Annotated in this window: 63 protein-coding genes and 2 pseudogenes (1 of these 65 running past the window's edge); 29 read left to right on the top strand and 36 right to left on the bottom strand. The window is 64.4% G+C overall.

What is annotated here, in order from left to right:
- The 3 genes in view from cobA to Q0964_RS15095 are tightly spaced (at most 45 nt apart) and all read right to left on the bottom strand, a layout consistent with a single transcriptional unit that may run on beyond the window.
- Positions 1–682: the 5' portion of a uroporphyrinogen-III C-methyltransferase gene (cobA, locus tag Q0964_RS15105; protein WP_299269151.1), read on the bottom strand. The gene continues 101 nt to the left of window position 1, outside the view; 682 of the gene's 783 nt are visible here — the first part of the coding sequence; the start codon lies at positions 680–682; its stop codon lies off the left edge, out of view.
- A 25-nt stretch (positions 683–707) separates the two neighbouring features.
- Positions 708–1,850, bottom strand: a complete 1,143-nt coding sequence (gene hemC, locus Q0964_RS15100) for a hydroxymethylbilane synthase (RefSeq protein WP_299269149.1) — start codon at positions 1,848–1,850, stop codon at positions 708–710.
- A 45-nt stretch (positions 1,851–1,895) separates the two neighbouring features.
- Positions 1,896–2,438: a CDP-2,3-bis-(O-geranylgeranyl)-sn-glycerol synthase gene (locus Q0964_RS15095; protein WP_299269147.1), complete on the bottom strand. Its 543-nt coding sequence runs from the start codon at positions 2,436–2,438 to the stop codon at positions 1,896–1,898.
- Between the two features lie 91 nt (positions 2,439–2,529).
- Here Q0964_RS15095 and Q0964_RS15090 point away from each other — a divergent pair.
- Positions 2,530–3,014: pseudogene (locus Q0964_RS15090) on the top strand (hypothetical protein).
- 33 nt (positions 3,015–3,047) lie between these two features.
- Entirely contained in the window at positions 3,048–3,701 is a 654-nt protein-coding gene (locus tag Q0964_RS15085) for a DUF502 domain-containing protein (protein ID WP_299269145.1), read from the top strand.
- 151 nt (positions 3,702–3,852) lie between these two features.
- On the opposite strand, the gene Q0964_RS15080 is transcribed toward Q0964_RS15085, so the two are convergent.
- Entirely contained in the window at positions 3,853–4,782 is a 930-nt protein-coding gene (locus tag Q0964_RS15080; protein WP_299269143.1) for a branched-chain amino acid transaminase, read from the bottom strand.
- A gap of 53 nt (positions 4,783–4,835) precedes the next feature.
- Between Q0964_RS15080 and Q0964_RS15075 the strand changes: the two genes are divergently transcribed.
- Entirely contained in the window at positions 4,836–5,294 is a 459-nt protein-coding gene (locus Q0964_RS15075) for a hypothetical protein (RefSeq protein WP_299269141.1), read from the top strand.
- Positions 5,295–5,840: 546 nt separating this feature from the next.
- Here Q0964_RS15075 and ribB read toward each other — a convergent pair.
- From ribB to twy1, 4 genes are all read right to left on the bottom strand, one after another.
- Positions 5,841–6,518, bottom strand: coding sequence for a 3,4-dihydroxy-2-butanone-4-phosphate synthase (ribB, locus tag Q0964_RS15070; RefSeq protein WP_299269140.1), 678 nt, complete (start codon positions 6,516–6,518; stop codon positions 5,841–5,843).
- Positions 6,502–7,203 (bottom strand): DUF120 domain-containing protein, encoded by a 702-nt coding sequence (locus Q0964_RS15065; RefSeq protein WP_299269138.1) that lies wholly within the window; start codon positions 7,201–7,203, stop codon positions 6,502–6,504. Before Q0964_RS15065 ends, ribB begins: the two co-directional genes overlap by 17 nt.
- Before the next feature lie 143 nt (positions 7,204–7,346).
- Complete coding sequence (locus Q0964_RS15060) at positions 7,347–7,814, bottom strand: type 1 glutamine amidotransferase family protein (protein ID WP_299269136.1); 468 nt, start codon at positions 7,812–7,814, stop codon at positions 7,347–7,349.
- 55 nt (positions 7,815–7,869) lie between these two features.
- A complete protein-coding gene (twy1, locus tag Q0964_RS15055) occupies positions 7,870–8,856 on the bottom strand; it encodes a 4-demethylwyosine synthase TYW1 (protein WP_299269134.1) in 987 nt (328 codons plus the stop codon).
- A 184-nt stretch (positions 8,857–9,040) separates the two neighbouring features.
- Between twy1 and Q0964_RS15050 the strand changes: the two genes are divergently transcribed.
- Entirely contained in the window at positions 9,041–9,583 is a 543-nt protein-coding gene (locus Q0964_RS15050; protein WP_299269132.1) for an HTH domain-containing protein, read from the top strand.
- 45 nt (positions 9,584–9,628) lie between these two features.
- A complete protein-coding gene (locus Q0964_RS15045; RefSeq protein ID WP_299269130.1) occupies positions 9,629–10,204 on the top strand; it encodes an HTH domain-containing protein in 576 nt (191 codons plus the stop codon).
- 288 nt (positions 10,205–10,492) lie between these two features.
- On the opposite strand, the gene Q0964_RS15040 is transcribed toward Q0964_RS15045, so the two are convergent.
- Complete coding sequence (locus Q0964_RS15040; RefSeq protein WP_299269129.1) at positions 10,493–11,545, bottom strand: transposase; 1,053 nt, start codon at positions 11,543–11,545, stop codon at positions 10,493–10,495.
- A gap of 312 nt (positions 11,546–11,857) precedes the next feature.
- Here Q0964_RS15040 and Q0964_RS15035 point away from each other — a divergent pair, with 312 nt between their 5' ends.
- The 3 genes from Q0964_RS15035 (at position 11,858) to argS (ending at position 15,299) form a co-directional block, all read left to right on the top strand.
- A complete protein-coding gene (locus tag Q0964_RS15035; protein ID WP_299269127.1) occupies positions 11,858–12,310 on the top strand; it encodes a hypothetical protein in 453 nt (150 codons plus the stop codon).
- 221 nt (positions 12,311–12,531) lie between these two features.
- On the top strand, positions 12,532–13,377 hold the full coding sequence (locus Q0964_RS15030) for a hypothetical protein (RefSeq protein WP_299269125.1): 846 nt from the start codon (positions 12,532–12,534) through the stop codon (positions 13,375–13,377).
- Between the two features lie 158 nt (positions 13,378–13,535).
- The gene (argS, locus tag Q0964_RS15025; RefSeq protein ID WP_299269123.1) at positions 13,536–15,299 is read left to right on the top strand and encodes an arginine--tRNA ligase; all 1,764 of its coding nucleotides are present in this window, start codon (positions 13,536–13,538) and stop codon (positions 15,297–15,299) included.
- Here the strand turns inward: argS and Q0964_RS15020 are convergent, their stop codons facing one another.
- Together Q0964_RS15020 and Q0964_RS15015 are read right to left on the bottom strand one after the other, a co-directional pair.
- The gene (locus tag Q0964_RS15020) at positions 15,300–15,422 is read right to left on the bottom strand and encodes a hypothetical protein (RefSeq protein ID WP_299269121.1); all 123 of its coding nucleotides are present in this window, start codon (positions 15,420–15,422) and stop codon (positions 15,300–15,302) included.
- Positions 15,423–15,509: 87 nt separating this feature from the next.
- Positions 15,510–16,343 (bottom strand): MinD/ParA family ATP-binding protein, encoded by an 834-nt coding sequence (locus tag Q0964_RS15015; RefSeq protein WP_299269119.1) that lies wholly within the window; start codon positions 16,341–16,343, stop codon positions 15,510–15,512.
- A 268-nt stretch (positions 16,344–16,611) separates the two neighbouring features.
- Between Q0964_RS15015 and prf1 the strand changes: the two genes are divergently transcribed.
- Positions 16,612–17,865, top strand: coding sequence for a peptide chain release factor aRF-1 (prf1, locus tag Q0964_RS15010; protein ID WP_299269117.1), 1,254 nt, complete (start codon positions 16,612–16,614; stop codon positions 17,863–17,865).
- Positions 17,866–18,095: 230 nt separating this feature from the next.
- Here the strand turns inward: prf1 and Q0964_RS15005 are convergent, their stop codons facing one another.
- Positions 18,096–18,488: a DUF6276 family protein gene (locus Q0964_RS15005; RefSeq protein WP_299269116.1), complete on the bottom strand. Its 393-nt coding sequence runs from the start codon at positions 18,486–18,488 to the stop codon at positions 18,096–18,098.
- A gap of 206 nt (positions 18,489–18,694) precedes the next feature.
- Complete coding sequence (locus tag Q0964_RS15000) at positions 18,695–19,408, bottom strand: V-type ATP synthase subunit D (RefSeq protein ID WP_299269115.1); 714 nt, start codon at positions 19,406–19,408, stop codon at positions 18,695–18,697.
- 147 nt (positions 19,409–19,555) lie between these two features.
- Here Q0964_RS15000 and Q0964_RS14995 point away from each other — a divergent pair, with 147 nt between their 5' ends.
- On the top strand, positions 19,556–19,957 hold the full coding sequence (locus Q0964_RS14995; protein WP_299269114.1) for a hypothetical protein: 402 nt from the start codon (positions 19,556–19,558) through the stop codon (positions 19,955–19,957).
- On the opposite strand, the gene Q0964_RS14990 is transcribed toward Q0964_RS14995, so the two are convergent.
- The 8 genes from Q0964_RS14990 to ahaH all read right to left on the bottom strand — a co-directional run bounded on the left by Q0964_RS14990 (position 19,902) and on the right by ahaH (position 28,214).
- The gene (locus tag Q0964_RS14990; protein WP_299269111.1) at positions 19,902–21,320 is read right to left on the bottom strand and encodes an ATP synthase subunit B; all 1,419 of its coding nucleotides are present in this window, start codon (positions 21,318–21,320) and stop codon (positions 19,902–19,904) included. The genes Q0964_RS14995 and Q0964_RS14990 overlap by 56 nt on opposite strands.
- Complete coding sequence (locus Q0964_RS14985; RefSeq protein WP_299269109.1) at positions 21,320–23,080, bottom strand: ATP synthase subunit A; 1,761 nt, start codon at positions 23,078–23,080, stop codon at positions 21,320–21,322. Before Q0964_RS14985 ends, Q0964_RS14990 begins: the two co-directional genes overlap by 1 nt.
- A gap of 6 nt (positions 23,081–23,086) precedes the next feature.
- Positions 23,087–23,413 carry a V-type ATP synthase subunit F gene (locus Q0964_RS14980; RefSeq protein WP_299269107.1) on the bottom strand — a complete coding sequence of 109 codons (327 nt, stop codon included), beginning with the start codon at positions 23,411–23,413 and terminating at the stop codon, positions 23,087–23,089.
- Positions 23,410–24,471: a V-type ATP synthase subunit C gene (locus tag Q0964_RS14975; RefSeq protein ID WP_299269105.1), complete on the bottom strand. Its 1,062-nt coding sequence runs from the start codon at positions 24,469–24,471 to the stop codon at positions 23,410–23,412. The genes Q0964_RS14980 and Q0964_RS14975 overlap by 4 nt, the downstream gene beginning before the upstream one ends.
- On the bottom strand, positions 24,468–25,052 hold the full coding sequence (locus tag Q0964_RS14970; protein WP_299269103.1) for a V-type ATP synthase subunit E: 585 nt from the start codon (positions 25,050–25,052) through the stop codon (positions 24,468–24,470). The genes Q0964_RS14975 and Q0964_RS14970 overlap by 4 nt, the downstream gene beginning before the upstream one ends.
- 21 nt (positions 25,053–25,073) lie before the next feature.
- Complete coding sequence (locus Q0964_RS14965) at positions 25,074–25,358, bottom strand: F0F1 ATP synthase subunit C (RefSeq protein ID WP_299269101.1); 285 nt, start codon at positions 25,356–25,358, stop codon at positions 25,074–25,076.
- A gap of 182 nt (positions 25,359–25,540) precedes the next feature.
- Complete coding sequence (locus Q0964_RS14960; protein WP_299269099.1) at positions 25,541–27,895, bottom strand: V-type ATP synthase subunit I; 2,355 nt, start codon at positions 27,893–27,895, stop codon at positions 25,541–25,543.
- A complete protein-coding gene (gene ahaH / locus Q0964_RS14955; RefSeq protein WP_299269097.1) occupies positions 27,882–28,214 on the bottom strand; it encodes an ATP synthase archaeal subunit H in 333 nt (110 codons plus the stop codon). Before ahaH ends, Q0964_RS14960 begins: the two co-directional genes overlap by 14 nt.
- 173 nt (positions 28,215–28,387) lie before the next feature.
- On the opposite strand from ahaH, the gene Q0964_RS14950 reads away from it, so the two are divergent.
- The gene (locus Q0964_RS14950) at positions 28,388–29,011 is read left to right on the top strand and encodes a methyltransferase domain-containing protein (protein WP_299269095.1); all 624 of its coding nucleotides are present in this window, start codon (positions 28,388–28,390) and stop codon (positions 29,009–29,011) included.
- Positions 29,012–29,043: 32 nt separating this feature from the next.
- Here the strand turns inward: Q0964_RS14950 and Q0964_RS14945 are convergent, their stop codons facing one another.
- Both Q0964_RS14945 and Q0964_RS14940 read right to left on the bottom strand, forming a co-directional pair.
- Entirely contained in the window at positions 29,044–29,508 is a 465-nt protein-coding gene (locus Q0964_RS14945) for a type IV pilin domain-containing protein (RefSeq protein WP_299269093.1), read from the bottom strand.
- Positions 29,509–29,535: 27 nt separating this feature from the next.
- On the bottom strand, positions 29,536–30,807 hold the full coding sequence (locus Q0964_RS14940; protein WP_299269091.1) for a DUF7096 domain-containing protein: 1,272 nt from the start codon (positions 30,805–30,807) through the stop codon (positions 29,536–29,538).
- Between the two features lie 188 nt (positions 30,808–30,995).
- Here Q0964_RS14940 and Q0964_RS14935 point away from each other — a divergent pair, with 188 nt between their 5' ends.
- The 5 genes from Q0964_RS14935 (at position 30,996) to Q0964_RS14915 (ending at position 35,520) form a co-directional block, all read left to right on the top strand.
- Positions 30,996–32,198, top strand: a complete 1,203-nt coding sequence (locus Q0964_RS14935) for a helix-turn-helix transcriptional regulator (RefSeq protein ID WP_299269090.1) — start codon at positions 30,996–30,998, stop codon at positions 32,196–32,198.
- 110 nt (positions 32,199–32,308) lie between these two features.
- Positions 32,309–33,103 carry an electron transfer flavoprotein subunit beta/FixA family protein gene (locus Q0964_RS14930; protein WP_299269088.1) on the top strand — a complete coding sequence of 265 codons (795 nt, stop codon included), beginning with the start codon at positions 32,309–32,311 and terminating at the stop codon, positions 33,101–33,103.
- Complete coding sequence (locus tag Q0964_RS14925; protein WP_299269086.1) at positions 33,100–34,071, top strand: electron transfer flavoprotein subunit alpha/FixB family protein; 972 nt, start codon at positions 33,100–33,102, stop codon at positions 34,069–34,071. Before Q0964_RS14930 ends, Q0964_RS14925 begins: the two co-directional genes overlap by 4 nt.
- Before the next feature lie 191 nt (positions 34,072–34,262).
- Positions 34,263–34,613 (top strand): hypothetical protein, encoded by a 351-nt coding sequence (locus tag Q0964_RS14920; protein ID WP_299269084.1) that lies wholly within the window; start codon positions 34,263–34,265, stop codon positions 34,611–34,613.
- Between the two features lie 64 nt (positions 34,614–34,677).
- Positions 34,678–35,520 (top strand): polyprenyl synthetase family protein, encoded by an 843-nt coding sequence (locus Q0964_RS14915; RefSeq protein ID WP_299269082.1) that lies wholly within the window; start codon positions 34,678–34,680, stop codon positions 35,518–35,520.
- A gap of 72 nt (positions 35,521–35,592) precedes the next feature.
- Here the strand turns inward: Q0964_RS14915 and Q0964_RS14910 are convergent, their stop codons facing one another.
- The 3 genes from Q0964_RS14910 to Q0964_RS14900 form a co-directional block, all read right to left on the bottom strand.
- Complete coding sequence (locus tag Q0964_RS14910; protein ID WP_299269080.1) at positions 35,593–35,841, bottom strand: type II toxin-antitoxin system HicB family antitoxin; 249 nt, start codon at positions 35,839–35,841, stop codon at positions 35,593–35,595.
- Positions 35,842–35,923: 82 nt separating this feature from the next.
- Entirely contained in the window at positions 35,924–37,006 is a 1,083-nt protein-coding gene (locus tag Q0964_RS14905; protein WP_299269078.1) for a DUF373 family protein, read from the bottom strand.
- Positions 37,007–37,108: 102 nt separating this feature from the next.
- On the bottom strand, positions 37,109–37,663 hold the full coding sequence (locus Q0964_RS14900) for a phosphate-starvation-inducible PsiE family protein (RefSeq protein ID WP_349254474.1): 555 nt from the start codon (positions 37,661–37,663) through the stop codon (positions 37,109–37,111).
- Positions 37,664–37,769: 106 nt separating this feature from the next.
- On the opposite strand from Q0964_RS14900, the gene Q0964_RS14895 reads away from it, so the two are divergent.
- Both Q0964_RS14895 and Q0964_RS14890 read left to right on the top strand, forming a co-directional pair.
- The gene (locus Q0964_RS14895) at positions 37,770–38,765 is read left to right on the top strand and encodes a radical SAM protein (protein ID WP_299269077.1); all 996 of its coding nucleotides are present in this window, start codon (positions 37,770–37,772) and stop codon (positions 38,763–38,765) included.
- A 127-nt stretch (positions 38,766–38,892) separates the two neighbouring features.
- Positions 38,893–39,180 carry a hypothetical protein gene (locus Q0964_RS14890; protein WP_299269075.1) on the top strand — a complete coding sequence of 96 codons (288 nt, stop codon included), beginning with the start codon at positions 38,893–38,895 and terminating at the stop codon, positions 39,178–39,180.
- Between the two features lie 270 nt (positions 39,181–39,450).
- Here the strand turns inward: Q0964_RS14890 and Q0964_RS14885 are convergent, their stop codons facing one another.
- Positions 39,451–39,621 (bottom strand): DUF5786 family protein, encoded by a 171-nt coding sequence (locus Q0964_RS14885; RefSeq protein ID WP_299269073.1) that lies wholly within the window; start codon positions 39,619–39,621, stop codon positions 39,451–39,453.
- 89 nt (positions 39,622–39,710) lie between these two features.
- On the opposite strand from Q0964_RS14885, the gene Q0964_RS14880 reads away from it, so the two are divergent.
- From Q0964_RS14880 to Q0964_RS14865, 4 genes are all read left to right on the top strand, one after another.
- Positions 39,711–40,556, top strand: coding sequence for an alpha/beta fold hydrolase (locus Q0964_RS14880; RefSeq protein WP_299269071.1), 846 nt, complete (start codon positions 39,711–39,713; stop codon positions 40,554–40,556).
- A gap of 202 nt (positions 40,557–40,758) precedes the next feature.
- A complete protein-coding gene (locus tag Q0964_RS14875) occupies positions 40,759–41,259 on the top strand; it encodes a TRAM domain-containing protein (RefSeq protein ID WP_299269069.1) in 501 nt (166 codons plus the stop codon).
- Positions 41,260–41,400: 141 nt separating this feature from the next.
- Entirely contained in the window at positions 41,401–41,874 is a 474-nt protein-coding gene (locus tag Q0964_RS14870; protein ID WP_299269067.1) for a Tfx family DNA-binding protein, read from the top strand.
- 32 nt (positions 41,875–41,906) lie between these two features.
- Positions 41,907–42,692 carry an SDR family oxidoreductase gene (locus tag Q0964_RS14865; protein ID WP_299269065.1) on the top strand — a complete coding sequence of 262 codons (786 nt, stop codon included), beginning with the start codon at positions 41,907–41,909 and terminating at the stop codon, positions 42,690–42,692.
- On the opposite strand, the gene Q0964_RS14860 is transcribed toward Q0964_RS14865, so the two are convergent.
- From Q0964_RS14860 to Q0964_RS14835, 6 genes are all read right to left on the bottom strand, one after another.
- Positions 42,689–43,747 (bottom strand): mannose-1-phosphate guanylyltransferase, encoded by a 1,059-nt coding sequence (locus tag Q0964_RS14860; protein WP_299269063.1) that lies wholly within the window; start codon positions 43,745–43,747, stop codon positions 42,689–42,691. The two genes, Q0964_RS14865 and Q0964_RS14860, sit on opposite strands and share 4 nt — an antisense overlap.
- 30 nt (positions 43,748–43,777) lie before the next feature.
- Entirely contained in the window at positions 43,778–44,059 is a 282-nt protein-coding gene (locus Q0964_RS14855) for a DUF7091 family protein (protein WP_299269061.1), read from the bottom strand.
- A 43-nt stretch (positions 44,060–44,102) separates the two neighbouring features.
- Positions 44,103–44,849, bottom strand: coding sequence for a CPBP family intramembrane glutamic endopeptidase (locus Q0964_RS14850; protein ID WP_299269059.1), 747 nt, complete (start codon positions 44,847–44,849; stop codon positions 44,103–44,105).
- A gap of 144 nt (positions 44,850–44,993) precedes the next feature.
- The gene (gene arsB / locus Q0964_RS14845) at positions 44,994–46,157 is read right to left on the bottom strand and encodes an ACR3 family arsenite efflux transporter (RefSeq protein ID WP_299269057.1); all 1,164 of its coding nucleotides are present in this window, start codon (positions 46,155–46,157) and stop codon (positions 44,994–44,996) included.
- A complete protein-coding gene (locus Q0964_RS14840) occupies positions 46,150–46,602 on the bottom strand; it encodes an arsenate-mycothiol transferase ArsC (protein WP_299269055.1) in 453 nt (150 codons plus the stop codon). The genes arsB and Q0964_RS14840 overlap by 8 nt, the downstream gene beginning before the upstream one ends.
- Positions 46,599–46,991 carry an ArsR/SmtB family transcription factor gene (locus Q0964_RS14835; RefSeq protein WP_299269053.1) on the bottom strand — a complete coding sequence of 131 codons (393 nt, stop codon included), beginning with the start codon at positions 46,989–46,991 and terminating at the stop codon, positions 46,599–46,601. The genes Q0964_RS14840 and Q0964_RS14835 overlap by 4 nt, the downstream gene beginning before the upstream one ends.
- A 198-nt stretch (positions 46,992–47,189) precedes the next feature.
- On the opposite strand from Q0964_RS14835, the gene Q0964_RS14830 reads away from it, so the two are divergent.
- The 3 genes from Q0964_RS14830 (at position 47,190) to Q0964_RS14820 (ending at position 49,289) form a co-directional block, all read left to right on the top strand.
- Positions 47,190–48,122, top strand: coding sequence for a replication factor A (locus Q0964_RS14830; protein ID WP_299269050.1), 933 nt, complete (start codon positions 47,190–47,192; stop codon positions 48,120–48,122).
- A gap of 1 nt (position 48,123) precedes the next feature.
- Complete coding sequence (locus tag Q0964_RS14825; protein ID WP_299269047.1) at positions 48,124–48,744, top strand: RPA family protein; 621 nt, start codon at positions 48,124–48,126, stop codon at positions 48,742–48,744.
- 98 nt (positions 48,745–48,842) lie between these two features.
- A complete protein-coding gene (locus Q0964_RS14820; RefSeq protein WP_299269044.1) occupies positions 48,843–49,289 on the top strand; it encodes a DUF8146 domain-containing protein in 447 nt (148 codons plus the stop codon).
- Between the two features lie 21 nt (positions 49,290–49,310).
- Here the strand turns inward: Q0964_RS14820 and Q0964_RS14815 are convergent, their stop codons facing one another.
- Positions 49,311–50,153: a helix-turn-helix domain-containing protein gene (locus tag Q0964_RS14815; RefSeq protein ID WP_299269042.1), complete on the bottom strand. Its 843-nt coding sequence runs from the start codon at positions 50,151–50,153 to the stop codon at positions 49,311–49,313.
- Between Q0964_RS14815 and Q0964_RS14810 the strand changes: the two genes are divergently transcribed.
- Positions 50,065–50,271 (top strand): DUF8149 family protein, encoded by a 207-nt coding sequence (locus Q0964_RS14810; protein ID WP_299269040.1) that lies wholly within the window; start codon positions 50,065–50,067, stop codon positions 50,269–50,271. The two genes, Q0964_RS14815 and Q0964_RS14810, sit on opposite strands and share 89 nt — an antisense overlap.
- Here the strand turns inward: Q0964_RS14810 and Q0964_RS14805 are convergent, their stop codons facing one another.
- Positions 50,272–50,727, bottom strand: a complete 456-nt coding sequence (locus Q0964_RS14805) for a DUF5814 domain-containing protein (RefSeq protein WP_299269038.1) — start codon at positions 50,725–50,727, stop codon at positions 50,272–50,274.
- A gap of 141 nt (positions 50,728–50,868) precedes the next feature.
- Between Q0964_RS14805 and Q0964_RS14800 the strand changes: the two genes are divergently transcribed.
- Positions 50,869–52,659, top strand: a complete 1,791-nt coding sequence (locus Q0964_RS14800) for a hypothetical protein (protein ID WP_299269037.1) — start codon at positions 50,869–50,871, stop codon at positions 52,657–52,659.
- A 113-nt stretch (positions 52,660–52,772) separates the two neighbouring features.
- Here Q0964_RS14800 and Q0964_RS14795 read toward each other — a convergent pair whose 3' ends face one another.
- Positions 52,773–53,549: an SDR family oxidoreductase gene (locus Q0964_RS14795; protein WP_299269035.1), complete on the bottom strand. Its 777-nt coding sequence runs from the start codon at positions 53,547–53,549 to the stop codon at positions 52,773–52,775.
- A gap of 33 nt (positions 53,550–53,582) precedes the next feature.
- Here Q0964_RS14795 and Q0964_RS14790 point away from each other — a divergent pair, with 33 nt between their 5' ends.
- Entirely contained in the window at positions 53,583–53,738 is a 156-nt protein-coding gene (locus Q0964_RS14790) for a DUF2080 family transposase-associated protein (protein ID WP_299269033.1), read from the top strand.
- Positions 53,735–54,026: pseudogene (locus Q0964_RS14785) on the top strand (RNA-guided endonuclease TnpB family protein); the annotation flags it as partial. The gene Q0964_RS14790 and the pseudogene Q0964_RS14785, both read left to right, overlap by 4 nt.

Raw genomic sequence — 54,026 nt, 5'->3', positions numbered from 1 at the left:
CGTCGCGGGCCTCGACGATGGTCGAAAGCGTCCCCGTAGCGACCTGCTGGTCGGGCCAGGTCCCGCGCTCGACCAGCGCGACCGGCGTGTCCGGTCCCATTCCGGCGTCCCGGAGTTCGCGGGTGTACTCGGGCAACTTTCCGACGCCCATCAGCACGACGATGGTGCCGCCGGTGTCGGCCAGCGCCGCCCAGTCGACCGCCGAGTCATTCTTCGTCGGGTCCTCGTGACCGGTGACAAAAGACACGGAGGAGGCGTAATCGCGGTGAGTGACCGGAATCCCCGCGACACCGGGACCGGCGATGGGGGAGGTGACGCCGGGGACAATCTCGAATGGAACGCCGTGCTCTGCGAGATACACCATCTCCTCGCCGCCCCGCCCGAAGACGAACGAATCGCCGCCTTTCAGCCGGACGACCGTCTTGCCTTCGTGGGCGAGTTCGGCCAGGCGTTCGTTCGTGTACTGCTGGGAGGTGCGCTCGCCGCGGGCACGCTTGCCGACGTCCTCGCGGATCTCCTCCGGAATCATCCCGATAATGTCCGGGCCGGGGAGCTTGTCGTGGAGAACCACGTCGGCATCGTCCAGCAGGCGTTTCGCTTTGACCGTCAGGAGACCGGGGTCGCCGGGACCGCTCCCGACGAGGTAGACCTTCCCCGGTGCGATGTCAGTGTCATCTGTCATGATGAGCGGTTTTTCGTGTCCCCGATTAAGAGTTCTCCCGTTTTCGTTCGTCCGGCTCCTCGCGTTTGGCCCGCTGGATCAGGTCGGCCGCCCCCTGTTCGCGGAGGTCGGCGGCCAGATTGCTGGCGGCCCGCGCGTGGTGTTCGACGGGGAGATCGCGTGAGGCAGTCACCTCCTCCGTCCCGTCACGACCGAGGACGCGCACGACCGTGTGGACGACAGTCCCCTGCACCGTGGCGTAGACGCCGATAGGCGCGACACAGCCCCCACCCAACTCGTCCAGGACGATTCGCTCGACGCTCGTCGCCACCCGTGTCGGCGGATGGTCGAGCCGCTCGTGAATCTCGGTGCCCATCTCGTCGTCGAGTGCCGTCACTGCCAGCGCGCCCTGACCAGGCGCGGGGACGAACCGGTCGGTCGGCAGCCGCTCGAACGCTACCGCGTGGAGCAGCCCCGTCCGGGCGAGCCCCGCCTCCGCGAGAACGATGGCGTCGTACTCGACCTCGATCTCGCGCTCGGTGGCGCGGCGTTCGACCTCGTGGAGCCCGTCGAACCACTCCTCGACCTCAGCCAGCGCCTCGTCCGAGAGGCTCTCCAGGTCGAGGTCGTCGACGCTGTCCCCGTCCTCGTCGTCCTGGTCACCGGCAGCCTGTTCGAGGCGCCGCTCGTGTTCCCGCTGGAGCGCAGGCGCGAGCAACTTTTCGACGCGCGTGTCGACGTTGCCGCGGAGCGGCTCGATCTCCAGATCCGGACGCTCGGCACGCAGCTCGGCTGCCCGCCGGAGGCTAGCGGTACCGACGGTCGCGCCCTCGGGGAGGTCCGCCAGCGCGGTACCGTCAGGAGTCAGAAGCACGTCGCCGGCCGGACCACGTTCCGGGACGCCGGCGACGACGAGTTCCGGGGGGCTCTCGGTCGGCACGTCCTTCATCGAGTGGACGGCGGCGTCGACATCGCTGTCGAGGACCCGCTTGTCGAGGCTACGGACGAAGGCTCCGGTCTTTCCGAGACGGTGGATGAGGTCGTCCTGGAGCTGGTCGCCGGTCGTCTCGACCTCGACGAGTTCGACCGCTTGCCGTCGACGGCTCAGGGCCTCGTCGACGGTCGCAGCCTGGCGAAGTGCGAGGTCGGACCCCCGGGTCGCCAACCGGAGCGTCCTATCTGTGGTCATACTCCTATCTCGCCGGCCTGGACTAAAAAGGACACCAGTTCGGCCTTACCACGGCTCGCTCTTCAGCGAGAGCTTGTAGGCCACGAGGTTCGTCCCGACGTGCAGGACGGGTGTGACGACCAGTACGACCGTCAGCACGGGGAACGTGAACGTCTCGAAGAGCCACCCCGGTGCGAGCAGTATCGTAAGCCCCAGCGCCCCGACGACGAAATCCAGCTGGTCGACCCCCGGGAAGGCCGCCCCCCGTCTCCGCCCGGTCCGGCGTTTCAGAAACGACGCCACGATATCACCGACCAGTGCGCCGGCCGGGAGTGTGACCGCTGTGACGAGCGTGAACTCCGGGAGTCCCTCCACCGCGCCCGACACGACGGGATGGACCGCGTTCAGAACCAGTGCCAACGCCGAGCCAGCCGCGACGCCACCGACGGTTCCGAGCCAGGTCTTCCCGTCACCGAGCAACCGCCGCCCGTTCCAGGTCCGCCCGCCGTCTACCGGTGGCCCCCCACCCACCAGTACTGCGGCGTTGTTGGGCACGTACGCAGGTAACATGGCCCAGAACGCCACCGCGAGTACGCCGACGATGTCCATCGTGCCCGTTGCTGGGTCAGCGCGTCCCTTAATCTCCGGGGTTCCGTCCGGCGATAAACTCAGTATCGCGGAAGCAATATCTGCCAGTACGATATCGTCGTTCCTGAGTCGGTTCGTCGCCGGCGAGACGGCGGCCGCGGCGCCGGAGCGGGCACGGCGGCTCAACGACCGCGGCATCGGAGCGATCCTCAGCCACCTGGGTGAACATTACGACGAGCGCGGCCCGGCCGACGAGGACACCGAGACGTACTGTACGCTCCTCGGAGACCTCGCCATGACGGACCTCTATCGCAAACTGCTGTCGCAGGCCTTCGACGAGCGGGCGGGCGGCATCACGGTGGGAGTCACGACCCGCCGATGATCGCCGCCGCAGAACGGTTCTACGAGGAGTATGAGACTCCACACGAAATCCAGATGTTGACAGGTGTGCGCGACTCCGCACAGACTCGACCGGCCACCGGCCACGAGGGCTGGCAGTACGTCCCCTACGACAACAAGTGGCTGTCGTACTTCTACCGACGCGTCGCCGAGCGCCGGGAGAACCTGACGTTCGCCCTGCGGGCAATCGTCAGGTAATAAAGTGAGGCAGAGAAAAATTCAGTACCGTACATGGCTTCCTGGAAACGGGACATCGCGAGCGGACTCATCGTCCTCCTGCCCGTCATCGTCACCCTGTATGTCATCGCGTACCTCTACGGGATTATCGCGAGTTCGACGGCCATCTTCAACATCGACTTCCAAGCGCTGACGAGCGTCGGGGTGCCGTCGCAGGCACTGGGACTGATTCGTGTGTTCACGACCCTCGTGGTCTTTTCTTTGCTTGTGCTGTCCGTTGGTTATCTCAGCCGCACGGCGTTCGGCGACATCTTCGAGGATCTCCTCGACAACCTGATGAACCGCCTGCCCGGGCTACGAGTGGTCTACAACGCCTCGAAGATGGCGGTCGAAACCGCTGTCTCGGGCACCGACGACCTCCAGACGCCGGTCAAAATCGAGACGTGGAACGGGATGCGGATGACCGCGTTCAAAACCGGCAAGCAGACACAGGACGGCCGCGACGTCCTCTTTCTCCCGACCGCACCCAACATCACCACGGGATTCGTCATCGAAGTCGAACCCCAAGAGTACGAGGAACTCGACGAGCGCGTCGAGGACGCCCTGACGCGCATCCTCAGCGCTGGATTCGGCGAGTCACGCGACGAGAGCGTCACGATCGGCGTCACCGAAGAACTGTCCAGAGACGGGGACGGTAGCGACGACTGAGCCGAGTGTGCCACACCTGGACTGCGCCGCTCCTCTTTGGCCCATCCACCGCCGTGAGCAACTCGATCCGCCGTCCCGCAGGGTCGGCGGACACGACAGGTGTTCCCGAACGGCACGGCGCTGACGCCGTTGCGCGACCGACGCGGAACCGCTAGAGGTAATCGAACCACTCGGCGTACTCGTCGGTCCGCCGCTCGATGACCGTGAAGAACTTCGACTGCAGTTCGTCGGTGACCGGCCCTTTCGTGCCGCTGCCGATCTCGTTGTCGTCGACGCTTCGGATCGGTGTGACCTCCGCCGCCGTCCCGGTGAAGAACAACTCGTCGGCGGTGTACAGTTCGCCCCGGGAGATCGTCGCGTCGTCGTGGACGGTGTATCCCAGGTCCTCAGCGATGGTGATGAGCGACTGGCGTGTGATACCGTCGAGGATCGACTCGGCCAGTCCCGTAGTGTAGATTTCGCCGTCACGGACGAGGAAGATGTTCTCGCCCGGACCCTCGGCGACGTTCCCCTCGCCGTTGAGGACGATGGCCTCGGTGTACCCGTTGCCCGTCGCCTCCAGATTCGCGAGGACGCTGTTGACGTACGGGCCCGTGGTCTTCGCGTTGGTCGGGATCTGGTCCGACCCGTACTTGCGCCACGAGGAGATCGACACGTCGACGCCTTCCTCCAGCGCCTCCTCACCGAGGTACGTGCCCCACGGCCAGACGGCGATAGCGACCTCAACGGGGCAGTTCGAGGGGTTCAGCCCGAGTTCCTCGTACCCGTAGAAAGCGACCGGTCGGATGTAGCAGGACGTCAGGTCCTGGCGACGAATCAGTTCCTCCGTGGCCTCTGTCAGTTCCGCCCGGCTGAACGGAATGTCGATGTCGTACGGCTTGGCCGACTGGTACAGCCGTTCGAGATGCTCCTCCCAGCGGAATATCGCCGGGCCGTTCTCCGTATCGTAACACCGGACCCCCTCGAAAACGCCGGTGCCGTAGTGGAGTCCATGTGTGAGAACGTGAACCTGTGCGTCCTCCCAGTCGACGAACTCGCCGTCCTGCCAGATCGTGTCGACATCCATCTCGTCGAATCCCATTGGCCATAGGTTGGCCCAATCCGGTCTTAACAGTTTTCGTGCCGTGCCGGCCGATGACAGGCCTCACCCCCCACCGACACAACCAGCAGACCGAGGCCGCCCTACTGAAGACTCTGAATCTGCGTACTGTGATCTGGAAGAATATCGGAAATGTGAATTACCCCACCCTGCTCGCGCTGGACGCTGCACTCGACCCGATTGTATCGGCGCTGTCGCCCGAACCGACCGGAAACGTCGGTGTGACCGCAACCGCCACCCCCGTTGGAGCGCACCGTCGCCAGGCCTTCGACGCGCTGGGCGAGACCGTCGCGGCCTGGTCCCTCCTCTTCCGTTCGAACTCGTGTTCGTGGACCCACAGCAGGGTGGTTTCCAGTGACACACATCAGAAATACGATAAATCCTCGTTCGCGATACGGAATGAGGACGGTCTCCAGTGGTTGGCGAGCGACGACCGCCGCCGAACGGTCGCGGTGATGGTTGTGGTGCCAGCGATCTGTCACGAACGCATCTAGCCCTCAGGAGTTCACCGAGACGGTCTCCCTCGACGCTTCACGAGTGGATTCGCTCCGCGAACCGCGGGACGCAGACCAACCAGCCGGACGTCTCGCTACGAATTAACTGAAAAAACCGACCGGGTACCACCGACCCTGGACCGACGACGGTCAGGACCCGAACGCCTGCTTCGGCGATACCCCTGTCAGGACAACTCACTGGTCACACCACGTCATGAGTGTCAATGGTGGCGGGTACATTATCAGCGCCGACGACAAACACCGGCCGGGTCGTCACCGACGACGAGGACACGTTCACGACCCCCCGCAACCAGATGCCAGTCGGCGTCGCGGAGTGACCACCGCATGCACGTCTGCGCTGACTCTCTCCCGATGCAGCCCTGAGACGACGAACAACCGGGTCACCAGTGTGTGCAGGTTGTCGACCGCAGAGCGCTTCGACGAATTCTGTATCGCGGTTATTGGTTTATTACGCCCGCCACGACGGTCTTTCTCTCGAAACCGGGTGTAACACGCAGGACGGTTTCGCCGCGCGAAAATAGCGGTCTACTGGAGTCGGTCGATTATTTCGCTCCCCTCGACGTAGGGGATGTCGTTGCGCTCGCCGTACGAGCGGGCGGCCGACGGGGGCAGTGCCGCCCCAGTTTCGTCGTCGAGCATCTCGCAGACGACGACGGCCGGCGACTGGTTGGCGGCGGCGGCGAGCGCGACGCCCAACTCTGTGTGGCCGAGCCGGTCCGCCAGCAGGTCCGGCGCGGCGCGCAACAGGTGGACGTGGCCGGGTGCGCGGAACTCCTCGGCGAAGTCCGCTTCGGCAGGTTCGCTGGCGGCTCGGGCCAGTTCGGTGATGGTCAGGGCCCGGTCGTCGTCGGTGATGCCCGTGAACGTGTCGCGGTGATTCACCGTCAGTGAGAACGAGGAGCGTTCGTCGTAATCGAGATCGTGGTCGCCGGCGACGGGGTGGTCGATCACGTCCTGCAGGAAAGGAAGGTCGAAGGCGTCGGCCACCTCGTTGCTCAGCGCCGTACAAATTAGACCGCCGGCATCGTTGCGCATTCGGGTGACGGCCTCGGGTGTGACGCCGCTCGCTGGGTAGACCAGGTCGGTCTCCCCCTCGCGGTCGGCGGCGTCGTGGATCAGGACTGGCTCGCCGTCGCGGAAGGCTGCGAGCGCCGCATCGACGCCGGTTCTGGACTCAGTGTGCATCTTATCGCTCCGTGACATTGATCGTAACCTCGTCGTCGTCATCGAGTCCGAGCGCTTCGCGGAGTTTCTCCGGGGCGATCACTTCCAGTTGGTCCTCGTCGTGATGAGTCCGCTCGGGCGCGATGACGTGGGCCGGCTCGTAGATCGAGTCGCCGACCTCGACGCTCGCCGGATAACAGAAGGCCGGGCCGTAGGTGCGCTCGTCATCCTCCCAGCCTTCGATAGTGACTGGCTCCAGCGAGGCCATGCCAGCCCGAGCGCGGACGCTCTCTTCGGTGAGGTCGACGTTCAGTGTTCCCGCGAACGGTTCGTAGCCGAGCTTCTCGATGAACTGCTCCATGTAGCCCGGCAGCGAGATGTAGTGGCGACCCTCGCCCATCCCGCTGGTCACGAATCCCTGGAGTCCGATGGCCGCCTCGCGCTCGAAAATCCGCCGGTAGTCGGCGTACTCGCGACGCAGTGCCGACTCGCCTTCGCCGGTAATCTCGACCCACTGCCCGTCGTTGACCATCTCCCGCTCGACGTACTTGGCGTCGTCGAGCCGCTGGAGCCGCCGGGAGGCAGTCTGGTTCGACGCGTCGAGGTCGTCGGCCAGCGCCGAACACGACACCTTCTGCTGGCCCTCCAGAGCGCCCTCGATGGCCAGCAGCTTCAGCGTCGCCAACTCGTCGTATCCGACTGCCTCGTCCGTCGCCTGTGCCATACCAGCAGTTGGGCAGTCACAGGCATAAGCGTAACGAATATGGAATGCGTAACGACTTTGGAACGCGGAGAAACGCAAACGGTGTTTCCTGATAGAACGTTTGTGAGTAACGATGTAAAGGCGTTGTTTCGAGCGTCCCCGGGTCAGGCGAACCCGGCCAGTCCGAGCGCCGACCGGTACGCCACACTGCCGAACACCAGCACGGACCCGGCGGCAAAGAGGAGCGTGCTGACGCCGTGTGCGACCGCCGACAGCGCCGTCCGCACTCGTGACGGGCCGACCACCAGTGCTCTCGCTTCGCTCGATAGTGTGTACTCGCTACCCGCGACTGGAGCGGTCCTGGTGTGTACGTTCTCGCCCTCGAAGACGAACAGCCAGACGGCACTGGTCTCGGCCAGACTGTCGGCCCCGTGCACCGTCCACACGGCGTCGTTCGGCAGGTACGCGCCCACGTCGAGGCCGTGGCTCGCGGTGGCGCGCTCGCTCCCGTCGACGGTCCGCAGCGTCGTCGTCACGTCGGCACCCGCGTTCGCGGCGTTCCCGACCAGTTCGAACGGACCGAAGGCGTCCAGTTCGTCGCCCCCCTCGAACAGTAGGATGGTGCTGTTCACCGTCTCGTCTCGTGGCGGCGGCAGAGAAACCTCCCTCGGTCGAAACGACCCGCAGTCAGTCTCCGCTCACGACGTCTCGTTCCCAGAAGTCGCTGTCTTTCTGCAGCTTCGGCACCAGCGTGTTGCGGTCCTCGGCGAGTAAGGCGACCCTGGAGGCGGGCACCTGCTTGAGTACGTCGTGGGGCATGTGCTCCATCACCTCCTCGGCAAACTCGACGACGCGCTCGTGGTCGGGCATCGAGTCCCGGTCCAGCCGGCCCCGGGAGTGGCCGACGTGCATGTATGCTTTCAGTTCGACGAAGTCCGGGTCGGCCCGCTGGAACATCGCGGCGTACCAGCCAGGGTTGTGCATGTTCAGCCCCTGGATACAGGTCGTCCGCAACACGGTGCGGGTCTCGTTTTTTCCGGCAAGCACATCCAGCGTGTCGACCAACCGCTCCCAGGCGTCGTCTTCGACGGCTTTGACAGTTTTATCGAAGGTCGACCGGTCGGCGGCGTCAACGCTGACGTACAACTGTGTCGGGTCACACTCCGCGAGCACTTCGGGGCGGGTGCCGTTCGAGACCAGGAACGTAGTGATATCCCGCTCGTGAAAGGCCTCGATCAGTTCCGGCAGATAGGGGTAGAGCGTGGGTTCGCCGTCGAGAGAAATTGCCACGTGACGGGGCTCCATCGCCTCCTCGAACCGCTCGTCGGGCACCGCCCCGTTGCCGCCAAAGCCCGACAGGAGTTTGCTCTGGAGTTCGATGCTGGCGCCGACGACGGCTTCGGGGTCGTCCCACTCGACCTCGTCCATCTCGTACGCGTGTCCCTGGTGGTCCCGCCAGCAGAACACACACCGCTCGTTGCACTTCACGACCGGCGTCATCTGGATACATCTGTGGGATTCGATCCCGTAAAAAATATTCTTGTAACATTTCCCCTCCCCGCGGAGCGCGTTTTTCGTCCACCCACAGGTCTGTGCTGCGGTGTGGTTCTCACTGTGGTAGTCGGGGTCGGAAACCTGCTTGGGCCCCCCGCTTCCGGGCTCGGAGTCGCTCATCGTAAAATCCCGTTTTTCATCCGCGGATAAAAACACCCGGATGTCACGCTGCTTCGACTCTCTGTCTTTGTCTCCGTGTCTGTACCAAATCGCTACCAAACTGCAAAAACGTGGTAAAAGAACTCTCGCAGAGCCATGATTGTACTGGGAAAAGACTATTAGTGTTATATCACAAAGTACAGATATGGCAACCAACGTCGCAGGTGAACGCGGCGGCGAGCACGAAGAGACGGACCACAGCACCGACACCGAGGTCAAGACGGCTGTCGACCCCGACTGTACGGTCATGCTGCACCTGCGGGCGTCCGCGCCTGCGGCGGCGACCCGGCGACAACAGACCGTGTTGGACCGGCTCCGGTCGCTCGCGTCCGACGGTGTCGTCCCTGACCTTCGGGTCGAGCGCTGGAGCTCCCGGGTGACCGTTCCTTCGGGGGGTACCGACCGCGAACCGGGGCCAGTGGCGCTGTACGAGGAACTCGAGGCGGCCGCCGAGCGCGCGGACGCACGTCTCGAACCGTTCTTCGAGACCCGGAAGGCCGTCAGCGGCCTGCTCTCGACCGGGCCGTCCGCGGATCGTGTCATCGTGTTCCCGGTGGTCTGTCTGACCATCCACCGGGACGACGACGTGACCGGACTGTTCCCCTGCTGGAAAAACGGGGAGCACCACAGCGTCGAGGACGGCCTCGAAGCGCTCGTGACGAACCAGTGCGACCCTGAGAACCTCTGAACGCTCGGCCGAGTTGCCGGAGCGACTGACGAACGGTTGGAAACAATGACAGCACACAAATCCGACGTCGCGTCGAGTATCCCAGACGAACCGATGACGATGACGTTGCGACTCCGCTCGGGACCGTCTGTGGTCGCCGAGCGCCGACAGCGACGCATCGCCGAACGACTGGAAGCCGTCAGTACGGAGAGCGGAATCGAGGAACTGCGGACCGAACGCTGGAGCGACCGCGTCCGCGTCCCCGACACCGAGGGGAGTGCGGCCATGCCGGCCGTCACCCTCTACGAGGAACTGCGCGCCGCCGTCGACGAGGCCGGTGGCCGCCTCCACCCGTTCTTTCAGGAGCGGGAGGCCATGGAGACGCCCGTCGCCGGCGCGGAACCGACGGCCACCGACGGCGTGCGACCGGCCGAGTCGGCAACAGACGACGAGCGCGACATCGTGTTCCCGGTGATCTGCCTCACGACCCGACGGAGCGGCCGACTCACGGGCGTCTACCCCTGCTGGCTCGACGGCGACCACCACAGTGTCGAGGACGGCCTCGCACGCCTCGAAGCCGCGACGGACGACGGTCGAAACCCGGATGCGACGATGTCGGGTGCGGTCGAAAACCTCTGGTGACCAGTGTGGGCGTCCGGCCCGATAATCTCACCACATTGACCTCCTCCCACCCCTGAAGGGGTGGGATTCCCCGATGGGGATATTAGGGTTGCGCGTTTCCTCGGCGGCTCAAATATGCTTTCGCGTGGCCAGCGTCAACGGTCGCCGCCCAATTACTACCAAAGGCGTGCTTTTCAGCGCGTGGAGCCGGGTCAAAGCGGCCTTCCCACCTGCACGTGGCAGACGACCGCGAAGCGGCCGGCACGGTCTTCAGCGTGCTGGGCCGCACGGTTCGCGTCACCCGAAGTGTTACGCCGTACATGATTCACCCTCTCGTTGACTAATGTTCTCAGCCGCGTTCAAATCCGCATGCCGCACATACCCGCAACTCGAACACTCGAACTTGCTCCCATCACGACCAACAAGTTCACCACACTGGCTACACTCCTGACTCGTATGCTCAGGGTCTACTTTCTCGACGCGAATGCCTTCTTTCTCGGCTTTGTACGTGATGAACTGTTGCAGTTCGTAGAACGGCCACGAGTGAACACCGTTCCACTCGCTACCGTCACGGATGTTTTCGAGGTCTTCGAGTTTGATAATGGGGTTCTCAAACTGACTGGCGTATTCGACAAGACGTTTTGAGAGGGTGTGGTTCATGTCTTGGATGCGACGGTACTCCTTGTTACCTACGCGAGTTCGGGCGCGAAGCGCCCCAGTTTCCTGTAGGGAGTCACGCAGGGAACGGTGGTACCGCCGCACGAACTTGTGTTCCTTGCCACTCACAAGGAACGAGTCAGCACTCGCATCGTCTGGCGTAGCGGCGAGGATGTAGTTATGGCCAACATCAACACCGATGGGTGTTTCCTCGCCGTCTTGTTGCTCGTCGCATTCGACAGTGAACGAGCAATGCCAGTCGTCGCCTTCTCGCCACACGCTGAGTTTCGTCTTCTCAGCGTCACCATCGAGCAGGGCTTGCACAGGCTCTTCGATGCTGTCGTGGACGTGAATTGGTGTGTACCACCACTCACTGATGCAGGGGAACCCGATGACGACAGAATCGTTCTCAGTCGTGTGGATTTCCCAGTTTTGATTGTTGACCTCGATGGGTTGCTCGCCCGTGTACTCGATGGGTTCGTCGTCGTAGTCACCCTTCGCGTTACGGATGGCTTGGTTTTGGAGTGCTGAGTAGAGCGGGTTGTCGATGTCGCCAGTTGTCACGGTAGAGGAGAGCGAGCCGTCTTCCCAGCCGTCCACGAGCCATTGCTTGCACTTGCGGAGGATGTGGGTGGCTCGTTGCCACTCTCGACAGCGAGAACGGCTGGGATTGCGGAACGTGGTTTCCACGCTCACCTCAACCATTACACATGTAACGTATTGTTGTAGGCTGGTAAAAGCTGGTGGTTCAGCACGGTGGAATATCCAGCCGAGCGTCCGAGCGTGGTTTGATTCCCAGTTGTCGGCTTCATCCCACCCGTAAACGGGTGGGCTTTCGCCTCGAACTACTGTAACGAATCGAACGACCTGCGCCGCCGGTCCGTACTCCAGGCGGCCGGGGCGACGACGGGTCTGGGCGTCCAGGAACTGGCCTCTGACTGTCGCAACGACTGGGAGTCAGCGCCCGACGGGTATCCGCGGATCGATCTCAGGAACGGGGAGCGCCTCGCGGACTGGTTGCGGACCTACCGTGAGGACAACCCCGAGACGACGATGCGACTGGTCGGGCTGTTGATTGGCGTCCGGGTCCCAATCGCGGCGATGGACGACCTCGACGGTGACGTCTCGGTCGCGTCGGTGTCGCTGTTTGGCGGAGCCGTCGAACACGACGTGGTCTGTTCGGACAGTCGGCGGTACGACGCTGATGCGCTCGACCGGACGGCCGAGACGGTGTACAACTACCACTCGAACGGGGACAGCACGACCTGCTCACTGATTCCGTTGCTCTCGTTCGACGACCTCGTCGGCCGTGATGGCGTCGACTGTGCTGTGTCCTTCTCCGACGACTCCCCGCCGGAGAACTGGCAAGACGTGGACGCCTCCGACCGCACCGACGGACACTGCGACTACCAGACACCCGACGACGGAATCGTAGACCTGGTCGTCGAGGACTTCCGCTCACCGGACTGAGTGCCGGGATGACCGTCGACCCCGAGTTCCGGCCCCTCGGCGGCCGGGAAGCGGCGACCGCCGTCAACAGTCGCGCCACAGGACGACCGCGGAATTGCCGAACATTTTACGAACAAACAAATAAATAAAAGTAGCTGTGAGGTGTAAAGATACCTGCCATGGGGGATGAACGAAAGTCAGAGAGTAGCGGTACACGATTAACAGAGCTGAGCCGCCGGTCGGTGCTCAGTGCAACTGGCACGCTGGCCGGGACGGGTGTCGTGGGGGCCAGCGCTGTCCAACCGGCCAGTGCCGAGCCGACGCCGCTCGAACTCACGAACTGCGCGACCGTCTGGGAGAGCGCCCCGGAGGACTTTCCACAGGTCGACGTTCGCGAGTCCGAGCCAACGACACGGAACCTGCCGGAGAGCCCGGCGGAAGTGGTGTTTTACTTCGTCGGCTGGACCAGTGAAGGCCAGATCGGCGACGACCAGGCCTACACGCTCCAGCAGACGCTGCAGGCCAACGGCTACGACCACCCGGTGGTCACCGTCCAGTGGGAGGCCGAGACGCTCCTGTTCTCGACCGGTGAGGACAACGCCGACCGCGACGGCCGGCGACTCGCCGACTTTCTGCGAGGCTACCACGAGGACAACCCCGAGACGCTCATCAGGCTGGCGGGACTGTCGCTGGGCGGCCGACCGCCCCTCGCGACGCTCGACGACCTCGACGGTGACGTACCGGTCGAGACCGCGTCCCTGTTCGGGGCCTCCGTCGACGACGACGAGGTCTGTGACGACGCCAACGCGACGTTCTCGGCGTCGGCCATCGACGCGACCGCCGACCGGGTGTACAACTACCACTCCCGGGAGGACAACACGATCTGCGTGTTCTACGACCTCCAGACCTTCCGGAATGGGCTCGGCTGTAGCGGTATCGACTGTGGCTGGTCGCTGTTCGGTGACGACACGCCGGAGAGCTGGGTCGACGTCGACGTAACCGACGAGATCGAGAGTCACTGCAACTATCAGGTGCCCGAGGTTGGCGTCGGGGACCGCATCGCCGCCGACATCCAATCGAGCGACTGACCCGACGGGCCGGACGCCCGTGCCGACGAACGCGGGCCACCGTCGACCCCGCGCTCACTCGTGACACGACGGCCGCCACGTTTCTCCGTCCCTGCCGGTCGGGTCGCTGCCGACCACGACTCGTTACGCCTATACCTGGCGCTCGAAAACGGGTGGACATGTTCCTTGCCGCGCGCCGGGTAGTCGAAGACGCCGTCGAGAGCGCACTCGACGCGCTCGACCTCCCCGCCGACGACCTCGGGATCGAGGAGCCACCGGAAGACGTCGACGCCATCCTCGCCTCCAGCGTCGCGTTCCGACTGGCCGGCGAGGTCGGCGCTGCCCCGCCCGAGGTGGCTGCCGACCTCGCCGCGGAGATCGACCCAGCCGACTACGAGTACGTCGGCGACGTGACGACCCAGGGCCCGTATCTCAACTTCCTGCCCAGCAACGCCTACTTCGGGGCGACTCTCGAGGCCGCCCAAGACGACGAGTACGGCCGGCTCGACCCGAAGGACGTCTCGGTCGCCGTCGAACACACCAGTGCAAACCCGACCGGTCCGGTCCACGTCGGTCGGGCGCGCAATCCGATCATCGGCGACGCGCTGGCGAACGTCCTCGATTTCGCCGGGTACGACGTGGATCGCCACTACTACGTCAACGACGCCGGCCGACAGATGGCCGTGTTCACCTGGGCTTACGAGCGATTCGACGAGGACGAACTGCCAGAGCCCGAGCGGAACCGGGCCGAGTACGACATGGTCCGGTACTACCGGCGCGGCAACACCGTCCTCGAAGACGCACCGGAAGACGAGGTCGAACAGGCCGAGGCCGAGATCCAGTCGATCATGCAGGGGCTAGAGGACGGCGACGAGGCGACTTACGACCGTGTCAGCGAGGTCGTCGACACCGTTCTCGGTGGGATGCAGGAGTGTCTCGCGCGTCTGCCCGCCGACTTCGACGACTTCGTCAAGGAGACCCGCTTCATGCGTGACGGCTCGACCGACGACCTGGTCGACCGCTTGGAGGACCTCGAGGAAGCGGTCTACGACGACGAGGCCTGGCAGCTCGAACTCGACGACCACGGCATCGAGAAGAACCTCGTCTTCCTCCGCTCGGACGGCACCAGCCTCTACGCCACCCGGGACCTGGCCCACCACGAGTGGAAGTTCGAGAACTACGACCGCGCCGTGACCGTGCTGGGCGAGGATCACAAGCTTCAGGCCGAACAAGTCAGGACCACCCTCGAACTGCTCGGCCGCGACACCGAGCGACTCGACCAGGTTCTCTACTCCTACGTCAACCTCCCGGAGGGAAAGATGAGTACCAGAGACGGGACCGGGATCGACCTGGACGACCTGCTCGACGAGGCTATCGACCGCGCTCGCGAGGAAGTCGAAGACCGCCTCGACGGCCGGCTCCGGAACGACAACCTCGACGACGCGGACGTGGAGCGAATCGCCCACCAGGTCGGCATCGGCGCAGTTCGGTACGATATCGTCTCGAAACAGCCGGCCAAGGCCATCACCTTCGAGTGGGATCGGGCGCTGGACTTCGAGGCCCAGTCGGCCCCCTACGTCCAGTACGTCCACGCGCGTGCCTGTGGCATCCTCGGCGAAGCCCGCGAGGCCGGGCACGACGTGCCGGATGCCGGCGACCTGGACGCTGACCGACTCGACGTGCCGGAGGCGCGTCGACTGCTGGCGACCATCGCCCGGTTCCCGGCGGTGATCGAGGGAGCCGCCGAGGACCAGCACCCACACGTCGTGGCCACGTACACGCGGGAGTTCGCGGACGCGTTCAACGCGTTCTACCGGGAGTGTCCGGTACTCGACGCCGACGCGGACAAACGAGACGAGCGGCTGGCGCTGGTCGCCGCTGCGCGCCACACTGTGGGCAACGCGCTTGGTGTACTCGGTGTCGCCGCGCCCGAGTCGATGTAACTACACCGGGAACAGCATCGGGAGAATCGATCCCCCGGCGAACTGGATCGCCACGAGACCGAGACCGAGCGCCAACAACAGGAAAATCAGCACCCAACTCAGCCGGATCGAATCGTCTGCCATACCGGGACGTGACAGGAGTGACGATTTAGATGTACCGCTTCGAAAAAACGGACGAGCCGTCCTGACGGGGACGACGGGGCCGAACGGTCAGTTGAACAGCCCGAACACGCCTTCCTCGTCGTCCTCGTCGTCCTCGTCGTCGTCGCCGTCGTCTGCTGCTTCGCCGTCCGTGTCGGGTGTCGAACTCGGCTCGAACTCCTGTTCGGGCGTGACGCCACCCTCGGTGTTCGCCTCGTATATCTCTTCGAGCGTGGAGGCCAGCCGGCGGTAGGCCTCGGCTGCGTAGCTGTCCGGGTCGTTGATGATGAGCGGTTCTTTCCGAGTGGCGTCCTGGTCCTCGGGAACGACCGCCAGCATCTCCATGTCGAGTTTGTCGGCGACCTCCGAGACGTTCGTGTCGTCATCGGCCCGCGTCAGCACCGCGCCGACGACGTCGCCGTCGATTCGCTCGGCCAACTGCGCGGTCTTGATCGTGTCGCCGATGGCGACCTCGTCCGCGGTAGTGACGAGCAAGACACCGTCGGCCAGCCCCAGCGGGACGGTCGTCTCGTGGCTCAACCCGGCCCCGGTGTCGATGAGGACGATCTCGTACGCGGTCGAGAGTGCCTTGACCACTTTCCGGAGCTTCGCGGGGTCGGCGTCGGCGAAGGCCTCCAGGTTGCGCTCACCGGGGACCACGGTGATTCCGCCCGGTCCCTCGATGATGGCGTCGCTGACGGCGGCCTTCCCGGCGAGTACCTGATGGAGGCTCGGTTGATGATCCACGGCGAGCATCGCCCCCAGGTTCGCCATTCCTAAATCGGCGTCGACCACGACGACATCGTGGCCGGCGTCCTGGAGCGACACGGCGACGTTGATCGCCGTCGTGGTCTTCCCGACGCCGCCCTTCCCGCCTGCGATTGTGTAGACGTATCCCGTCATACTTCTTGTTAACCTTGTACAGACAAGGGAAACATATAAACCCGTGCGTCCGCCGGGCTGTGGCCCTCGCCTAGTCTGCTCCCCGCCCGGAACAACGGAACCGCCGCCACCGACACCCGGACGTCTGCTAAGTAAACACATGCCCGCAATGATTGAAAAGCGCCACGGTCCGTTTCAGTACGTGATCATATGAAGGTATGTGGTAGAGCCATAGACAACGGCGCCCCGGTCAACAGTTACTTACCGCCCATTCGGCTATACAGGAGTAATGAGTAGCCCCGAGCAGGATCAGACGGACAAACAAAAATACGAGTTCACGAAGGTCATCGAGGACCTGCGGGAGTACGAGGGTTCGGGGACCCAGTTGGTCACCATCTACATCCCCGACGACCGTCAGGTCAGCTCCGTCGTCAAGCACGTCACCCAGGAGCACAGCGAAGCCTCCAACATCAAGTCCAAGCAGACCCGGACGGCCGTGCAGGACGCGCTGACCTCGATCAAGGACCGCCTGCGCTACTACGACACGTATCCACCGGAGAACGGGATGGTCATTTTTTCCGGCGCTATCGACGCCGGCGGCGGCCGCACCGACATGGTCACCAAGGTGCTGGAGTCGCCTCCACAACCCATCGAATCGTTCCGCTACCACTGCGATTCGGATTTCCTCACCGAACCACTGGAGGAGATGCTCGGCGACAAGGGTCTGTTCGGCCTCGTCGTGTTGGACCGCCGCGAGGCAAACGTCGGCTGGCTCAAGGGCAAACGCGTCGAACCGGTCAAATCCGCCTCGTCGCTGGTCCCCGGGAAACAACGCAAAGGTGGCCAATCCGCACAGCGCTTTGCCCGCCTGCGTCTGGAAGCCATCGACAACTTCTATCAGGAAGTCGCCGGAATGGCCGACGACCTGTTCGTCGACCAGCGCCACGAGATGGACGGTATCCTCGTGGGCGGTCCCTCCCCGACCAAAGACGAGTTCCTCGACGGCGACTACCTCCACCACGAACTCGGAGACATGGTGCTCGGGAAGTTCGACGTGTCCTACACCGACGAGTCCGGCCTCTACGACCTGGTCGACGCCGCCCAGGACATCCTCGACGAACACGAGGTGATGCAGGACAAATCGGAGATGGAGGAGTTTTTCAAACAACTTCACGACGGCAATCTGGCCACGTACGGGTTCGAGGCGACCCGCGAGAACCTGTTCATGGGCGCGGTCGACCGTCTGCTCATCTCCGAGGACATGCGCCAGGACGTAATCTCCTACGAGTGTCCGAACGGTCACGAGGAACGCGAGATTCTCGACCGCCGCGAGGACACCCCCGACCACGACTGCTCGCGCTGTGGCGAGACCGTCGACGCCGACGACGCCGAACGCGAGGACATTATCGACCACCTCATGGGAATCGCCGAGCAACGGGGCACCGAGACGAAGTTCATCTCCACCGACTTCGAGAAGGGTGAACAACTCCTGAACGCCTTCGGCGGCGTTGCTGGCCTCCTCCGGTACGATACCGGCGTCTGATTTTGCGACCGAACCTCGCTGCCTGCACTCACGTCCGGTCACGCCACAGACCTCGGGCCGGCCGTCGCGAGGCCGGAACCGCGGACGTCTCGAAGTGTGATAACCGAACGGAGCGCGTCTCCCTCGGAATCCGACCGACCCGACGGCGAGCATTAGCGAACTCGACCGAGTTCGAGCCACGGTGTACCACCGGCAGCCTCGTCCCGATGTCGGGCGGCGTTCGCCCGTTTTCAGTCCAGTAACTGCTCCAGTTGCTGTCGCCGCCCCTGCAGGTCGACGCGGCTGTCGACACTCCCCGTCGCCGCGAGTCGATCCAGCACCAGCAACGGGTCCGTCCCGGACTCTTCGACGGCCGCGAACAGTTCCGCGATCTCAGACCGGTTGAGCGCCAGCGAACTCAGCAGTCCGAGCGCGATGGCCATTGGAACCGCGGCCTCCCCTTCGGGAAACGGGTCACCGACCTCCCCGAAATTCGGGACCGTCGACGGCGGGTCCGGGTCCGGTTCCAGCACGAGACAGGTCGGGCAGATCGCTGCTCCCGGCGAGTCCTCCGGAAGATGTGGTTGCCACTCGTCGGCCACAGGGAACCGTAACAGCGGCGTCTGGCAGTGTGGGCAGTTCATATCGGCAAAAGGACCGGCCACCTGAAAAGAGTATCCCGACCGTCGGTGATTCACGGCTTCGTCGCTCGCCCGTCCGGCAACGTTCACACCGGACGACCCCCGTTCCCCCTCGTCAGAGCAACCGTCCGCTCCGCCGGTGGCGCGGTGGGCCGACTGTCAGCGGGACCGCGGGTTCCGTCTCGCTGGAACTCCGCTCACGGCTCCCGCTAGTCGTCCGCTGGAACCGTCTCGGTTTCCTCGGTTTCCTCGGCTTCCTCGGCTTCTTCCTCGGCGGCTTCGCGTTCGGCCTTCTCCTCTTCTTCCTTTTTCGCCTTGATTTTCTTCATCCGAAAGATCTCCTCTCGCTCCTGTTCTTCGAGTTTCTGCTCGATGTACTCCTGGTTGGACTTGAGTTCGGGCAGGAGTTTGAATTCCAGGGCGTTGACGCGGCGCTTGGTGGTCTCGATCTCGTCGAGCATCTTCTTCATCGCCGTCTCGACCTCCGCCGCGAGGATGATCGTCTCTAGCAGTTCCTCGTACGCCTCGGCGGCCTCGTCGATTCGCGCGCTGGTGCCCAGCACGCCGTAGCCCCGCTCGTCGAGGCTCTTTCTGACCTTCGAGGACTCGATCTGAGGGACGACCACGCCCATGATGTTTTTCGACTCGGTGGTGAGTTCGGGGTGCTCTTTGAGTGCGGCGGCCGCACCACGCACCGCCACGTCACCCTCCATCGCGCGGGCCATGTTGAGTTTCCGCTGGGCGTCGTCGTAGTTCTCGTTGAGGTCCGACCGGACGTCCTGTGCCTGGTCCAGGATGTCCATGAACTCCATGATGAGGCCGTCGCGTTTTTTCTCCAGCGTGTCGTGGCCCCGCTCGGAGAGTTCGATCCGGTCCTCGATCGCCATGAGGTTTTTCCGGGTCGGTTTGACGTCCTTAGCCATTGACCGATTGTTACCGGCCCAGGCGGTTAACTCTTTACAGAACCGTCGATGCGACCGTCTCACCCCGCCACGAGCCATCCCTGCGATATTCTCACAGTGTGAGAAGTACGCCAACTTTAGATGAGCTACCGACAGAAACACGAACATATGGACATCAAACGGGGTGACGTGACCGGAATCGTCGTCGTCGGCCTCCTCGCCGTCACACCGGTGTTGACCGTCGCCGGGGTCACTGCTTTCGGCTACCTCGTGGCGGGGAACTTCGGCGGCGACGGCCTCTCGACCGGCATCCTCTCGCTCGGTATCTTCGCCGCCGGCGTGTTCTCGGTCGGCGTTTTCCCCATCGCTATCTCCTCGCTCGGCATCTACGCTGGCGGTGCCTACGCCATCACGCAGTACCGCGCCCGTCCCGCCGAGGACGACTCCGGGTCGTCGGAGCCGTGGCGACCGCTCTCCGGCAGACTCCGAACGGAAACGAAAGGAAACAACGGCGTTACTCCTCGGCTTCGATGGCTTCGGTCTCCTCCTCGACGTAGTTCTGCTCGATGAGTTCCTCGTCGATACGGTTGAGCTCTTCCTTGGGGAGCTGCGAGAGCAGTTCCCAGCCCAGGTCGAGGGTCTCGTCGATGGAGCGGTTGGTCCGGAAGCCCTGCTGGACGAACGCCGTCTCGAAGTCGTCCGCGAAGTCGAGATACTTGTTGTCACGTTCGCTCAGCGCCTCGCGACCGACGATGTTCACCAGGTCACGGAGGTCCTCACCTTCCGCGTACGCCGCGTACATCTGGTCGGACACGTCGGCGTGGTCGGCCCGCGTGAGCCCCTCACCGATCCCGTCGTCCATCAGCCGCGAGAGGCTCGGCAGGACGTAGATCGGCGGCTCGATACCCTGACTGTTCAGGTCACGGTCGACGTAGATCTGCCCCTCCGTGATGTAGCCCGTCAGGTCCGGGATCGGGTGGGTGTCGTCGTCGCCGGGCATCGTCAGGATCGGAATCTGCGTGACAGAGCCCTCCTCGCCCTCGATACGACCGGCCCGCTCGTAGAGCTGGGCCAGGTCGGTGTACATGTACCCGGGGTAGCCACGGCGGCCCGGGACCTCCTCCCGTGCGGCACCGATCTCGCGCAGTGCCTCACAGTAGTTGGTCATGTCCGTCAGGATGACCAGCACGTGGTAATCCTTCTCGAAGGCGAGGTACTCGGCGGTCGTGAGCGCCAGCCGCGGCGTGACCGTCCGCTCGACCGCGGGGTCGTCCGCGAGGTTCATGAAGACGACCGAGCGTTCCAGCGCACCGGTGCGCTCGAAGTCGTCCATGAACTCGTTTGCCTCCTCTTGTGTGATTCCCATCGCGCCGAAGATCACTGCGAACTCGCTCCCGTCGCCGTCCTCGCCCGCCTCTTCCTCCGGCACGGTCGCCTGTCGGGCGATCTGGAGTGCGAGGTCACTGTGAGGCAGCCCCGATCCGGAGAAGATCGGGAGCTTCTGGCCCCGGACCAGCGTGTTCATGCCGTCGATGGCGGACACACCGGTCTGAATGAACTCCTCGGGGTACTCCCGGGAGTAGGGGTTGATCGCTTCCCCGACGATGGGGCGTTCTTCGTCCGGTTCGATTTCGGGGCCGCCGTCGATTGGCTCACCGGTCCCCGAGAGGACGCGTCCGAGCAGGTCTTCGGTGAGTTTCATCTGCATGGTGCCGCCGAGGAACCGGACCGACGAACTGCGGTCGATCCCTTCGGTTCCCTCGAACACCTGGATTGCGACGTAGTCACTCGTCGATTCGAGCACCTGGCCGCGACGGGTGTCGCCGTCCGGGGTCTCGATCTCGACGATCTCGTCGTACCCGACGGGCTCGTCTACCTCGGCGTACACCAGTGGACCGCTGATTTCCGTGATGGTCTGGTATTCTTTCTGCATTAGTAGAGCTCCCCGATTTGCTCGGCAATCTCGTCTTCCAGTTCCTCGACGTAGTCTTCCCACTCGTCTTGAACGCCGACGCGATTGAGCTGCGGGATGGCGTCGACGGCCGTAATCTCCTCGACCGGCACGCCAGCTTCGAGCGCCTCGAAGGCCTCGTCGTTGAAGCTCTTGATGGCGCCGAGCAGCGAGTACGTCTTCTCCGGCTCGCAGTAGGTGTCGGTCGGGTGGAACGCGTCCTGCTGGAGCCAGGCCTCACGCAGATAGCGTGCGACTTCCAGCGTGAGCTGCTGGTCTTCCGGCAGTGCGTCCTTGCCGACGAGCTGGACGATCTCTTGGAGTTCGTCCTCCTCGTCCAGTGTGTCGATGGCCCACTGTCGCTGCTCGGACCAGTCGGCTGCGACGTTGTCCTCGAACCACGGGTCGAGTTGGTCCCGATACAGCGAGTAGGACTCGTTCCAGTTGATCGCCGGGAAGTGCCGGCGCTCGGCGAGGTCGGCATCTAGCGCCCAGAACGTCTTGACGATACGCAGCGTGTTCTGGGTCACCGGTTCCGAGAAGTCCCCGCCCGGCGGCGAGACGGCGCCGATGACCGAGACCGAACCCTCGGTACCGTTGATGTTCTGGAAGTAGCCGGCTCGCTCGTAGAACTCCGAGAGGCGCGCGGCGAGGTAGGCCGGGTAGCCTTCCTCACCGGGCATCTCCTCCAGCCGCGAGGAGATTTCCCGCATGGCCTCTGCCCACCGCGAAGTGGAGTCGGCCATCAGCGCCACGTCGTAGCCCATGTCACGGAAGTACTCCGCGATGGTGATGCCCGTGTACACGCAGGACTCACGGGCTGCGACGGGCATGTTCGAGGTGTTCGCGATGAGACACGTCCGGTCCATCAGTGCGTTCCCGGTCGTCGGGTCCTCGAGCTCCGGGAAGTCCTCGATCACTTCCGTCATCTCGTTGCCGCGCTCGCCACAGCCGACGTAGACGACGATGTCGGCGTCGGCCCACTTGGCGAGTTGGTGCTGGGTGACGGTCTTCCCGGACCCGAATGGGCCGGGAATCGCCGCCGTCCCACCCTTCGCGAGCGGGAACAGACCGTCGAGAATCCGCTGGCCACTGACCAGCGGCGTGTCCGGCGTCTGCTTCTCGTCGGCGGGGCGCTGGGAGCGGACGGGCCACTCCTGGCGCATCTTGATTTCCTCGCCGCTGTCGAGTTCGACGACGGTGTCTTCGACGGTGTAGTCGCCGGAGTTCACGTCGACGACTTCGCCGCCCTCGGAGTCGGGCGGCACCATCACCTTGTGGTCGATGCTGGGCGTCTCGGGAACGATACCAACCACGTCGTTCGGGCTGACGTCGTCGCCTTCGGTGACCTCTGGGTTGAATTCCCAGGTCTTCTCCAGGTCAATTCCCGGTGCGTCGACACCGCGGTCGAGAAAGGCACTGCCCATCTTCTCTTCGAGCACGTCCAGGGGCCGCTGGACGCCGTCGTAGATGGCGTCGAGCATACCCGGTCCGAGGTCGACACTGAGCGGTGCACCCGTCGATTCGACGGGCTCGCCCGGGGAGACCGCTGAGGTCTCCTCGTACACCTGAATGGTGGTGATGTTGCCCTCGATTTCGATCACTTCGCCCATCAGTCCCTCGTGACCGACGTAGACCACGTCGTTCATCTTCGCGTCGAGGTCTATCGCCGTCACGACGGGACCGCTTACGCTCTCGATCTGTCCGTCTTCACGGACGTCAGATTCTCTTGCTTGACTCATTCGTTGTTAGTCTTCCTCCATGAGGTCGATACCGATAGCTCGTTTGATTTGCTCGCGCAGGCCGCCGCTGCCGGCACCCCCGCCGCCGAGAGTGACGAGCACCGGCTCGACGCTAGTTTCGACGTCGCTACGGACCCCACGCGAGAGCTGCTCGAGGTCGTCCTCGTGCATCACCAGGATGCCGACCTCCTCGTCCGCGAGCATCTCCCGTACGGCGTCGTCCAACTCGGCCGCCTTCCGGTCGTCCGGGATGTCCGCGAACTTGCGGACGCCAGCTAGTCGGAAGCCGGTCGTGAAGTCCGGACTGCCGATGACCGCGATCTCCTGGCTCATAGTACCACCAGTTCGTTTTCGATGTCCTCCGTCGAGAGGCCGCCCTCCCGGCCGCGTGCGATGGCGCGGATGTTGTCTACCTCACGCTCCTTGGCGAGTACGTACGCCAAGACTGGACAGATCGACAGCGGATATCGGTTGGACAGCTGCCCGGAGTACTCTAGCAACGCCGCGTCCAGTGCCTGCTCGAACTCGATGAGGCTGTCGGCCGTCTCGAGGGAATCGAGCCCCACTTCGAGGTCCTCACCGTATTTGCTCGACCGGACGAACTCGACGAGCTGGTCGCGGCTGCGTGCCAGCTGGCGGATTTCGTCCTCGTCGAACAGTTTGCCACCGTCGATGTAGTACTCCGAGGGGTCCAGATCCGAACCACTGCGAGCCAGCCGGAAGGCGTTCCGGAGGTTCCGGAAGTCGACTTCCGCACTGAGGAACTCAACGTACAGCTCCATGGCCCGGGACTGCTCGCCCGACAGGCCCGTCAACAGCTCCTCGTAGAAGGCCCGGTCGAGGGCGTTTTCAAGCGGGACGAGGACACCCTCGTCCTCGTAGACCGCGTACGCATCGGCCAGCAGGTCGCCGAAGCGAGTCGGCTCGAGCAGTTCGACGAGCTCCTCGATAGAGCCGGCGTTGAGCAACTGGTCGAGGAACGCGTCGTCGAACTCGCCAGCCCGGATCAGGTCCGTCTCGACCCCAGTGGCGTCCGTGCCGGTGTACAGTCCACGGATAATCGTCTTGACGTTCCAGACGTCGAACTTCCGGATGTAGCGTGCGACATAATCGTACAGCCGGCCGTCGGCCCACTGCAACAGGTCGTCGAAGTGTTTGGCGACGTTGCGGTTCAGCGCGTACTCGATGAGGTCGACGCCGGAGTGACGTGCCCCGAGCGCGTTCATCTCGCTCTCGTACTCGCTTTCCTCCATGAACCGGGCGATTTCGCCCGGCCCCATCCGCACCAGCTTCCGGTAGTCGTCGTCGTCGAACAGCGCGGCGCGGCGCGAGCGGACCCGCGCGATCACGTACTCGTAGTTGCTGCCGCCCGCGGCTCGTTCCGTACTCATTGCTCGAACAGTTTGTCGCTGATTTCGCCGAGGTTCTCCTCCCAGACGTCTTCGAGAATCGAGTCGAAGGTGTTGTTCACGCGGATCCGCGCTCCCTCGCTCTCGACGACGACGCCGCCGAGGCAGTCGTACTCGCCGGCGAAACTTCCGTCGAGTCCCGCCTCGTCGAGCAGTGACTCGATCAGGTCTTCGTCGTCCTCGCGCCCGCGGACCGCCAACTCGTCGTCGTCGCCGAACTCCTCGGTGGCCGCGGCCAGTAGCTCACGGGTTAGCGCCTCGCGGTCCTCGCCGTCGATGTCGGCAATCTCCACTTCGACGGCCTCGTGGACCTCGCTCAGCACAGTCCGGCGGGCTTCGAGACGCTTCTGTTTGGCCTCGAGCTTAGCACTGGAGACGCGCTGTTCGCGCTCCTGTTCGATAGTCGATGCTACCTCTGCCTCGCGTTCGCTGCGGATCTCCTCGGCGTCGCGCTCGGCCTCGGCGACGATTTCCTCGGCTTCGGCCTCCGCCTCGGACGTGATTTCCTCCGCACGCGCGCGGGCTTCGTCTCGGATATCCTCTACGACCGTATCAAGGCTCATATTAGAGAAAGTGTAGGGTGGTTATCCCGCGATGAAGACGACGACCAGCGCGAGGATGACCAGCGTCTCGGGAAGGACCGTGAGGATCAGCCCACGACCGAACATGTCGTCGTCCTCTGCGATAGCGCCGACCGCAGCCGCCCCGATACCACGTTCTGCATAGCCCGCGCCGAATGCTGCCAGACCGACCGCCAGTGCCGCCGCGGCCTGCGGCGGAATCGCGGGTGCCTGCTCAATCGTCTGTGCGCCACCGTCCTGGAGAACCGGTCCGAGTGCGGTCAGTACCGCGGTGAATGTGTCGATCATGATTTGGATTCCGGGATTCGCTCGTTCCGAACATCCGGATATGACTCTACTGGCTTCATAAAACTTCCCAAATGCCGTCGTCAGTGCGTGAAAACCCGGTGAGAGACAGTCTCACGGTTTCTAGCACTAACCGGGTGAGGGGACGCGCACCGCTGTGGTTCCCGTAAAAAATGAGTGAACCGTCAGTCCTCGGTCGTGTACTGGCGGTCGTAGCCGAAGGGCGTATACGACCGGCCGCCGCCCTCGTAGAACTTTCCGAAGAACTCGACGTACTCGAGACGCACCGCCTGCAGGCCAGCACTGGTGATCCCGAGCGCCAGCACGAGCAGGTGGCCCACGACGAGGACGACGATCCCGCCGAGGATGCCGGCGATGCCCGAGTGGGCCAGTCCCTCGAACATCACGCTCGTGACCTCGTGGCCGTGGAAGGTACCCTGCTCGAGCATCTGACTCGGCGAGTGGCCGATGCCGAAGTGCCACGCGCCATCGCCGGTGACGAAGACACCGAAAAAGAGCAGATTGACCACGAAAGCCATCCCTGCCTTCGCCAGCAACACTGCGGCGAGTCGGGTGTACGACAGGACGTTCACCATCACGTTCAGGAACTCCACCACTTCGATGAACTCGGACCGGGCCAGCAGAACCAGTCCGACGGCGAACATCCCGAGACCGACGAGACCAACCGTCTCCGGAAAGCCGGTGAACCCGAGCGGGACCGGATTCCCGTTGAAGACGCTCTCGGAGCCGTACAGGATGGGTGGGGAACTACCGAACGCACCGGCGAAAATCCAGGCCCACAGGCCGAACATCATCAGCAGCCAGGAGCCGCTCTCGCCCATCGCTTCGCCGAACCCGTGTTTGAGATTCTCGATGAAATCAAGCACCCAGCCGATGGTCAGGTGGAGGATGCCCGCCAGCAGGCTCAACACGAGCCACGCTAGCGCGAAGTCGCCGTATTTGGGCTGGAGGCCCTTGTGTAGCGGCGACCCGCTCATACCGAGCGCGCCTTCCCACAGGTACGACGAGATCAGGTGGAGTCCGAATATCTCACCGTAGAGGATACCGAACAGTATCGTGAAGCCGCCGGCCCACATGCCGACGCCACCGAGACTCCGGACGACATCGCTGTCGAAACTGTTGTACAGCCAGTAGCCGAGTCCGACGTAGAGGAGTCCGTATCCCAGGTCGCCGATCATGAACCCAAAGAACGCGGGGAAGGTCAGGAAGACCAGCACCGTGGGGTCGAACTCGGAGTACTTGGGTCGGTTGATAACTTCGACCAGCGCCTCGAAGGGCCTGGCCGCGCCGGGATTGTCCTGAACGACCGGCGGGGCGTCGTTGCCCATCGTGACCGAGCCACCGTCAGAGCGAGGTTCCGACGAGGTCTCGCTCGCGCCGTTCGCGAGTCCGCCATCGGCGACAGTTTCCTGTTCCTCTTTCTCGGCTTCGGCCTCCGCTTCCGCAGCCGATTCGGTCCCGTCGGTCGCGTCCGCGCTGACGGTAGCGCCGAGGTCCGCCTCTACCGCGCCGCCGGCCGCGGGCGCGTCCTCGGTCACGTCTGCCGAGCGGGTCGCGTGCCCGTCGTCGTTGTACTCGGCGCGTTCGAGTTCCTCCACTTCGACGTGGTCCCCGACGGCCTCTGTGAGCGCGGTTTCGAGCCCTTCGTACTCCTCGGTCGGAAGCCAGCCTTCGGCGATGAACGCGTTCTCGGTCGTCGCGAAGGAGAGGGGGGCCTCGGTCTTCTGTGCCTTGATCGCCAGTGTCTCCTCGGCGGCCAGCAGGAAGCCGGCCACGTCGAGTCGCAGGTCCTCGAGTTCGTCCTCAACCGTGTCAAGCTTGGACTCGAGCTGCTGTTTGCGGTGGTTCAGCTCCGAAATGTACTCTTCGGGACTACCCTCGGCCTCGGGTACGTCGTAGGCCTGAAAGTCCGCCCCGACGAGCAGGTCCTGCACGGCGGTTTCGACGCCCGGTTCGAGAGGGTCGGTCGCTTCGGGATAGACGAAGACCGCGACCGCATCGCCCTCGGAGAACACCTCGAAGGCCGCGACGCCGTCCACACCGGTGAGTTCGGTTTCGATAGTCTCGGGGTCACCCTCGCCGACGCCGACGGCCAGGGAGCGGTAACCGGTCAGCAGGTCGAGGTCGATCCCCAGCGCCGCGAACGGTTCGACGCTGTCGATGCGCTCCTCGACCGTTCGGAGTTCGTCTCGCAACTCGTCCCGGCGGTCGCTGAGTTCGTTGACATCCTCGCGGATATCCTCGAGTTCCTGCTCGAGGGCGTCCTCCGTCACCAACCGCGTCGGACCGGCGTCGCTCTCGTCGACGCCGAGGATGGATTTCAGTGAACGGACGGTAACGAGCTTCTCGGAGGCGGCCTCGCCGCCTTCGGCCGGCTGTCCGGGCTCGAACCCTTCCCAGGCGCCGTCGTAATCGGTGAGATCGACGGTTCGCAGGTCGTGAACGGTCTCGACGACCGACTGCATAACCTGTTTGGAGCCGGTCACCGAGACACGACTCATCCGCTCAGGTCTGAGCATGCACCGCCTCCTCGAACAGGGCCGCTACGTGTTCGATCACCTCGTCACGTTGCTTTTCGGCCTGCGTTTCCAGTTTTTCACGCTGTTCGTCGCCGTCCGCGAGAATCTCTTCGCGTTCGGCCTCGACCTCGTCCCGGGCGTCGTCGAGGCGCTGCTGGGCCATCTCCTCGGCCTCCTCGCGAGCTTGTTGGCGAATCTCCTCGGCCTCCTCGTGGGCCTCTGAGATCGTCGCTTCGGCCTCCTCGTGGGCCTCGGCGACGATCTCGTCGGCCTCTGCTTCGGTCTCTTTGATCCGATCGAGAACCTCTGGCCTTGGCATTTGAATCATTCGGAGATTACGGAAGCGGCCATATGGTAGTTGCGAAGTTTGCCGCCACGACCGGGCCGTCCGTCACCGTGTGACACGCTCCTGGCTGCTCGGGCCGCCGTCCCGTTGCGTCGGCGGTCGAAAATCCGGGGAATTATGACTCTCAGCTACCAAACGTCGTTCTAATGGGAGTCCTCGAGAACAAGTCCCGGGCCCGGCTCTTCTACAAGTACCTCTCGAAGGTGTACGACCAGGTCAACCCGTTCATCTGGAACGAGGAGATGCGCACGGCGGCTATCGACATGCTCGACATCGGGCGCGACGACCGGGTGCTCGACATCGGGTGTGGCACCGGCTTCGCGACCGAGGGCCTACTCGACCGCGTGGACACGGTGTACGGCCTCGATCAGAGCCCTCACCAGCTGGAGAAGGCCTACGACAAGTTCGGCAAGCGCGACGGCCCCGTCAACTTCCACCTCGGCGACGCCGAGCGGCTACCGTTCGGCGGGAACAGCTTCGACGTCGTCTGGTCGTCGGGCTCCATCGAATACTGGCCCAACCCCGTCGACGCTCTCGAAGAGTGTCGGCGCGTCACGAAGCCCGGCGGTCAAGTGCTGATCGTCGGCCCGAACTACCCCAACTCGTCTGTGTTCCAGAGACTCGCCGACGCGATTATGCTCTTTTACGACGAGCGCGAGGCCGACCGGATGTTCCGTGAAGCCGGCTTCACCGACTTCGAACACCACATGATGGGCCCCGAGTACAACCCGGAAATCGCGATCACGACGGTGGCGGCGGTGCCGGAGTAACGGGACGCCGGGCCGGGTGCGGTCGGGGCTGCTCAGGCCGTCGCTTCCAGTGCAGCCAGTTTTTTCCCATCGAGATAGACGTCTACGGACACCCGTGACCCCGGCTCTAGCGGGGGGTCGTTCGTGTTGGCGAGTTGGACGCTCGCACGCTCGCCGGCCTGCCAGCGGCCGTCGGCGGCGGTATTGAACGGGCCGGTCGGCCCGGAGTCGAAGCCGGTGGCGGCAAAAAACGGGACGCGTGGCTGGTGGGCCAGCTGGCGGCCGTCGATCCGGACACGGAGACGGAGGTCGGACACGGGGACAGTGTCACCGCCGCGGTGGCGGAGAGTCAGCCGGTCCGTACTGGCTTCGGCCCGGAGTTCGAGGGCGGCCCGGGTGGGACTCCCGTCGGCCGGTGCCGCGTCGAGGACCGTCACACCGACTGCGGCGGCTGTGAGGACAGTGACAGCGACCAGAAGTACGACACCGATGACGGAACTGAGTGCGCGGGCCGACACGCCGGTCGGTGGGCCCGGCTTCCTACTTCAAACTCCGCTCGTGTCGCGGACGACGGTGAACGCCACACGGCCGCCGTCGGTGGTGGCCTCGACCCGGACCGTCTCGCCGGGTTGGACCGTCCAGAGCCTGCCGTCGTCGCCAGTCTCGCCCACGAACTGGCCGTCGACCGTAATCCGGGCATCGACGGGCACGTTGGCCGTCGTGTCCCGGACGGTGAGTTCCATCGGCCCGGTCACGTGTGTTAGGTTCGCTCGGACGGTGAGGTCGGCGGTCGTGTTCGCCTCGCTGACTGACTCGGTGACCGGGAGCCTCGGCAGCCGCTTCCGCTGGACCTCCTTGAACACCTCGGCGTCCGACCCGTCGAGATAGGTCAGCAACTCGCCGTGCCTGTGCGTGATGGAGACCTGGTAGACGCTCTCGAACATCGAGTCGACGTCGGAGTCCGGCCCACGCTGGTTTCCGCTGTCGCCGGCCCACGGGTACAGTTCCTGTACGAAATCCAGGGCAGTACCGATGTCACCGTCGAACCGGTCACTGCCGCTTTGCTGGAACCGGTCGTCGACGAACGCGTCACGCACGTACCGTTGTCGGCGGCTGTCGGTGCCCGCCAGGGCGAGCCCGTTGCCGCCCGTCCTCAACAGGTACTGTTTCGTGTTTCGCTGGCCGATGAGCGACGCTCTCACACCCTCTCGGGGGCCGGTGTAAAGCAGGCTGGCCCGCTGTTTGACGTTGTTGAACCGACTGGTGATATTGAACGGGGTCGTGTACCGGGGTGTGAACTGGGCGATTCCCTGCAATCGCACGGCCGCTCTGTCGATCGCTCGGGCACGCGCGTCTATCGTAGACAACCGCCTGAGTACTACCGCGGTAGAGATGCGGCCGTCGTCGAACTGCTGGACGGTCCGCCGCTGTCGCTGACGTAACGCGCCCGTCCGGTTGCTCAGGTCCGACGAGAACCGGTGGAGTGCATCGGTCCTGGCCGACGTGTTCGGGGCCGAGCGAAACCGCTCGACCGCCGCCTCGCCGACGAACGACTCCTGTAACCGCGCACTGTCGGCGGCGACTGCGGCTCCGAGGTCGAGCGAGGCGTTGCCGAACTGGGCCCGCTCGGTTTCGTCGTCGGGGAGGGCGAGATAGTTGGTCGTGTTGCGGGAGGTGGCGATTGGTTTGATGAGACCGTCTGGGGTATCCTGTGTCGCCGCGACCGGCGATGCCTCGGGGGCAGGGGCTGGCGTGCCGACGGCCACCGTTGCGGTGACGACGAACACGACCATCAGGACGGGCAGTGAATATCGCATGGCGGCTACCTGCCACATAGACGTGCCACTACAAAAAACCCGACCGACTCCCGCCGCTGCCGCCGGTCCTGTCGGCAGTTCTACCTTTCTGTCGCCGTGTGAGCGCCGCTTAGATCTTTCACGGCCGCTCCTGACGTTTTTTCGTCTGATGGAAAGTGTTTTGCCCGAGGCGCGACCAGAGAGGGGTAATGTTGACGCGGGCACACGCCGCCCTGCTCGCCTCACTCGCCCTCCTCTTGACCGCAGGTCCGGTTGCGGCCCCGGTTCTCGCTGCCGGAACCGGCGCTCATCAGTCGGCGGTCGCGAGTGGTGCTGGTGCCAGCCAGACACAGGACACCGAAATAAACCGAACTGACACGCTCTTCCACGTCGGGATCCGGTCCAACGGTGACGCGGTGTGGACGATCAGACGGAACTACACGGTCGGTACCGAGGCAAAGCGGGCGGCTTTCAGAGCGACCGCAGACGACTTCGAGAGCGAATCAGATTCGGAGACGGTCCGGACGGTCAGGGCGGCGAGCGACCGGGCCAGCGTTGCAACTGGGCGCTCTATGGAGATCTCCGGTGTGACGCGGCGAAGCACTGTCACCGGTGATACCGGACAACTCGTCCTCCGGTTCACCTGGACCGGGTTCGCCCGGAAATCCGGCACGAACCTCTACGTCGACGACGTGTTCCTGCCGTCCAACGGAACGTGGTTCCCGACACTCGGGGCGAACCAGACACTCACCATCGCTCCCCCCGGAACGTACGACCTGTTTAGCGCCGCTCCGCCGGGGTACTCGGTGACGAACGCGTCGCTCCGCTGGGAGGGTGCACAGGACGGTACCTTCCAAGCGAGTCAGCCGTCGGTCGTCTATCAGCGAAGCGGGAACGCGACCCCGCCAAACAACAGCACGGACGATTCGCAGTCCGGTGCCATCCCCCCGCTGTTGCTGCTGGGTCTCGTGGTGCCGTTGCTCGTTGTCGTGGTCGCGTACCTGCTCGTGACGCGGGACGTCGACCTCCCATCGCCTGCGTCCCCGAGCGACGGCAGTGAGGCGGGTAACGGCGACAGTGGGGACGACCCGCCGCCGGCGACGACAACCGGGACTGCCGCCTCGACGACCGATGGCGGGACCGCGGCCACCGAAGACGAGTCCGAGGTCGACGTGGAACTGCTGAGCGACGAGGAACGCATCGAACGCCTGCTCGAACGGAACGGCGGGCGCATGAAACAGGCGAACATCGTCAGAGAGACCGACTGGTCGAACGCGAAGGTGTCTCAACTGCTCTCGTCGATGGACGACGCGGGTCGCATCGACAAACTCCGAATCGGCCGAGAGAATCTCATCTCCTTCCCCGACGAGGACGTCACGGGTATGAACGGTGAAGAGCCCGGAAACGGATAACAGGGCTGCCCGAACACCGTGACCCCGTTCTAGTTGGCGAACGAACAGTTTTCACCGGTTCTAGTGTTCGGAAACGTTTAACGGTGAGCAATCCACAGTTATTGTTGAGTATGAAGATTCTCGTAACGGTAAAGGAGGTGGCGGAAGTCGAAGACGAGTTCGAGATCTCCGGTGGCGATATCGCCGAGCAGTATCTCGAGTACGACCTCAACGAATGGGACGACTACGCCGTCGAAGAAGCCGTTCAGATCAGCGAGGAGCACGACGACGTGGAAGTCGTCACCGCGACCATCGGCCCGGAACGCGCCGAGGAGACCGTCCGGATGGCACTGGCCAAGGGTGCCGACCGCGCGGTTCGTGTCTGGGACGACGACGTCGAATCCGCGAGCTATCTCGATGTCGAGGCCAAGGCCGAACTGCTAGCCGCCGTCGTCGAGGAGGAAGACCCCGACCTCGTCCTGACCGGTGTCCAGGCCAGTGACGAGTCCAACGGCGCGACGGGCGTCACACTGGCCGAGAAGATTGGCTTCGAGTGGGCCGCCGTTGTCAACCAGCTCGACCTCGACATCGAGAGTGGCGTCGCGACCGTCCACCGCGAACTGGAAGGCGGCGTCGAGGAGCTCACCGAAGTCGAGAGCCCCGCCGTGCTAACCATTCAGTCCGGTATCAACGAGCCCCGCTACGCGAGCCTGCGCGGCATCCGCCAGGCACAGAGCAAACCGCTTGACCTCAAGTCCCTCGAGGACGTTGGCCTCGACGCCGACGTGCTCGAGAGTCCGCTGGCCCAGACCGACATGTACGAGCCCGAATCCGAGGGCGACGCGACGGTCTGGAGCGGCGACCCCGAAGAGGAGGCCGACCAGTTGGCCGAATTCCTTCGTGACAAGGGGGTGGTCGAGGGATGACGGACGTTCTCGCCATCACCGAGCATCGCCGTGACGAACTGCGCGATGTGAGTCTGGAGATGGTCACGGCCGGCCGTGACCTGGCCGACCAGACCGGCGGCGACCTCCACCTCGCCGTCATCAGCGGCGACGTAGACGACTACGCCGACCAGGCCAATCGCGAGGGCGTCGACGTTATCCACACCGTCGAGTACGGCGAGGAGTTCAACCACGACGTGTACACGCAGGCCATCGAACAACTCTACGCCGAACTCGACCCGCAGTACCTGCTGGCCCCGAACTCGGTCAACGGGCTGGACTACGCGCCTGCGGTCGCCGAGGGCCTCAGTCTGCCGCTGGTGACCGACGTGGTCGACCTGGAGTTCGAGGACGGGCTCACCGTCACCCGCGAGCAGTACGGTGGCAAGGTCGAGACTACTATCGACGTTGCGGAGGACCACGCTGCCGTGACCATCCGGCCGGCCGAGTGGGCCCAGGCCGAGGGTGACGGTGACGCTACCATCGAGGCGTTCGACGCCGATATCGACGAAGGCCAGATTCAGTCCACCGTCACCGGCTACGAGGAAGTCGCTGGCGGCGACGTCGACATCAGCGAGGCGGACTTCCTGATCTCCATCGGCCGCGGCATCGACGAGGAAGCGAACATCACGCTGATCGAGTCGCTGGTCGAAGCGACCGACGCCACGCTGTCCTCGTCCCGTCCCATCGTCGACAACGGCTGGCTGCCCGCCAACCGGCAGGTCGGACAGTCCGGAAAGGTCGTCACGCCCGACGTGTACATCGCCATCGGCATCTCCGGTGCCGTCCAGCACGTCGCCGGAATGAAGGGTGCGGACACCATCGTCACGATCAACACCGACCCCAATGCACCCATCTGGGACCTCGCTGACTACGGTATCGAAGACGACCTCTTCGAGGTCGTGCCGGCCCTCATCGAGGAGTTCGGCGGCGAAGTGCCGGACGTGTAATTCGGGACGACACACTCAGTTTTTGCACGGTCGCGAACGGCGTGAGCGACCGCTTTTTCACCCACGTTTTTGAGCGAGCGGTGCCGGGGGGCACCCGAGCGGAAAAAGGTGGCATCCGAGGAGTTCGGCGGCGAAGTGCCGGACGTGTAATTCGGGACGACACACTCAGTTTTTGCACGGTCGTAAACGGCGTGAGCGACCGCTTTTTCACCCACGTCCGCGGGAGCGACGCTCTCTGGCTCACCGAGACGAGCCCTGACCCCGTGCTGAGTCTTGGAACCCGTGGCCGACACCTCCAGACCGGACCGACCCGACGACGGAGGCGGAGAGACGCGCCGACCAACGCGATGGTGATGCAGGAGACCGAGCTCCTCGGGTCCTGCGGGATGTCGGTTTCCAGAGACGACGAGACCTTCCGGATGGTCGCGACGGGCATGTCGATCCGAGTGCCGTGGGCTCGGAGGAACTGCGGTGACGACGGATTTCGGGATGGACGGACCTCCGGTCATGGACTCGTGCTGAACGGCCGCCGCCGTGGGTAGCGGGCGCCCCCCGTCACGAAGCGGTTCGTCAGCCTCATTGGGCCCTAGTTCTAATGAGTTGCCAATGGAGTATTTGGAGCGCCGCCGGGCGCGAGTCGAGGAGCGGCTGGAGGCGGTCCTCGACGGGGTCAAGCCGGCGGAGCTGGCCGACGAGTTGGGGCACGTCACGCTCTCGGGCGGGAAGCGTGTCCGCCCGACTGTGACGGTGCTGGTCTGTGAGTCGCTGGGTGGTGAGCCGGCGGACGCGGTCGATTTTGCCGTGGGTGTCGAACTCGTTCACAACGCGTCGCTCGTGATCGACGACATAATCGACGACTCGGAGGTCCGACGGGGTGTTCCGAGCGCGTGGGCCGAATTCGGCTTTGGCCCGGCAATCATCGCCTCCGACGGGCTGCTCGGTGAGGCGTTTGCCCTGTTTTCGAGCGACGAGCGGGCAATGCAGGCTGTCTCGGAGTCGATGGTCGAACTCGGGGAAGGAGAAGCCACGGAACTGGTTGCACAGCCGGAAAATGAGGCCGAGTACATGGAGCTGGCTCGCCGGAAGACCGGCGCGCTGTTCCGTGCTGCGGCCGAACTGGGCGCTATCGCGGCCGACGCAGACGCCTACACGGTTGAGGCGTTCGGACAGTACGCCGAGCGTGTGGGAATCGCCTTCCAGATGCGTGACGACGTGCTGGACGCGACCGCCGAGGCCGACGACCTGGGGAAGCCGACGGGTCACGACGCGGAGATGGACCGCCCGTCGCTCGTCCAGGTGACGGACCTGACACCGGAGGAGGCAAACGAGCGCGCCCGCGAAATGTCCGACGAGGCGCTGGCGTCGCTCTCGGCGGTCGACGCGGAGGATTCACAGGCGCTGGCGTATCTGGAGGACTTGGCCGAGTTCGTCGTAGTCAGAGAACGGTGACAGTGGTCCTCACTGTCCCGTGGGTCGTCGCTCCCCGCTCGACGTTTCGAGGACTCCCGACGGTCGCCCCCGCTACTGCATGACCTCCGGAAGCTCTCGTGGGTCGGTGACTTCGGCCGGGTTGATGCCGTGGTCTTCGAGGTATGCGACTTCGTCGCCGATAGCCGTGCCGTCGTCGTCGGTGTAGAGGACGACGGCCTCGTCGAGGGCCTCCAGGGCCTGCCGGCGGGTTTCGCCCTGTGTGACGACGCTGGTTTCGACGTCGACTGCGGACCACTGGTCGTCGGCCTTTTTGATGAGACGGATCTCCTGGCAGGACATATAGCGGTGTACGAGAGAACATAAAATAACCGTTCTGTCGAACTCGACCGTGGTCACGCTGCCGGACGGTTCCGAGCGGGGCTCAGGCGGGTGGTCGATCTTTCCGGGCACGGGACTCGACGACGGCGAAGGCCAGCGTGCTGACGAGACCGAGGATGGTACCGCCGGTGAGGGTCGCCGCGAGGAAAGAGATGGTTACGAGATCGAGGAAGTAGGCGCTCATCCCGTAGAGGACCGCAGAGATGGCGACGACGTAGAAGGGGGCGTTGAGGTAGTGCCACTCGAACTCGCCGGCGAGATACTCGTCGGTGACGCGGCCGAGGCTGGAGGTGATACCGGCGGCGGCGAACCAGCGGACAGCCCCGAACACGAGCGCCGCTAGTACCTCGAGCGCGCCCAGCGTCCCGCGGTCGGTCTGGGTAGCTTCGAGCAACTGGACGCCCTCGACGCCGCCGATGAGCAGCAGCGCGGCGGCGACGACGGAGGTGATAAGCGTCACGCGACCGGCGTAGAACACCGACCGGAGGCGGTCGATGGCCGAATCTAGCGCCCGCTCGACACCGAGGCCGCGGCCGAGAATGTAGAGGCCGAGCAGGCCGGAGGTGATGCCGAAGACCGCGCCGGGCAGCCCCAGTTGGTCGGCGATGATCGCCAGTGGATAGATCAGCAACAGGATGCCGAGCGGGACGAGGATGGTCCCGCGGGTCTCGGGGTCGTCGAGCACCTGCTTGATAGTGTAGTACATCGACTCTAGATCCTGTGCCTGGCGGACGACGACGCGCCGAACGCCGTCGATATAGACGCGTGAGCGAATCACTGGAACGACGCTCTCGTCTTGAGCGCCGTCGGTGACGACGATGGCGCGCACGTCGTCGCTGGCGGAGATGCTCGCCAGCACCGTGTCGACTTCCTCGCCGACCCTGCGGTTCGCCGCGACTTCCGTGCCGTCGATACCGGTCACTGCCGCGACCTCGACTTCCTCGTCGTCGATCTCGTCCTGAATGTGTAGCCCCTCGAACAGGACGTTCACGTCGGAGTCCTCGGGGTCTGCCGTCGCGAGTGATACGGCGGCCGTTTCGACGGCGTCCCGACCGATCACGGGGGTGTCTACTCCGGTCTTGCGTCCGAGGTCGTCGTCGAGGTCCACACACAGGACCAGCAGCATCACTCGTTATTTCGCTGCTATCGCTTATCTGCTTTTGGGCGGACGGGCGTGAGTCGACCCGGCAGGGTGGGCTCGGCTCCGCGCGGTTCGGCGACCGCTGGCTCAGAGCCCGGCCGGTTCGTCGCCCTCGCTGCCGACGTACTGGTAACTGACGAACAGCAGTACGCCGAGCGTCAGCGTAAGCAGCGCATAAGAGGCCGCGACCATCAGCGCGTCCATCTTCGTCGCAAACTCGCCGGTGCGGAAGACGATCGCTTTCCGGACCAGCGCGATAACCCCCGTGAAGATCACCAGTCGAAGGATACGCGCCGTCTCGTCCGACCGCGCGTAGGCGATAACGGTGTTGTACACCTCGACGATAATAAAAAGCAGGAGCGCGGTATCGATGAACCCGATGACGACGAGCGGTTGGCTGATGTCGCCGCTTCGGATCTCCTCGACAATCTGGAGACCGAGGTCGAACACGCCGATGGCGAACAGCACGACGAGGACGAACCCTGCGATTAGTTCGACGAACTGCATGATCCGTTCGGAGAAGCTGACGAACGGGTCGATTCTCGTTCCCCGGAGTGGGGTATCCGACTCCCCAGCGACGGCGGCCTCGCCGCCGGCCTCGTCGGTGGATTCGCCGCCGTGGCCCGAACCCTCGTCGTCCATGAATCGACAGTACAGCCCGAACAGTTAAAAGGCCGGTGTCGGTCGGACACGCGTCGACTCCATTTCGCACGGCTTTTGCCCCTCGACGGGAAAGAATCGGTAACAGATGATCTCCAAGGGCTGTGAACAGTGCGCCCAGGGTGGCAAGCTCGTTCTCTTCGTTTACGGCTACTGTGACCAGCGCGATTGTTTTTATTGCCCGCTCGGTGAGAACCGCAAGAACGTCACTGACGTGTACGCCAACGAGCGCCAGGTCGAGACCGACCAGGACGTACTCGAGGAAGCCGAGCGCATGGACGCACTCGGTGCCTCCATCACCGGTGGCGAACCTCAGGAGGCGATGGGTCGCACGACCCGGTACCTCTCGCTGCTGAAAGAGGAGTACGGTGAGGAGTTCCACACGCACCTCTACACCGGCATCACGGGCGGCCGCGAGAACATGCGCCGTCTGAGCGAGGCCGGCCTCGACGAGATTCGTTTCCACCCACCGTTCGAGCAGTGGGGTGACCTCCACGGCACCGAGTGGGAGGACATCCTCTACGTCGCCCGTGATGAAGGGCTCACCCCCGCGTTCGAGATTCCCGGTATCCGCCCGGAGACGGAGTTCATACAGTTCCTCGAGGAAGGCGCGGCGGAGTTCTGTAACATCAACGAGTTCGAGATGTCCGACGGCAACTACCGCCGGATGCAGGAGAAAGGCTACGAACTGAAGGAGGGGCACATGAGTGCCGTTGAGAACGGCCGCGAAGAGATTCTGAACGTCATGGGCGACCACGAGAGGGTGTACTTCTGCACGTCGGTGTTCAAAGACGCCGCACAGCACCGCCGGCGACTCAAGCGTATGGCCCGAACCGTCCGCCGCCCCTTCGACGAGGTGACCGACGACGGGACCCTCGTCTACGGGAAGACCTGGGTCGACCCCGAGCGCTTCGAGAATCTGGGCGTCCCCGAGGAGTACTACACCGTCAAATCCGACCACGTCGAGGTGGCGTGGTGGTTGCTGGAGGAGATGGTCGCCGACGGCGACCTCGATGAGGGTGAAATCGTCGAGCAGTACCCGAGCTACGACGGGCAGGTCGTCGAACGAACCCCGGTCGCCTGACGCTGGCCACGGACCGTTTCGTGCCGACACGCTTTGCAACCACCGTTATCACCGCCGAGTCTTCCGGTCAAACATTTATACCGCCACTGACCGGCTTGAAGCTATTACAGGGGCAACCGTCGCACTCGTGGGTGCGAACGCTCTCGCCGCCCCGACGCTGTCGGTCGTCGACTGGTTCGGCAACGTTTCGTTCGGTCTCGCAGCCGGAGTTCCCGTGTTGACTGGCATCGCACTTCGACGGCGAGAGTACGACGTTGGTGTGATGGCGACGAGTACTTTGCTCCTCTCGGTGGTAGTGCTTCTGTCGGGGAACAAGCTTTCCGCGCTCTATCTGCTACTGCCACTACTTCTGCTCGGGCTTCCCGGAACGGGATTCGGCTGGTGGCTCGAGAATCGGAGCGCCGAGAGGGCGTAGCTCGGCAGTTGTACTACCCGAATGTTCGACCAGGTCACACTCCCACTGTACCAGCCGCTGCACACGACTCTCGTACAAACTGGCATCCGCGCGACCAGGGCGGGACCGAAGGTCCCGCCTGCAGCCGGCGCTACGCGCCGGCGACGAGGGGAGCGCGGTTCACCGGACGCGAGCTCCGGCTCGCGCCCGGGAAGTTTTTATACTAAATTTTTGCAAAGGGGGTTCGCCGGAGGCGAGTCCCCCTGCAGTAAAAATTTAGCAGGTGAAAATTTAGTCGTCTTTCATGTGCTGCAGTTGGTCCACCAGTTCGTCGGTGTCCATGTCGGACTGGAACTCGACGTCACCGGTGTCGTGGTCCTCGTGAACGTTGACGGCTTCGTCCTCGTCGGTTTCGACGTTCTGATCTTTCTGCTCGGACTCGTCGTAGCTTCCAAAGCCCATTGTGCTTCATATCAGCGACTCCCGAAGTAAAACTACCGCGGTCTCACCACGCCACCGGGACTTTTGAGTCGGCCCGACCAAGCGAGGCTATGGCACGAAGTGACGAGTTCGTCACCGTCGACGGGACCGAGATCCACTACTCGGCGTGGGGCGACCCCGCCGACCCCACAGTGCTGTGCGTCCACGGCCTCTCCCGGAACGGCCGGGACTTCGACCCGCTGGCGCGGGAACTCCAGGACGACTACCACGTGGTCTGCCCGGACATGCCGGGACGGGGCTGGAGCGAGTGGGCCGACGACCCCGCAGAGCGCTACAGCAACGCGGCCATGGTCGAGACGCTGGTGGGGTTCTGTGACGCGCTCGACCTGGGCCCGGTCCGGTACGTCGGCACGTCGATGGGCGGTGGGCTTGGCATGGCGCTGGCCGGGGGGCCGTTCGCCAACCGGATCGAGCGGCTGGTGATCAACGACATGCCGCCGAATCCGGAGGCCGATTCCGCGCCCGAGGCGCTCGGGCGAATCATGGAGTACGTCCCCGACCCGCCGATGGTCGAGACGGTGGGGGAACTGGAAGACTACTTCCGGGAGCTGTACGAGGGGCGGTTCAGCGAGATGACCGACGACGAGTACCGGCGGCTGACCATGACCTCGGCCCGGCGGACCGACGACGGTCGTGTCACGACACAGTACGATCCGCGGATCCTCGCGGGCGAGGACGACGACGAGGGGCCCGACCCGTGGGACGTGTGGGCGGCCATCGACGCCCCGATCCTGATCCTTCGGGGAGCGGACTCTGACATCCTGCCTGCGGAACCCTTCGAGCGAATGCAGGAGGTCCAGCCCGAGGCAGAGACGGTCGAGGTCGACTGCGGACACGCACCGGCGCTGAACACGCCCGAACAGATCGACCCGATCTGGGAACTGTTCGCGGGATAGCCGCGATATTTCGATAGGTTTGGACGGTAGCGGTTGCGGTAGCGGGGCGGTGGTGGTTGCTACCAGCACAGCACCGGAATTCGCGCCACCAGCGCGAATTCCGCCTTTTTTGCCCACGTTTTTGCGCGGGGGGTCGTTCGCGACCCCCCGCGGAAAAAGGTGGGTCGTAAGCGTTTAATTGCCGCTGTGAGTACCAATCGGTATGCCGGATTGTCCACTGGCGGACGACTGCCCCAGTTTTAGCGAACGAATCGAAGGCATGGGGTGCCAGCACTACGGGGACCGCGGCGGCGCGGAGTGGTGCAACCACTACAACCAGCCGATCCGCGACCTGAAAGAACAACCTGTCCAGCCCGGCGAAGAAGTCGTCGTGACGGTCGAAGACATCCACGAGAGCGGTGCTGGCGTCGGCCGCACTGGGGACGGGTTCATCGTGATGGTTGACGGCGTCCTGCCGGAGGCGCGGGCACGCGTCCAGATCACGCGTGTCCACTCGAACCACGCGAAAGCCGAGGAAATCGAGCGACTGCCGCTGGAGGAGGAGGCCGAGGCCGACGACGGGGACAGGGACGGGGACGGGGAAGCGGACGACAGCGGAGCCGACGACGAGGCGGCCGATGCCGACGGGGCGGCAGCAGACGACCTGGACGCGAGAGACGAGGATCCACACCTCGGAAGTCGGGACAACTTCTGGGGGAGCTGAGGCGGCTCGCGGAGTCGTGAGCGGCGGACCTGTGGACAATCCAACTCACCGCTCGCAGGTCGGACGGTGGTGGCGACTCGGACGGTGGGTTTTTCGCGCGGGCGATGATACCATTACGTAACGGAGACGCGGGGCACACGAATGACTGACGACGAGATTGACGCTGACGAAGTTCTCGACCGGGCGGGGTTCGATACCGCGGAGAACGTGCTGACGCGGCGACAGGCGGAGGTGTTGGCGCTTCGCGAGCGAGGGTTAGCACAGGCCGAAATCGCCGACCTGCTGGGCACGTCGCGAGCGAACGTCTCTAGTGTCGAGTCTAGTGCCCGTGACAACGTCTCGAAAGCTTACGAGACGGTTGCGTTCGCGGAGACGTTGCGCGCGCCGGTCCAGATCACCGTCGAGCCGGGGACGGACCTCTACGACGTACCGGCGCGAGTGTTCGCCGAGTGTGACGAGGTCGGGGTCAAGGTCAACCACACAGCTCCCGAACTCATGAAGCGCATCAGTGACGAGGCGGGCGACGCGGTCGTCGGGCGAAACGTCGAACGGCGGCTGTTCGTCGGCGTCACCAGCGACGGGGCGGTGCGGGTGCGCCAGCGGCCCGAGGAGTGAGTCTTTAGACGGCGGCCCACCTCAACCGGAGCATGGAGTTCGAACTCGACGGGAACGCGGCACTGTTTACAGCAGCCAGCAGCGGCCTCGGTCTGGCCAGCGCCGAGGCCTTCGCTCGCGAGGGTGCGGACGTGGCGATCTGTGGCCGCGCTGTCGACAGACTCGCCGAGGCCGAGCAGACCCTGGACGAACTCGGTGGCGGCGACGTCCTCACAGCCGAGGCCGACATCACCGAGGCCGCGGACATCGAGCGGTTCGTCGCCGAGACGGTCGACGCGTTCGGCGGGCTGGACCACGTCGTCACGAGCGCGGGCGGTCCGCCGAGCGGTCCCTTTCTCGACATGGACGACGCGGACTTCTACTCGGCGTACGACCTGCTGGTGATGAGTGTCGTACGGACGACTCGGGAGGCCCATCCCCACCTGCGAGAGAGCGACGCGGGGACCGTCGTCAATATCACCTCCCGCTCGGTTCAGGAAGTCATCGACGGACTCGTGCTCTCGAACTCGGTCCGGCGGGCGGTCATCGGGCTGATGAAGACCCAGGCCCGGGAGTTCGCGCCGGACGTGCGGGTCAACGCGGTCCTGCCGGGCGCACACGAGACCAGTCGCATCGAGGACCTGATCGAGCAGAACATCGAGCGTGGCGAGTACGGGAGCTACGAGGAGGGCCTCGCGGACTGGGCGGACGGGATTCCGCTGGCGCGAATCGGCGACCCCGAGGAACTGGCCGAGGCCGTCGCGTGGCTCTCTAGCGACGCGGCGAGTTACGTCAACGGCGCGGCGGTGCCGGTCGACGGTGGGAGCCTGCGGAGCTAGTACCGACCGTCCTCGCGTAACTGATCGACGACGTCACGGACCTCCTGTGCGCGGGCTTTCGGAATCACCAGCGTCCGGTCCCCGTAGCTCGCGACCACCAGCTCAGAGACACCGACCAGACTGACGTGGCCGTCGGTGGCGACGACGTTCTCCGCGGCATCCGTCAGCAGGCCATCGCCGAGGACGACGTTGCCGGAGTCGTCTGCCTCGAAGAGGCGCTCGACGGCGTCCCACGACCCCAGGTCGTCCCACTCGAAGCTCGCGGGGACGACGTATGCCTTGTCGGTCCGTTCGAGCACAGCGTAGTCGACGCTGACGGGGTCGACAGCCGCGAAGCCACGGTTGGGGTCGGCGTCGTCCATGGCCTCGACGAGCGGGCCGAGCGAGGATGTCCTGGCCTCGCCGAGGAAGGCGTTGGGCGTCCAGGCGAAGATGCCGGCGTTCCAGTAGTAGCCCCAGTCGACGTACGTCGCGGCGGTTTCGGAGTCCGGCTTTTCGGTGAACGACGCGACGGTGTGGTACCCGTCGCTGCTCGCGGCCCCGTCGGCGTCGCTCGACGGGTTCGAGGGCTCCCTACAGTCGCCGTCTAGGCGCTCTCCTGGCTCCACGTAGCCGTAGCCGGGCGCGGGACGGGTGGGTTCGACGCCGACGGTGACCAGGCCGCCTGTGTCGACGGCCACTTCGGCGGCCGTGCGAGCGGTGGACGCGAAGTCGCCGTCGATCCGGTGGTCGCTGGGCATGGTGATCATGACGGCTCCGCTCAACTGGTCGCGGATGCGGTGGGCAGCGTACACCAGCGCGGGACCGGTGTCTTTCGGCGTGGGTTCGGTGAGGACGGCGGCCTGTGGCGCGTGTTCGCGGACCGACTCGGCGAGTTCCGGGCGGGTGAGGACGTACACCTCGTCGGCGAACCCGGCCCGGTCGACCGTGTCGGCGAGGAGTGACTGCTCGTGGCCGAACGACTGGAACTGCTTGGGCCGGTGGCGCCGGCTGGCGGGGTAGAGCCGGGTGCCGGTACCACCGGCGAGGACGACGGCGACGAGCGGACGGTCCATATCGGTTCGACGGCCGCTCGGGGGAAAAACCTACCAGGTCTCGACGATGCCGTCGCGCACGTCTTCGGCACAGCCCTGGCAGTCGGTGTGGTCGGCGTCGAAACAGGACGGCCGGCCTTCCTCGTCGAGTGCGACGGCGCGTTTCTCGGCGTAGCGGCGACAGACGATCTTCGCGCGGCCCCGGCCGTCCTGCGGGAGGTCGGCCAGTGCCGACCGTTTGGCGTCGCTGTATGCACGTTTCGCCGCTGCGAACTGGTCTCCAGCAGCCCGGAGGTTCTCGACGAACCGACGCAGTCGCCCGTCGTCTCTCATACCGGCTATTGGCGAGCCTGCTACTAAGCAACGGCGCTCCCGGTTACCCGACGGCATTGGTCAGGTAGACGCTGCCGAACAGCGTCGCGTTATAGAGACCGTGGACCAGCGCCGGGACGACGAAGTTGTCCGTGTACTCATAAATCGCGCCGAAGACGAGGCTCGGGACGGTGAGGAGGCTGATCGTGAGCAGCGCGGCCTGCGGGGACGCGCCGACGAACGAGAAGACGTGGATTGGGGCGAACATCAGCGTGGCCAGGACGATGGCGCCGGGCGCGGAGAAATCCTCGCGGAAACGGCCCTGGATGACGCCACGGAAGAGGAACTCCTCGCCGGGGCCGTTCAGCAGGAAGACGAAGGGGAGCAGAAAGGGGACGAACTCGGGATTCTCGGCGACGGTCTGTGCCGCCTGGTTCTGTGCCGGCGCGGTGTCCGAGACAGCCAGAACCAGATTCGCGACGAGCAAGAGCAGTCCGAGGGCGCCGAGCCACCCGGCGACGATGACGCCGATGTCCCTGAGGCTCGGAACCGTCGTCGGCACGAACTCTCGGACCGTCCGACCGTGATAGCGGAGATAGAGGAGTCCGACGGTCGGGAACGCGATTCCCTGGACGCCGATCAGACTGAGAATGAGTGCGCCCGTGCTGGACAGTTCGATACCGGCGCCCATGACGAGCACGGCGAGTCCCAGAACCGCTGCCAGCCCGACCACGAGACTCGCGACCGTGAGCCCGAGCATCGCCCCGAGTATCAGGAGCCGACGCTTCGTCACCGTTCTCGCCACATTCATACCGTCTCTTATTGGGACCAAACAAAAAGGCCGGCGGGTTCGCTCGCTCGTCTGGGGACGCTCCCTTCGGTCAAACGGCCCGGTTCGCGGGTCGTTCCTCCCCGCTCGCTCGTCCGGGGACGCTCCCTTCGGTCGCGTCCCCTGTCAATCGTCCTCTGGAGCCGGTTCAGCGGCCGACCCGTCGAGACCACTGGGCGTGGTCCCGGTCCAGTCGAAGCGGCGCTGGAAGTACAGCGCGACGTTGACCAGGGCGAGCAGGACCGGCACCTCGATCAGCGGACCGACGACGGTCGTGAAGGCGACGCCGGAGCCGACGCCGAACACCGCGACGGCGACGGCGATAGCCAGCTCGAAGTTGTTCGAGGCAGCCGTGAAGCCGATTGCTGTCGTCGTCGAGTAGTCCGCGCCGATCCCCTTCCCCATGCCGAAGCTGACGAGAAACATCACGACGAAGTAGATGGTCAGCGGGACGGCAATGAGCAACACGTCGCCGGGTGCGGCGACGATGGCGCCACCCTGGGTCGCGAACATCACAACCACGGTGAACAGCAGCGCGACCAGCGTCAGTGGATCGATCTTCGGGACGAACTCCTCGTCGTACCACTCCTGGCCCCTGCTCCGGGTCCCGACGTATCGGGTGAGGAAGCCGCCGGCGAACGGGATGCCGAGGAAGACGACAATCGCCTCGAACACCTGCACCGGTGTCACGTCGAACATCTCGATGCCGGCGACGAGCGATTCCATACCGAGCAGGGGCGGCAGGAACAGGGCAAAAAACCAGATGTAGACGCCGTAGGTGACGATCTGGAAGAGACTGTTGAACGCGACGAGACCGGTGACGTACTCCGTCGAGCCCTCGGCCAACTCGTTCCAGACTAGCACCATGGCGATACAGCGGGCCATCCCGATGAACACGAGGCCAAGGAAGTACTCGGGGCGGGCCGGGAGGCCCGGAACGAGACCGCTGAAAAACACGACTGCGAGCCCGAACATCAGCGTCGGGCCGATGAGCCAGTTCTGGACGAGACTGAGTCCGAGGACCCGCCAGTTGCTGAACACGGCCCGCAACTGCGAGTAGTCAGCCTTTGCCAACGGCGGGTACATCATCGCGATCAGCCCAATCTCGACGAGACGGAAGTCCTGAATCGGCTGGGTGACCGACGGTGCGACGAAGCCGAGGCCGACGCCGACGGCCATCGCCCCGAAGATCCAGACGGTGAGGTACTTGTCGAGGAAGTCCATCGAGCGCGGGTCGCCGCAGCTCTCGCACCCACACTCCGGGCCGTGCTCGTGGGTGGCGTTACTCATCGGCGGCCACCGTGACCTCGCTCTCTTGCTTGATTGCTCGTTCGACCTCGTCAAAGAGGTCGCGCACGCGCCTCTCGATATCGTCGCGGATCGCCCGCACCTCGCCGGGGTCCCGCCCGTCTGGGTCGTCGAGCGCCCAGTCGCGCACGTCCGGACCGGCAGCGTCGAGTTCGAGCGTCGAACAGCCCATCGTCGCGACGTAGTCACACGCGTTCAGCTCCTCGGTGTCGATTTCGCGTGGTTCCCGGCCCGAGAGGTCGAACCCGGCCTCGCGCATGATTTCGACAACTTCGCCGTGGACGTGGTCTGCGGGGGCTGTGCCGCCCGTCAAAATCTCCACGTTGTCCTGGAGTTCGCGTTGTTCACGCTCCCGTTCTGCGAGGGCCGCCGACATCTGGGAGCGACCGGCGTTCTGGACACAGACGAAGGCGACGCGCACCGTCATTGCTCACCCCGCGTCTCGTCGAGCGCAGCGAGCAGCGCCTTGGCGCGGTCGGTCGCCTCGTAGTAGCGCCAGGTCCCGTCTTTCCGCCGGGTCACCAGCCCCGCGTCACGGAGGTCCGAGAGCGCGTGGCTGATCGCGCTGTCGCTCACTTCGACGACCGGATTGATCTCACAGACACACAACTCCCGCCCGGCCGCCGCCAGAAGCCGCACGATCTCGTACCGGGTGTCGTTGCCCAGCGTCCTCAGCGCCTCCAGATCGGTCGCGTGGCCGTCCGCGACCGACGTCCGGTACTCCTGGAGCGTCTCCAACCGTTCCTCGACGTCGGCCGCACAGCACTCTCCCGACTCCGCAGTAATGAGCCGCTCGATCCGCTCGGTTTGTGCCATAGTTGAACGTTTGAGCAGCTATTCATATAGACCTGTCGGAGCCGGTTTCGCGGTGCCACGGCGTCCGTCGGCCCACCACACGAACCGACTTCCGTCTCCCGATTACACTTTCACTCTGGACGGGGCGAGCCTTTATGCCCGAAGCCGACCAACTCTCGAGTGTCTCCCATTGAAAACGACGCGGAGGCAGTGAGAGCAATGACAGATTTGCGTACCCAGGCGGAAGAGATACACGAGCAGTTTTCAAATCAGCTGGAGATCTCGGTCGACGACGTCAACGAGCGACTGGAGACGCTGGTCGAGGAGTACAAGGTCCCAGTCGACGAGGCGCGCCGGAGCGTCACGAGCACGTATCTCGACGAGGCGGATATGGACCGCGAAGAACTGTCGGGCGGTGGCGGCAACGAGCAGGTTCAGGTCAGCGACGTGGACGCGGCCGAGGAGTGGGTCGACCTGACGGCCAAACTCGTCGAGCTGTGGGAGCCAAACAGTGACGCGGTGGCACAGGTCGGCCTGCTCGGGGACGAGACGGGCACGATCAAGTTCACCAAGTGGTCCAAGTCGGACCTGCAGGCGCTGGAGGAAGGCGCGGTTTACCACCTGCGCAACGTCGTCACCGACGAGTACCAGGGCCGGTTCTCGGTCAAACTCAACCGGACGACGGTCATCGAGGACGCCGACACGGATATCGAGGTCGGTGACGACGATACGACCGTGGCGGGCGCGCTGGTGGACATCCAGAACGGCTCCGGACTCATCAAGCGCTGTCCCGAGGAGGACTGTACGCGGGTCCTCCAGAACGGCCGCTGTTCGGAGCACGGCGAGGCCGACGGCGAGTTCGACCTCCGGATCAAGGGGGTCCTCGACGACGGCGAGGACGTCCACGAGGTTATCTTCGACAAGGAGGCCACGGAGGAGTTCACCGGAATCACTCTGGAAGAAGCAAAGGAGATGGCCATGGACGCACTGGATACGACGGTCGTGGCCGACAGGATGCGCAAAGAGACGCTGGGCCGGTACTATCGGGTGACCGGGCCGACGTTCAGCCGGTACGTTCTGGCCGACGAGGTCGCGGAACTGGACGGGCCAGTCGATGCCGAAGAGACGCTGATCAAAGCGAGGTCGATCTAACATGGCAGCAGTTCCATCCCGCGAGGTTGCACGGCGCGTGTTCGCCCGCGAATTCAACGACGCGAGCTACACGTTCAAGGAATCGGACGACGAGCGCGCACCCGTCTACCTCCTGCTTCCGACGGGTGAGCGGGCCAACCGGATCTTCCTGGTTGGCACGCTCACAGAGACCGAGGACGTGGGCGAGGACAGCGAGTACTGGCAGGGGCGGGTCGTCGACCCCAACGGCGACACGTTCTTTATGTACGCCGGGCAGTACCAGCCCGACGCCGCCTCGATGCTCCGGGAACTGGAACCGCCGGCGTACGTCTCCGTCGTCGGCAAACCCCGGACATACGAGACCGACGACGGTGAAGTGAACGTCTCCGTCCGGCCGGAGTCGATCACCACTGTGGGCGAGGCGACACGGGACCGTTGGCTCGTCGAGACCGCACAGCGGACGGTCGAGCGTATCCAAGACTACCAAGCAGCCGAGGCCGAAGAGGGTGCGGCCGTCGACGAGTACGTGCAGATGGCCCGCGAGGAGTACGACCTGTCGGTCGAAAACTACCGGCGGGCCGCCACCGAAGCCCTGGAGAGCTTAGACGAGAGCGACGACGAGCAGGTCGAAGCGTCACCCTGACGGCGACCCGTCGACGGTCGGTTTTTTTCACCCGCTGTGACGAACGTGTGAGCGTCTGACGAACTTTGAAGTATGAGTAGTGACGAACTCGATATACGATGGGCAACAAAAACAAGACGATCTCCTTTCGCGTGAGCCAGGAGAAGTTCGAGACGCTCCGCGAGATCGCCGAGGAGCGCGACCTCTCGCTCTCGGCCGTCTTCCGCGACTACGTGGACCTGCTCGTTGCCCACGACGGCCAGGTCGAGGTCGTCCCGGAACACGAGATAACGGACAGTACCGACACGAGCGACGGGACGAGCTTCCCGCCAAAGGTCGAGGTCCCGAAAAGCTTCGTGCGTGAACACGAGCGACTGGAACTGCAGGCCGAACACCTCCGAGACCAGCTGGAGGAACACAAACGCTACGTGACGAAGCTCCGGCAGGAACTCGACACCTACGACGACGGCGAGGAAGTCATCCAACTCGAGGACCTCGACGGCGAGGAAGAAGACGACGACGACCCATCTTACCGTATCGGTAGTAGTTTCGACGAGTCGATCTGACCGACCCGTCGCCTCTCGCTTCTACGCTGCTCTCTCCTCACCGGTAGTGAACAGCTGTCCCACGAGCTGTTGCTGGGCGAGCCTGAGGTGGCGGTTGACCGTGGGCTGTGAGACACCCAGTACCGCGTCGAGTTCCTCGCCGGTCGTCTCGCGGGGCTGTCCGAGGAAGCCGGCGAGGTAGGCGGCTTCCAGCACTTCGCGCTGGCGGCCGGTGAGCGCATCGAACGGCGTGGTGACGAGTTTCGCGGCGACCAGCGGGGCGGCAGTCGTCACCTCGAACAGGTAGCCGTCGACGTCGCTGACCAGCCGGGTACCGGTCACGGAGAGCCTCGGGGTTGGCGTCTCGCGCGATAAAAAAACACGGCCGTCATCGCCGGAGATAGTGGCCAGCCCCTCGTACTCGACGCGACAGTCGGGCTCCTTAGCGATGCGGGACAGCAGGTCGCTTTCGTCCTCGATCCGGAGGTCGAGTTCGTCAACAGCGTCTACGCGACACGATTCGGTTACGACCCCGGCGAGATGAGGGTCGGTCGTGGCAGGACTGTTGTACGGACGCGGCAGCCGACCGGATGACAGCCTCGGTGCTCCCGACAGTCGCCGAGGACCGGCACTGGACGGGCGAGTGCGTTGCTCGCCGGAACAGGGCGATCTGGTCGCCCTCCGGGCTCGGATTGCCCGTTTCAAGGACGGGTGCCTCGTGATCGTCCACCACGGCGACGCAGAACAGGCCTGAACCGACCCCGTTATACCACACGCTGGGCCAATTGTAGTTAGGATGTCAGACGAACAGCCGTTCGTTCCGGTCTTCTGTGACGACTGCGGGACCACGACGCGGGTCCCGCTGGACGACGTGGGCGAGGCCATCGAACGCCACAACGACCAGCTTCACGACGGCGAGGAGGTCGCACAGGTCGACCCAAACATCGCCGACCACCTCGCCGACCTGGTGGTCGACGACCTGGGGCTGCTTGAGGATGAGTAGCTATCGTACCAAGTCCTGCCGGAGTCGCCGCGCCCGGTCGGCCATCTCCGAGGCGTCGTCGACATCGGCCAGCGCCTCGACGGCCTCGAGCGTCCGGACGGACCCGTCGAGAAAGGAGAGGATATCGCCGGGGTAGGCATAGAGCATGTAATCGTCGCCCATCACATCGACGATGGCGTCGGGGCCGAGCCCCTGTGCGCGCAACTCCAGCAGGTAGTCGACGAACTTCTCCTCGGGGTGGCCACAGTGAGGGTTGGCCTCACAGTCGCAGTCCAGAAAGTCCTCGGCGAACTCCAGTACCCGGTCGCGGGTGGCGTCGTCGAGTTTCGCCAGCCCGTCGCCCCGGTAGAGGATGTCCAGCGTCGCCCCGGAGAAGGCTCCCTTGGGGATAGAGGTCTCTAGCTGTGAGGCAATCTGGCGGTGGTTCTTTACGTAAATCTTGTCCGTAATGGCCACGCGTACCCTATTATCGGCCGTCAGGAAATAAAAGACTCCCGGACCGAAACCGGAACCGCACGGCACGCGCTGGTGGTCTCTGTCACCCCTGCTCGTCGGAAAACGGTGTATATAGGAGTCGTGAGGTCTTAGAATAGACGAATGGGAAGCAAATCGCAACCGAGCGACGGCGGTAGTCCGGTCAACACCGACTTGCTCGTATATTTGGGCCTGCGGACGATACCCGTCGCTGTGGTCGCCGTGTTCCTGTATCTGACACGGCCACTGTGGCACAGCCTGGTCTACGCAGCCCTCTACTCTCCGAGTGGCGCGTTGTTTATCGGCGGCGGGGCCGTCGCCGCACTCGTCCTCTGGTACCTCCCACCCTCCAGACTGGCGTCCGACGAGAACGACGGCGGTTCGGTCGACATCCCCGAAGAGTTCTCGCTCGGGGACGGCGACCCACCGGTCGACAGTGTCTTAGAGGGGGCGGATTCGGCCGCCAGCAAGCTGCGGACGCTCAGTTCCATCCTGGTCCTGTTGTTCGCGCTGTCGATTGCCGTCGGGGCCATCGGCGGGACCCTCGAACAGCGGTCGCTGGCACAGCAGACGATGGCGAGTGCCGAGAACGTCGAGGAGTTCCCCGAGGCGAACCCGGACAATCCGCGGGTCGTCCCGCAGGAGGTCGCCGACATCACGACTCGCGGCGAGGTGTCCTACCGACAGCACCGCCTCGGAGCCAGCGATATCGCCAGACGCGAGGACGGTTCGCTGGCCTGGTCGTACCCGATCGAACCGGACGGCTTCCGGAACCGGGTCGTCGAGAACCAACGCGGCGTCCTCATATCGGAACTGACGAGTATCGACGAGCGACGGACGACCGCCTACGACGAGACGGAGTTCACCCACGGCGAAGGCATGTTCCTCCACCGCTCGGCCGACTGGAATCTCAAGGCGAGCGACTACCTCGCCCGGTACGACGACGACGCCGTCGAATTCACTCACGACGGGACGCCGTACATGTACTACCCGAAGACCGGCCACGACTGGAAGCTAGCGCCGTTCCCGCACACCGTGCCGACGTGGGAGGGAGGCGCGTTGGTCTCTCCCAACGGTGAAATCGAGCACCTGACGCCCGAGGAGGCACAGCAAAACGAGATCCTCGACGGGCAGCGGCTCTACCCCTTAACGCTCACACGCGACGAGATGGCCTCGCTGAGCTACCGTGAAGGCATCATCAACCAGTTGCCCGTCGTCGGTGCACACGAAGGCGAGGTCGAGATCGCCAACCTCCCCGATGGCGCCGACAACAGCCAGCCCTTCGTCATCGACCTGGCTGGCGAGCAGATGTCCTACGTGACTGCGATGGAGCCCTTCGGGTCGGACAGTCGAGGACTCGACGAAGTGTGGTTCATCGACGCCGAAACCGGTGCACACACGTTCTTCGGGACTGGAGACGACACGCTGACCGGTCCCGAGCGGGCCATGGGAATCGCCCGGTCCGAGGACTCACAGACAAACTGGGGTGAGAACTTCGTGGTGACGGAGCCGGTGCCGGTTATCGTCGACAGGAACCTCTGGTGGCACGTCAAGGTCTCACCGACGGACTTCACCGACGTGACCCGCAACGTCTTCGTCGATGCCGACGACGGCACCGCAGTCGAGGTCACCGACGACGAGGCCGTGCGGGCGTTCATTCAGGGGAACGTCACCACCGAGGACCTCGAACCGGTTGACGGCGGTGACGGTGAAGCCAACGAGACCGCCGACGGCACCACCAACCAGACGGAACAGCGGACAGACGACGGGGAAGCCGTCTACTTCATCCTCGTCACCGACGACGACGGCAACGTCGTCAGGCGTATTCCGGTCGAACCGGGGCAGGATACGACGATTGTGGACCCCGGCGACGACCGGGCCCGGAACAACTCGACGGGTTCGGCCGGGGAGTAACCGGCTACATCGACTCGCTCCGTTCGGCCTGCGGACGATGTCACCCGTCGCGTCCACCCTCGAATCGTCCGGGTGCGTTCTTTTTCGGACGACCGTCGACAGCCGGGACCGAGCTACGTCGTCCAGCCGCCGTCGACGGTCAGCACGCTCCCCGTACAGTACGTGGAGGCGTCGCTGGCGAGAAACAGCGCGACGCCTTTCAGGTCGTCCGGTTCGCCCAGTCGACCCACGACCGTCTCCTCCTCCGTCTGTTCGTGGAGGTGGTCCATGCCCGAGTCCTTCCGGAAGGCTCCGCCGCCGATGCCGGTGTGAACCCAGCCCGGCGCGATGGCGTTGACTCGACTCCCCTGCGAACCGAGGTCCGCGGCGGCCTGTTTCGTCAGCTGGGCGACCCCGCCCTTCGAGGCGATGTAGGCGGCGACGCCAGGGAAATCGGATACCACCTGGCTGAGCACCGACGCGGTGGTGACGATCCGGCCGCCGTCCTGCATGACCGCGGCGGCCTCCCGGATGGTGTAGAACACGCCGCCGAGGTTCAGGTCCATCACCCGGTGCCACTGGTCGACGTCGTAGTCGTCGACGGTCCGACCGAGCCGGCCGATGCCGGCGTTGGCGAAGGCTACGTCCAGCCGACCGAACTGGTCGACGGTCTCCTCGACCATCGCGACGACCTCCTCGTGGGCGGAGACGTCGACCGGGAGTGGTGTAGTCTCGGTGTTCAGGTCCTCGGCGACCGCCTCGACGCCATCTACAGGCGGAGCAGGCCGAGTGCCTCGCGGTCGAACGGAAAGCTTTGATTTCCGTGATGACGAGACGCGTCGCGTCTCGAACCACTTGACCCCGAGAGTGAAGGCCGTAAGCCCTCTTAAACAATCCCCCTCCGGACACACCCTCGACCAACACGTTTAGTTATATCCACTTGTGTGGCGAACCGCTTTGAAATCGACGGCGAGGAAGTTCTCGACGGCGAGGTCAAGCCGTTCGGGAACAGCGCCTACATCACCGTTCCCAAACGCTGGCGTGGGGCCGACGTGAAAGTCGTCCGTACCTCAGAACCTACCGATCAAGACGAAGAATGACCGACGCACAGGCTCTCGTCAAGACGCTGGACTTCCAACTCGACACCCGGAGTGACAACGAGAGACTGCTGTACGACGTCACCCTCGAAGCACGGTCGGTGTACAACGAAACCATCCGCCTCGCCAAGCAGGGCGTTGATTGGGACGCGATTCCCGACCGCGTGGCCGACGCCAACCTCGTGAAGAACACGACACAACGTGTCGTCGCCAAGGCTCTCGGCGCGATGGAGAACGACTACGCGTACGACGACTTCGGCCAGCCGAGCCACACCACGGACGGCGCGTACC

The organism is Halorientalis sp. (assembly GCF_028275115.1).
GTDB lineage: Archaea > Halobacteriota > Halobacteria > Halobacteriales > Haloarculaceae > Halorientalis.
The sequence above is the reverse complement of the archived record's forward strand: the minus strand, read 5'-3'. Positions and strand labels throughout refer to the sequence as shown.

Bases quoted from the DNA above. Each gene is read 5' to 3' on its own strand.
- hemC (WP_299269149.1), bottom strand. From the start codon at position 1,850: ATGACCACAGATAGGACGCTCCGGTTGGCGACCCGGGGGTCCGACCTC.
- Q0964_RS15095 (WP_299269147.1), bottom strand. From the start codon at position 2,438: ATGGACATCGTCGGCGTACTCGCGGTGGCGTTCTGGGCCATGTTACCT.
- Q0964_RS15085 (WP_299269145.1), top strand. From the start codon at position 3,048: ATGGCTTCCTGGAAACGGGACATCGCGAGCGGACTCATCGTCCTCCTG.
- Q0964_RS15080 (WP_299269143.1), bottom strand. From the start codon at position 4,782: ATGGGATTCGACGAGATGGATGTCGACACGATCTGGCAGGACGGCGAG.
- Q0964_RS15075 (WP_299269141.1), top strand. From the start codon at position 4,836: ATGACAGGCCTCACCCCCCACCGACACAACCAGCAGACCGAGGCCGCC.
- ribB (WP_299269140.1), bottom strand. From the start codon at position 6,518: ATGTCACGGAGCGATAAGATGCACACTGAGTCCAGAACCGGCGTCGAT.
- Q0964_RS15065 (WP_299269138.1), bottom strand. From the start codon at position 7,203: ATGGCACAGGCGACGGACGAGGCAGTCGGATACGACGAGTTGGCGACG.
- twy1 (WP_299269134.1), bottom strand. From the start codon at position 8,856: ATGAGCGACTCCGAGCCCGGAAGCGGGGGGCCCAAGCAGGTTTCCGAC.
- Q0964_RS15050 (WP_299269132.1), top strand. From the start codon at position 9,041: ATGGCAACCAACGTCGCAGGTGAACGCGGCGGCGAGCACGAAGAGACG.
- Q0964_RS15045 (WP_299269130.1), top strand. From the start codon at position 9,629: ATGACAGCACACAAATCCGACGTCGCGTCGAGTATCCCAGACGAACCG.
- Q0964_RS15040 (WP_299269129.1), bottom strand. From the start codon at position 11,545: ATGGTTGAGGTGAGCGTGGAAACCACGTTCCGCAATCCCAGCCGTTCT.
- argS (WP_299269123.1), top strand. From the start codon at position 13,536: ATGTTCCTTGCCGCGCGCCGGGTAGTCGAAGACGCCGTCGAGAGCGCA.
- Q0964_RS15020 (WP_299269121.1), bottom strand. From the start codon at position 15,422: ATGGCAGACGATTCGATCCGGCTGAGTTGGGTGCTGATTTTCCTGTTG.
- Q0964_RS15015 (WP_299269119.1), bottom strand. From the start codon at position 16,343: ATGACGGGATACGTCTACACAATCGCAGGCGGGAAGGGCGGCGTCGGG.
- prf1 (WP_299269117.1), top strand. From the start codon at position 16,612: ATGAGTAGCCCCGAGCAGGATCAGACGGACAAACAAAAATACGAGTTC.
- Q0964_RS15005 (WP_299269116.1), bottom strand. From the start codon at position 18,488: ATGAACTGCCCACACTGCCAGACGCCGCTGTTACGGTTCCCTGTGGCC.
- Q0964_RS15000 (WP_299269115.1), bottom strand. From the start codon at position 19,408: ATGGCTAAGGACGTCAAACCGACCCGGAAAAACCTCATGGCGATCGAG.
- Q0964_RS14995 (WP_299269114.1), top strand. From the start codon at position 19,556: ATGGACATCAAACGGGGTGACGTGACCGGAATCGTCGTCGTCGGCCTC.
- Q0964_RS14990 (WP_299269111.1), bottom strand. From the start codon at position 21,320: ATGCAGAAAGAATACCAGACCATCACGGAAATCAGCGGTCCACTGGTG.
- Q0964_RS14985 (WP_299269109.1), bottom strand. From the start codon at position 23,080: ATGAGTCAAGCAAGAGAATCTGACGTCCGTGAAGACGGACAGATCGAG.
- Q0964_RS14980 (WP_299269107.1), bottom strand. From the start codon at position 23,413: ATGAGCCAGGAGATCGCGGTCATCGGCAGTCCGGACTTCACGACCGGC.
- Q0964_RS14975 (WP_299269105.1), bottom strand. From the start codon at position 24,471: ATGAGTACGGAACGAGCCGCGGGCGGCAGCAACTACGAGTACGTGATC.
- Q0964_RS14970 (WP_299269103.1), bottom strand. From the start codon at position 25,052: ATGAGCCTTGATACGGTCGTAGAGGATATCCGAGACGAAGCCCGCGCG.
- Q0964_RS14965 (WP_299269101.1), bottom strand. From the start codon at position 25,358: ATGATCGACACATTCACCGCGGTACTGACCGCACTCGGACCGGTTCTC.
- Q0964_RS14960 (WP_299269099.1), bottom strand. From the start codon at position 27,895: ATGCTCAGACCTGAGCGGATGAGTCGTGTCTCGGTGACCGGCTCCAAA.
- ahaH (WP_299269097.1), bottom strand. From the start codon at position 28,214: ATGCCAAGGCCAGAGGTTCTCGATCGGATCAAAGAGACCGAAGCAGAG.
- Q0964_RS14950 (WP_299269095.1), top strand. From the start codon at position 28,388: ATGGGAGTCCTCGAGAACAAGTCCCGGGCCCGGCTCTTCTACAAGTAC.
- Q0964_RS14940 (WP_299269091.1), bottom strand. From the start codon at position 30,807: ATGCGATATTCACTGCCCGTCCTGATGGTCGTGTTCGTCGTCACCGCA.
- Q0964_RS14935 (WP_299269090.1), top strand. From the start codon at position 30,996: ATGTTGACGCGGGCACACGCCGCCCTGCTCGCCTCACTCGCCCTCCTC.
- Q0964_RS14930 (WP_299269088.1), top strand. From the start codon at position 32,309: ATGAAGATTCTCGTAACGGTAAAGGAGGTGGCGGAAGTCGAAGACGAG.
- Q0964_RS14925 (WP_299269086.1), top strand. From the start codon at position 33,100: ATGACGGACGTTCTCGCCATCACCGAGCATCGCCGTGACGAACTGCGC.
- Q0964_RS14915 (WP_299269082.1), top strand. From the start codon at position 34,678: ATGGAGTATTTGGAGCGCCGCCGGGCGCGAGTCGAGGAGCGGCTGGAG.
- Q0964_RS14910 (WP_299269080.1), bottom strand. From the start codon at position 35,841: ATGTCCTGCCAGGAGATCCGTCTCATCAAAAAGGCCGACGACCAGTGG.
- Q0964_RS14905 (WP_299269078.1), bottom strand. From the start codon at position 37,006: ATGCTGCTGGTCCTGTGTGTGGACCTCGACGACGACCTCGGACGCAAG.
- Q0964_RS14900 (WP_349254474.1), bottom strand. From the start codon at position 37,663: ATGGACGACGAGGGTTCGGGCCACGGCGGCGAATCCACCGACGAGGCC.
- Q0964_RS14895 (WP_299269077.1), top strand. From the start codon at position 37,770: ATGATCTCCAAGGGCTGTGAACAGTGCGCCCAGGGTGGCAAGCTCGTT.
- Q0964_RS14885 (WP_299269073.1), bottom strand. From the start codon at position 39,621: ATGGGCTTTGGAAGCTACGACGAGTCCGAGCAGAAAGATCAGAACGTC.
- Q0964_RS14880 (WP_299269071.1), top strand. From the start codon at position 39,711: ATGGCACGAAGTGACGAGTTCGTCACCGTCGACGGGACCGAGATCCAC.
- Q0964_RS14875 (WP_299269069.1), top strand. From the start codon at position 40,759: ATGCCGGATTGTCCACTGGCGGACGACTGCCCCAGTTTTAGCGAACGA.
- Q0964_RS14870 (WP_299269067.1), top strand. From the start codon at position 41,401: ATGACTGACGACGAGATTGACGCTGACGAAGTTCTCGACCGGGCGGGG.
- Q0964_RS14865 (WP_299269065.1), top strand. From the start codon at position 41,907: ATGGAGTTCGAACTCGACGGGAACGCGGCACTGTTTACAGCAGCCAGC.
- Q0964_RS14860 (WP_299269063.1), bottom strand. From the start codon at position 43,747: ATGGACCGTCCGCTCGTCGCCGTCGTCCTCGCCGGTGGTACCGGCACC.
- Q0964_RS14855 (WP_299269061.1), bottom strand. From the start codon at position 44,059: ATGAGAGACGACGGGCGACTGCGTCGGTTCGTCGAGAACCTCCGGGCT.
- Q0964_RS14850 (WP_299269059.1), bottom strand. From the start codon at position 44,849: ATGAATGTGGCGAGAACGGTGACGAAGCGTCGGCTCCTGATACTCGGG.
- arsB (WP_299269057.1), bottom strand. From the start codon at position 46,157: ATGAGTAACGCCACCCACGAGCACGGCCCGGAGTGTGGGTGCGAGAGC.
- Q0964_RS14840 (WP_299269055.1), bottom strand. From the start codon at position 46,602: ATGACGGTGCGCGTCGCCTTCGTCTGTGTCCAGAACGCCGGTCGCTCC.
- Q0964_RS14835 (WP_299269053.1), bottom strand. From the start codon at position 46,991: ATGGCACAAACCGAGCGGATCGAGCGGCTCATTACTGCGGAGTCGGGA.
- Q0964_RS14830 (WP_299269050.1), top strand. From the start codon at position 47,190: ATGACAGATTTGCGTACCCAGGCGGAAGAGATACACGAGCAGTTTTCA.
- Q0964_RS14825 (WP_299269047.1), top strand. From the start codon at position 48,124: ATGGCAGCAGTTCCATCCCGCGAGGTTGCACGGCGCGTGTTCGCCCGC.
- Q0964_RS14820 (WP_299269044.1), top strand. From the start codon at position 48,843: ATGGGCAACAAAAACAAGACGATCTCCTTTCGCGTGAGCCAGGAGAAG.
- Q0964_RS14810 (WP_299269040.1), top strand. From the start codon at position 50,065: ATGTCAGACGAACAGCCGTTCGTTCCGGTCTTCTGTGACGACTGCGGG.
- Q0964_RS14815 (WP_299269042.1), bottom strand. From the start codon at position 50,153: ATGGCCTCGCCCACGTCGTCCAGCGGGACCCGCGTCGTGGTCCCGCAG.
- Q0964_RS14800 (WP_299269037.1), top strand. From the start codon at position 50,869: ATGGGAAGCAAATCGCAACCGAGCGACGGCGGTAGTCCGGTCAACACC.